The sequence below is a fragment of the Sphingomonas silueang genome, assembly GCF_040049155.1.
GTDB classification, from domain to species: Bacteria; Pseudomonadota; Alphaproteobacteria; order Sphingomonadales; family Sphingomonadaceae; genus Sphingomonas; species Sphingomonas silueang.
In genome coordinates, this window is record NZ_JBDZDK010000004.1 from 1 (window position 1) to 57,671 (window position 57,671).

The window sequence follows — 57,671 nt, forward strand, 5'->3', positions numbered from 1 at the left end:
CGCCGCCGCCGAAACCGCGTCCGCCGCCGCCGCCGGGGCCGCCGAAGCCGCGGCCGCCGCCCGGCCCGCCGAAGCCGCGCCCTTCGCCGCGCGGGCCGTCGCCGGGCGGCGGCGGCGGGTCGTCGCTGGTCGGACGGTTCGCCTCCGCCGCCTCGCGTGCGGCGCGGCGCGCCTCCATCCGTGCCTGCCGCTGCGCCTCCGCGGCGCGCGAGCGGGCGGTGGTGATCCGCTGGAAGATATTGACGCCATATTTCAGCTGGCTGGTCTCCGACCGGGCGAAATTGACCGCGCGGGTGTCGAGCCGGGTCAGCGTGCCGTCGGCGTCGCGCACGAAGCGGTCGGGAAAGGCGTCCTGGATCGCGGCGGTGATCGCCGGGAAGCCCTGGATCGGATTGGTCGCGCGTTCGGACAGGTAATCCGCCTGGAACGTCCAGTTGCGGTCGGTCCACGGCTTGACGTTCAGCCCCAGCTTGAAGCTCTTGTTCGTCTCGGCGACCAGCCCCGGATTGCCGCCGGTGACGGTGGTCACGTCGACGCTCTGCCCGCGCACATAATCGAACACCCGCACGAACGGGGTGACGACCGTCGGATTGCCGAGCTGCTGCTGGCTCGGCGCGTTTTCTTCCGTCGTGAAGTTGGCGATGATCCGCACCGGCGTGATCGGCTGCCAGTTGACGCCATAGCCATAGGTGGTGAGCGTGCCGAAGTCCGACAGCCGCTCCAGCTCGACGTTGCCGTTCAGCGACAGCCGCCCGAGGAACGACAGCACGCCGCGCTGCGCATTGGCGATCGGCAGGTCGAGATTGGCGCGCACCGACCCCGAATCGCGCCCCAGATCGGTCGTGGTGTCGATCCCGCTGCGCTGCGAACGGCTGCTGAAATCGGTGGTCCTGCCTGCGAGGCGGACACTGGCATTGGCTTCACCGGCAGGCAGCGCAAAGGGGGAGCCGGACACCAGCCCCTCGATCGCGCCCGCGCTCGATACCGATTTGGCGCGATCGGCGGTGCGCAGGAAGCTGCCCAGATCGCCGAACGGGCTGGCGGTCCCGGCGAGCACCCCTGCCTGAAGCGTCGTCGCGTCGACGCCGCGTTCGGTCGTCGTCTCGGTTTCGGTGCGGTCGTAGCTGCCGTTGAGCGTCCAGCGCCACCGCCCGATATCGCCGTTCAGCACGACGCCGAGATTGGCGGTCGTCGTCTCGGCATTGCGGCGCAGCGGGTCGCCATCGGCATAGCGCAGCACCCGCACGTCGTTGGCGAAGGGCGAGAAGGGCGACGTCTCGGGCAGGGTGAGCGACAGGCCGGGCAGGCCGAGCAGCGATTCGCTGCGGTTGACCTCGATCCGCGCATTGGCGGTGGCCGCGACATTGCCGAACACGTTGCGGCTGTAGACGCCGTTGGCCGAGAACCGGTCGCTCTGCCCCTGGAGCGTGCGGAACGGGGTGGTATCGGTGACGTTCGGGCTGCCCGCCAGCGCGGCGAACCCGGCCAGCGTCGGTGCGCCCGCAGGCACGCCCGCGATGGTGGCGGTGCCGAGCGCCGGATCGATCGCCGCGCCGCTGACGGTCGACACCACATTGCCGGTCCGGTCGAACGCCGTGCCGGTGGGGTTGGGCAGGATGCCGCGCTCGCTCTCCAGCAGGTTGGAGGTCGTCTCCGCCTGAAGGTTCAGGTTGAACCGCCTGTCGCGATCGACGCGGACGAGGCCGCCTTCGGCCTCGAAGTTGCTCGACCCCCCTTGCGTCGGCGCGCTGCCCTCCAGCTCGCCGGTATAGCTGCGGAAGCGCGGGCGCAGGACGAAGTTGATGACCTTCTGGTCGGCGCGATAGCCGAACTTGAGCGCCACTTCCTCAGGCAGGATGTCGACGCGCAGCAACGCCTCGGGCGGGAAGTCGGCGATCTCGCGGATGCCCGCCGAGCGGCGTCCGTTGACGAGGATCACCGGATCGCCGCCGCGCACCGACTGGACCTGCGGCGCGAGTTCGCTCAGCAGTTCGGTGATCGAATTGCTGCCGTAGCTGCGGATGTCGGCGGGGGAGAGTTGCAGTTCCGGCTTGATGTCGCCGGGGACCGATCCGGCGGGCGGACGACCGGTGACGACGATCTCCTCGACGTCGCCCTCGGCCTCCGCCGTTTCGGGGGCGGGCGCGGCGGCAGGGGCGGCGGGTTGCGGCGTTGCCTGTGGCGCGGGTGCCTGCATCCCCCATGCGGCGGGGGCGGTGCCCAGTGCCAGTATCGCCAACGTCCACCGCGCCATCCATATGTCTCCCGTTCGTGCCGCGACCGCGCGGCGCTGCCCCGGCTAACGTCCAAATGTCGCACGAATATCGCAACATCCGGCAAAAACGTGCCCGCCACCCGATCGGCCGTTACAGCGATGTAACTAGGGCGCGGTTCCCGATGAACCTACGCTGGCCCGTGCGGGCGCGATGCCCGGCTGCAAGGGAGTCGCACATGCCGGGTATCGCGCTGCACGAGATCGTCGAACTGGACACGCCGGTGGCCATCGCCGGCGCGATCCGCACGACCGAGGCGACCGGCGACCAGGTGTTCGAGTATCTGATCGCGATCGCAATGCTGGTCTATGAAATGACGCCGGGCTGAGATGGGCGCGGGCGTCGATCCGGCGCTGCGCGATGCGATCGCCGCCGCGCGGGAACGCTCGCTCGCCCGGGCGCGGGATGCGGCGCGGGCCGATCCGCTGGCCCCGGTCGCCGAGCGGCTGGCGGCAGCGGTGACGCTGGCCGATGCGGAGGCGGCGGCGCGGGCGGTGCTGGGGGACATCGGCTGGCTATACGCCGTGCTCGGCGAGGGCGTGCGCGCGCTGGGCGACGACCCGCTGTCGGAACCGGCCTTCACCGCACGGCGCGATACGCTGCGCAGCGGCCTCGTCCTGCTCGATACCGCCGCGGCGAGCGTGACGCTGGCCGCGATCGATCCGCGCGCATCGGCCGCGCATCGCCTGCCCGACCGGCTGGTGGTCGGCGGGCGGGTGGCCTGGACCCGCTATCTGCGCGGCGGCGGGGCGCAGCTCTGGCGCTGGCGTGCCGACAGCGTCGATGCGGCATGGCATGCCGGGGTCGCCGCAACCGCCCGACCGCTGTCGGTGCTGCCGCTGGCCGACGACATGGTGGTGCGGATCGACGGGCGGTGCGACGCGATGCTGCTCACCGGTCCGTCCGCGCCGATCGTGTCGCTGAGCGTCACGCTGCACCGGGATGCCGCGCCGTTCATGCGCGAATATGACCGCGCGAGCGGGCGGTTGCTGCGCGTCGCCACGCTCGACGAGGACGCGGCACGCGCGCAGATGCTGCTGACGCTGGTGCGCGAACTGGGGCAGGGCACGCCCGACATGTTCGCGGCGGCGACGCGCGACCCGGCGTTCTTCCTGCGCTGGGACGCGATGCGCGAATGGCTGGCGAGCGATGCGGCGGCGGCGCTTCCCGCCTTGCGGGCGATGACCCTCGATCCGCATCCGGAGGTCGCCCGCGCGGCCACGGCGATGCTGCCGCTGGTCGAGGCACGCTTCGGCGGGGGCGCATGCCGCGGGTGATCGATCCCGGCGCGGGCGAGGCGATCGGGCTCGACGATCTGGTCGACCTGCTGCACGAAGCGGCGATCGACGTACGCGACGAGGATGCCTTCGCCGCGCTCGGTCCCGCGCTTGCCCGGCTGGGGCGCAACCGGCGGTTCCTGGGCGACATGGCGCTGGCCGAACTCAAGCAGCGCTGTCGCGGGCAGCGCACGGGCAATGCCTATGGCGCACAGGTGCTGCTGCTGCACCCGCCCGACGGGCGCTATGTGCTGCGCGCCAATTTCTGGCCCGCGGCGCAGGACCGGGCATTGCGCGCGGGCGGGCGGGCCGCGTTCTTCTACGACCTGCCGCACGACCATAATTTCCCGTTCCTGACGGTCGGTTATCACGGTCCGGGCTATTGGAGCGACGACTATCGCTATGACGTGACCGCGATCGACGGGCGGCTCGGCGAGGCGGCGGGGCTGCGCTACGTCGGACGCTCGCGGCTCGATTCCGGGCGGGTGCTGCTCTACCGCATGCGCGACGACGTGCATGTGCAACTGCCGCCCGACGCATTCTCGGTATCGCTCAACATCCTCGGCTATGATGCGGCGCAGCCGTGGCTCGACCAGTATCGCTTCGACATCCGCCGCGACACCATCGCCGAGGTGCTGACCTCGACCCCTGCAGAGGCGCTGCTGTCGCTGGCGGTGGCGATCGGCCTGCCCGACGGGATCGATCTTGCCGACAGTTTCGCCCGGCGCCATCCGTGCGCGCGGATGCGGCTGACCGCGCTCGATGCGCTGGCGCAGGCGCTGCCCGGCGATACCCGCCGCTTCGTGCGTGCCTGCGACGATCCCGATCCCCGCGTCGCCGGCTATGCGCGGCAATGGCTGCAAGAGACTGATCCATAACGGATACGCTTCGCCGGACCATGCGGAACGATGCGTTAGACTGGGGCGATGTCGATCGTCGCCTGCCTGACCCCGGTCCCGTCGCTGATTGCGCCCGCCGCGGCACGCGGGCTGGCGCTGCGTCCGCTGGCGGAGGCACCCGATGCGATCGTGCGGCTCGCGCGCTGGCGGCAAGGGGACGGCTGCATCGCGCGGCGGCTGGGCGACGCGCGCGGCGGCAACGGCGCGGCGCGGGCGATGCTGCTGGTCGACGACGGCGATGCGCTGGCCGCCGGGCTGGAGGCGGGGGCGGACGATGCCGCCACGATCGCGGCGAGCCCGGTCGAGATCGTCGCGCGGCTGGCGGCGCTGCTGCGCGCCGGGGCGACCACCCGCCACAGCCGGATCGGCGACCTGACGATCGACCGGCTGGCGCAGCGGGTGTGCCGGGCCGACCGGGCGATCCCGTTGCTGCCGCGCGAATATGCGGTGCTGCTCCACCTTGCCGACCATGCCGGGCAGACGGTGTCGCGCGCGGCGCTGCTGCGTGGGGTGTGGGCGCGGGAGTTCGATCCGGGCACCAATGTCGTGCAGGTGCAGATCTCGCGGCTGCGCGCCAAGCTGGACGCGGCGGGTCCGCCGCTGATCCACACCGATCGTGGCGGCGGCTATCGGCTATCGGCTGGCGACCGGCTGACCGGCTGACCGGCTTGCGCTATCGTCTCGCCCAACGATCGGGAGAGGCGCGGATGGCACGGGTGACGCTGGAGATGGCGGGCGGGATCGCCGAGGTGCGGCTGGACCGCCCGGACAAGCGCAACGCCATCGACCCGGCGATGTTCGCCGAACTAGGCGATGCGATTGCCACGCTGGCGGAGTCGAACGCGCGCTGCGTCGTGCTGTCGGGCGCAGGCGCGATGTTCTGTGCGGGGCTGGACCTGTCCGCGATGGCGGCGGGGGCGGACGCGATCGATCTGGCGCGGGTCGTGGCGGGTGACGCCAATCTGGTGCAGCAGGTGGCGTGGGGCTGGCGGACGCTGCCGATGCCGGTGATCGCGGCGGTGCACGGCGCGGCGCTGGGCGGCGGCTTGCAGATCATGGCCGGGGCCGACATCCGCATCGCGCACGGCGCGACCCGCTTCGCGGTGGCGGAGGCGGCGTGGGGGCTGGTCGCCGACATGGGCGGCTTCGCCCTGTGGCGCGGGGTGCGCGATGACGTGCTGCGCGAACTCGCCTTCACCGCGCGGACGTTCGATGCGGCGGAGGCGCTGGCCGCGGGGTTCGTCACCCGCCTGTCGGACGATCCGCTGGGGGCGGCGCGCGACATGGCGCGGGCGATCGCGGCGCGCAGCCCGGCGGCGGTGCGGGCGGCCAAACGGCTGGCGAACCTTGCCGCCGATGCGCCCGCATCCGTGATCCTCGCCGCCGAACGCGCGGAACAGATCGCGCTGTTGCAGGGGCCGGAGCATCGCGAGGCGGTCCGCGCCGGGCTGGAAGGGCGACCGGCGCGGTTCGGCGACGGGGGTTGAACTGGTTCACGCGGCGGCGCGGAGGCGCGGAAAGTCTGCCGATCGCGTCGCGATCTCTCCCGCATCCGTTCGATGCAGCATAACGGGGTAGCGCCAAGCGCGACCCCTCCGCGCCTCCGCGTGAACCGATCCCCCTCTGCCGCAATCGTCCCGCGTCAGATGTCCTGCACCAGCCGCCCGTACAGTTCGGGCCGCCGGTCGCGGAAGAAGCCGAACGCCGCGCGGTGCCGCCTGACCCTCTCGAGGTCGAGCGTGGCGGTGATGACGCCCTCTTCCTCGCGGTCGAGTTCGGCCAGCACGTCGCCGCGCTCGTCGACGATGAACGAGGTGCCGTAGAAGGTCTGGCCATGCTCCACGCCGATGCGGTTCGCGGCGACCACCGGCACGACGTTCGACACCGCATGGCCGACCATCGCCCGCCGCCACAGCCGCGCGGTATCGAGGCTGGTGTCGTGCGGCTCGCTGCCGATCGCGGTCGGATAGAACAGGATTTCCGCCCCCATCAGCATCAGCGCGCGCGCCGTCTCCGGATACCACTGGTCCCAGCAGATGCCGACGCCGAGCTTGGCGGGGCCGTCCCACACCTTGAACCCGGTGTTGCCGGGGCGGAAATAGAATTTTTCCTCGTAGCCCGGCCCATCGGGGATGTGGCTCTTGCGATACACGCCCTGGATGCGCCCGTCGGGATCGATCATCGCGAGGCTGTTGTAATGATGCGGCCCGTCCGCCTCGAAGAAGCTGGTCGGGATGTACACCTTCAGCTCGGCGGCGAGGGCCTGCATCGCCTGTACCGCCTTGTGCTCGGTGGTCGGCTTGGCGTTGGCGAACAGCCCCTCGTCCTCGACGCGGCAGAAATATTCGCCCTCGAACAATTCGGGCGGCAGCACGACCTGCGCGCCGCGTGCCGCCGCCTCGCGCACCAGGTGGGTGATATGGGCGATGTTGCGGTCGATGTCGGGCGTGAAGCCCGCCTGGATCGCGGCGACGGAAATCTGGGTCATGACGGGGTTCCTTACGCCGGAATCTGCTGGCTGATGCAGTGGAAGCTGCCGCCGCCGGTCAGGATATGATCGGCGCGCAGGCCCGTGACGTCGCGGTCGGGGAAGATCGCGGCGATCGCCGCCACCGCGGCCGTGTCGCTGTCGGTGCCGTAGAGCGGCACGACGACGGCGGCGTTGCCGATGTAGAAGTTCATGTGGCTGGCCGGGATCACCTCGTCCTCGTCCGACAGGACGCGACCGGGGGAAGGGACGCGCACCACCTCGACGCCGAACGCCGCCGCGCGGTCCGCCGCATCCTGATAGACGCGCCAGTTGGGGTCGTTCTCCGCCGCCTCCGGCAAGGCCAGCCGGTTGGGGCCGACGAAGCGCGCCAGATTGTCGACATGGCCGTCGGTATGGTCGTTGAGCAGCCCGTCGCCCAGCCACAGCACCCGGTCGTATCCCAGATCCTCGCGCAGCCGGGTTTCGGCGGCTTCCTTGTGGAAGTCGCGGTTGCGGTTGGGGTTGAGCAGGCACTGTTCGGTGGTCACGACCAGGCCGGTGCCGTCGCCGTCGATCGCGCCGCCCTCGATGATCCAGTCATGCTCGGCAACCGCCATCCCCCGCTCGGCGGCGAGGCGCGTGCCGACATCGTCGTCGCCGGGCAGGTCGTATTTCCCGCCCCAGCCGTTGAAGCGGAAGTGATGCGCGGTGCCGTCCCCGCCGACGATCGCGCCGGTATCGCGCAGCCAGATGTCGCCGAACGGCTGCACGCTCACCTCGGCAAAGGGCGCGCGGGCGCGCGCGTCCGCCGCCGCTTCGTCGTCGGCGGCGACGAGGATCACGCTCTCGCCGCGCCCCCCGGCATCGACGGCACGGGCAAAGGCGACGACTTCGTCACGCGCGGGGTCGAGGTCTTCCAGCCACAGTTCGGGGTGGCTGGGATAGCCGATCCAGACGGCGGCATGGGGGGCCCATTCGGGCTTAGGCGGTGTCATGCGCGCGCAGATAGGGGGTGATGCGGGCAGGGCCAAGGTGATTCGCCGCTTCGATGCGCCTGCCCGGCCGCTATCCGGGTGGCGGGACCGGTGGGCCGTAGGTCCGTTCCCACGCGGTGCGCTCCGCGCAACGACCCGCGCGGCACATCGGCAGCGCGTCGAGCGTCCGCCGGACCGCTTCCAGCGCGGCGCAAGGCGCCTCGCGGTCATGGTCGAGGCGCAGCGCCGGTGGCGGCGACTGCCGGTCGATCGCCCGGACATGGCGTGCCAGTTCGGTTGCGCCGACGGGCTTGCCGTTCAGGTGGATGCCGCCCGCCGCATCCACCCGGATGCGGACGATCGCCGGATCGATGCCGCGCATCAGGTCGTCGCGCAGCGGCCAGCCGCGTTCGCGCGGCACGCAGACCGGCTGCGGCGGTCCGCTGCATGCCGCCAGCGCGATACAGGCCGCCGCCGCGCGCCTAATCCGCCAGCCCCATCGACAGCAGCAGCAGGAAGAAGGCGAGCGAGGTGAAGCTGATGACGTGCAGCAGCGCCGCCGTGCGCCACAGCGCGCTGAACCGGCGGAGTTCGTAGGCGTAGCGCAGTTGCTTGTACATGTGCACCGGCGGGATCAGGATCAGCGCGCTCCATGCGATCGTCCGTCCGAACCCGCCCAGCGCCCAGCCGACCAGCGTCAGCACCACCACCAGCAGCGACATGGCGGCGATCGAATAGGTCGCGAACACCGCATGGTCGTACAGGCCGAAGCGTCGCCGCCACGCGAACATGACCCACAGGAACGGCAGCGCCATCGGGATCAGTGCCCAGCTGTATTTATAGCCGCTGCTCTTCATCTTGTAGAACAGCAGCTTGGGGTTGGCTCGTGCCACGTCGATCTTGTGCTGGAGCCAGCCGCCCGTCGCATCCCCGACCCCGTTCGCCGATGCGGCGGGTTGGGCGGGGGTGTCGCCGCCGCCCGGCAGGAAACGCGCCGCCGCCCGCAATCCGCTCAACTCGCCGCGCGCGCCGCGAATCTGCCCGTCGATCCGGGAGGTGTCGCCGCCTGCCGCGAGGACGGTCGCGCGGCTCGCCTTCAGCCTTGCCAGTTCGCCCTGCGCCTTTTCGATCTGCCGATCGATCTCGTCCCGCGGCGTGGCGAGCGCGGCGGTGTCGATCGTCTTGTCGCTCGGGGCAAACCAGCCGGGGACGTTGCCGACCACGAGGAACATCAGGAAGACCGAGAACAGGAACATCGCCATCGGCGTGACGAACTTGACCCGCTCGCCGTCGACATAGCGCCGGGTCAGCTGGCCGGGCCGGAACGCCAGCATCGGCAGCGTCGACCAGAACTTGCCCTCGAAATGGAACACGCCGTGCAGTACGTCGTGCGCGAAGCCGATGATGTCGCGGTGGAGATGCGCCCCCTGCCCGCAGGCGTGGCAGAAGGCGCCGGTCAGCGCGGTGCCGCAATTGGCGCAGTCCGCGCCGTGCAGGTGATGGGCATCGGCGCGCCCCCCGGCGGGCGATGTCTCACGTTCGACCGCGCGGGCCGCGATCCCGCCGGTGACGAGCGCCCCGGCATCCTCGATTCCGTCCATCGTTTCCCGTCCCCCCGGTCGGTGTTGTGCTACTTCGCGGCGCGGCTCCGGTCGCGGATGCCGCGGAATTCGTCACCCGCCACCCAGTTGGGCCATGCGGTGGTGTTCCCCAGCTCGCGCCCGATCGTGTAGAACAGGCTCAGGTCCTGCGCGACGCCCGCCCAGTTCCAGTTCGGGTCATATTCGTCCTTCGGCCCGTGGTAGCGCTTCTCGGTATAGTCCTTCGCCGCGGCCTCGCCCGCCGCCTTTCCGCCCGCGACCAGATCGTCGCCCGAATCGACGTAGAGCATCGGCACGCCGTGCTTGGCGAGGCTGAAATGGTCGGAGCGATAGTAATAGCCGTTCTGTGGGCTGGGATCGGCCTCCGCCACCCGGCCCTGTGCCTTGAGCGCGCGGTCGAGATAGGCGTCGAGTTCCGACTTGCCCTTGCCGACCACGACGACGTTCTTCGCCGGGCCTGCGAGCGACAGCGCGTCCATGTTGATGCCGCCGACGGTCTTGTTCAGTGGATAGACCGGATTGTTGCCGTAATAGGCAGAGCCGAGCAGCCCCGATTCCTCGCCGGTCACCGCCAGATACACCTGGCTGCGCTCGGTCGCGCCTGCCTTCGCATTGGCTTCGGCCAGTGCGATCAGCGCGGCGGTGCCGGTCGCGTTGTCGACCGCGCCGTTGCAGATGTCGTCGCCGTCGGGGGCCGCCTCGCAGCGCCCCAGATGGTCCCAATGGGCGGTGAACAGCACCACCTCGTTGGGGCGCTTCTTGCCCGGCAGGATGCCGACGACGTTCTTCGACGCATGGCGGCGGACCTGGTTGTCGAACGACACGCTGGCCTTGACCCCGGTCAGCGGCACCGCGCGGAACCCCTTGCGCTGCGCGGCGGCGACCAGCTGGTCATAGTCCTTGCCCGCGCCCGCGAGCAGCCGTTTGGCGGCGGCAAGCTGGATCCAGCCGATCGCCTTGCTCTGGTCCATATGGTTGTTGGCGGCATCCGCCACCTGCTGCGCGCCGGTCCAGCTCGACTGGACGACGTTCCAGCCGTAGGCGGCGGGTACGGTGTCGTGGACGATGATCGCCGCTGCCGCCCCCTGTCGCGCCGCTTCCTCGTACTTGTAGGTCCAGCGCCCGTAATAGGTCATCGCCTTGCCGCCGAAGGTACCGGTGAGCGTGGGGCTGGCATAATCGGGATCGTTGACGAGGATCAGCACCGTCTTGCCGCGCACATCGACCTCGGCATAGTCGTTCCAGCCCTTTTCGGGGGCGTTGATGCCATAGCCGACGAACACGACGTCGCTGTCCTTCACCACCGATTTCGGCGTCACCTGATAGGTGCCGACGACCATCTCGGGGCCATAGGCGAGCGATATCGGTGTGCCCGCGCCGGTGAAGGTGAGCGGCGACACGTTGCGGGCGGTGATCTCCACCAGCGGCACGTCCTGATACCAGCTGCCCTTGTTGCCGGGCTTCAGCCCGACGCGGGCGAATTCCTTCGCCAGATAGGCGAGCGTCTTCTCCTCGCCGACGGTGCCGGGCGCGCGGCCCTCGAACGCATCGGACGACAGGATGCGCGTCGCCTCCTTCGCCGTTTCGATCGAGATCGGGGCGGGGGCCGTCTGCGCCGGCGCCGGGTGGGCGGCGGTCAGACAGGCGGCGAACAGCAACGGACGCATTCAACCTCCGGGAAGGAAAGGAGTATGCGCCGGTTGTGGCATGGCGGACCGGCATCGGCAACGTCTTGGAACGATGCGACCCGCCGCCCCGTCGTCATTCCGGCCTTCGCCGGAATGACGACGGGGCGTGCCCGGTTACAGTGCCAGCCGCGCGGTCAGCCGGATGTCGCGCCCGGCGAGCGGCGCGAAATCCTTGAGGAAGCTGGCGTGGCGCCGTGCTTCCACGTCGAACAGGTTGTTGGCCGACAGGGTGAGGCTGGTCCGGCTGGCGGTACCGAACGGGCGGAACGCGACCGATGCGTTGACCATCGTATAGGCGGGGGTGGTCGTCTCCAGCGCGGCGACCCGGTCCTGCGCCGTCACATGCTCGACTTCGCCGCGCAGCTGCACCAGCCGTCCCTGCGCCTCGATGCCGCCGAGCAGGCGCAGCGGCGGGATGCGCGGCGCCGGGCCGCGATCGACGATGGTCGCGCGGGTATAGTCGGCAAGGCCGTCGAGGTTGATCGCCGTCTCGCCGATGCGGGCGAGCCGCGCCGACGCCTCCGCCTCGAAGCCCCACAGGCGCGCGTCGGCCTGTTGGTACTGGAATACCGGCAGGCCGTCTTCCTCCGCGCCGGTCGGGTTCTCGTAGATGAAGTTGCGGAACCAGTTGTGATAGGCCGACAGCCCGAATCTGTAGCCGTCGCCCGAGCCCTTGAGCGTCGCTTCCAGCCCGTCGCTGATCTCCTTGACGAAGCCGGGGTTGCCGACCTCGAACGCCTGGGTGCCCGCATGCGGCCCGTTGGCGAACAGTTCCTCGGCCGAGGGCGAGCGTTCGGTGTGGCTGGCGTTGACGCCGAAGCGGGCGCTGCCGCCCAGCCCCACGCTGCCGCCGAGCGAGCCCGAGAAGCTGTCGAAGCGGCGGCGGATGTTGCCGTTGCCCAGATCGGCGTCGGCACTGGCGCGGGCGATGCCATATTCGTAGCGCCCGCCGGCCTCGGCGCGGAACGCCCCCAGATCGAGCGACTGGAGCGTGAACAGCCCGAACTGCTGCGTCTCGCTCTTGGGGATGAATTTCTCCTCGCCGACGATGTTCAGGTCGCGGATGAACATCTGCCCGCCCAGCGCCCCGCGCCAGCCGCCGCGTGCCGCCTGCACCGCCTCCACCCGCGCCTCGAGGCCGCGGTTGTAGAAGCTGGTGCCGATCTCGCCGGTGTCCTCGATCTCGTCGTGGCGATAGTCGGCGATGCCGGCGCGCAGCCGCAGCTTCTCGACGAAGCCGCCGCCGGTATTCACCTCGCCGCGCAGGTCGGCGCGGGTCTGGCGGACGTGCAGCGTCACCTGTTCGTGGCCATGGCCCTCCTCCTCGCCATGGTCGTGGTCGTGGTCGTCGTCGCCGTGATCGTGATCGTCATGATCGGCGACGTCGAACCGTTCCGGCACGCCGTAGCGATTGTCGAGATGGCTGACCGAGAAGCCGAGGTTGCCGGTATCGGTCACGATCGCCGCGCCGCCCGCGACCTCCCACATCTCTGACGCCGAATTGGGCAGCTTGCCCCGCAGGTCGGCCAGTTCGCGCACCTCGCGATCGTCGCTCGCCGCCGCCTGTGCCCGGAACGGGCGCGACAGGATATGGCCGCCGGTCTCCAGATCGCCGGTCTTCGCATAGGTGCCGTCGAGGTGGAACACGACCTTGCCCGCCACCGGCACGTCGATCGCCGCCGATCCGCTGCGCTCGTTCGCCGCCGATCCGTAGCTGGCGATCGCATCGGCATGGACCGGCTCGGTCGGCACGCGGCGCGGGATGCGGCTGTCGATCACGTTGACCACGCCGCCGATCGCCGACGATCCGAACAGCAGCGCGGCGGGCCCGCGCAGCACCTCGATCCGGTCGGCGGTCAGCGGATTGATCGCGACGGCATGGTCGACCGAGGTGTTCGACACGTCGAAGCTGCCGATGCCGTCGGTCAGCACGCGCACCCGCTCGCCCTGAAGCCCGCGCAGCACCGGGCGCGAGGCGTTGGGGCCGAAGCTGGTCGCAGAGACGCCCGGCTGGCGCGCCAGCGTCTCGCCGATCGTCGGGCGCAGCTCGCGGGTCAGTTCCTGCCCGCTCAGCACGCTGGTGCCCGACAGCACGTCGGCCTGATTGCGGGCATAGGGCGCGGTGACGACGACTTCGGCCGGGGTATCCTCGTGATAGCGGTCGCCCGGCGTCGCGGCGGGCGGGGCGCTCTGGGCGAGCGCCGCTGCGGGCATGAACAGCGCGGTACCGGACAACCACAGGGCGGGACGGATCATGGGCAGGAGACTCCGGGGAACGATGACGGACCCGCTTAACGTAAGACGATACAACGTATCAACATCATTGTGCAGTGCGGGACGACGCCCGCGCCATCTTGCGCCCCATCCGCTTTGCGGCCACCGTCCGCGTCATGACGACCGAACCGATCGAGGAGGGCGGCGACGATCGCCGCTATCGTGCGCCCGCGCTGGAAAAGGGACTCGACATCCTCGAACTGCTGGCGGGCACGTCGACGCCGCTGACGCTGACCCAGATCGTCCAGCGGCTGGGCCGGTCGCACGGCGAACTGTTCCGCATGGTGCAGGTGCTCGAATATCGCGGCTACCTGTCCGCCGAGCCGGGGGGCGAGGGCTATTCGCTCAGCGACCGGCTGTTCTCGCTCGGCATGAACCAGCCGCGCACCCGCCACCTGATCGAGGTCGCGATCCCCGAGATGCGGCAACTGGCCGAGGCGACCGGCCAGTCGTGCCATATCGCGATGCACACCATGGGCGACATGGTGGTGGTCGCGCGGATGGAGTCGGCGGAGCAGTTGGGCTTTTCGGTCCGCGTCGGCTATCGCCGACCGTTGTTGCAGGCGGCGTCGGGCGCGGTGCTCTATGCCTTTCAGCCCGACGACGTGCGCGCGCGCTGGGAAGCGCTGCTCGACCCGCAGCCCGATGCGGCGACGCTGGCGGCGTTCCGCGCCCATGCCGAAGCGGTGCGCGAACGCGCGATCGAGCGGACGCCGAGCCGCTTCGTCGCGGGCGTGACCGACCTGTCGGCCCCGATCCTGCGCGGCGGTGCGGCGGCGGCGGCGCTGACCATGCCCTATCTCGCCAAGCTGGGCGAGACCGATGCGATCGATGCGGCGGCAGCGGCGGTGCAGGCGACGGCGACACGCATCTCGGCACTGCTGCCCGGCGGGGACCATCACCCCTGATCCGATAATCGCCGTTGCAGGAAAAAAAGACTTCACATATGAAAATGTGAATCGGCGTCATTCCGGCGACCGAACGGGGCGGCGCGATTCGGGGCAAGGGGTCGGGCGCGTCCGGGGGGGAGCGACGGCGCATGACGATCATCACCCGGCTGTCGGTCCACGACATTCGTTTCCCCACCTCCGCGTTCCTCGACGGATCGGACGCGATGAACCCCGAACCGGATTATTCGGCGGCCTATTGCATCCTCGAAACCGATACGCCGGGGCTGGAGGGGCATGGGCTGACCTTCACCATCGGGCGCGGCAACGATTTGTGCTGCGCGGCGATCGCCTCCCTCGCGCCGCTGGTCGAGGGGCTGTCGCTGGACGATATCCGCCGCGACGGGGCGGGGTTCTGGCGGCGGATGACCGGCGACAGCCAGTTGCGCTGGGTCGGGCCGGAAAAGGGCATCATCCACCTCGCCACCGGCGCGGTCGTCAATGCGGTCTGGGATCTGCTGGCGAAGGTGGCGGGGCTGCCGCTCTGGGACTATATCGGCGGCATGTCCCCGGCGGAGATCGTCGCGCTGATCGACTTCCGCTACATCACCGACTGCATCACCCCCGACGAGGCGCTGGCGCTGCTGACCGATCGGGCGGCGGGCAAGGATGCGCGGCGGCAGGCGCTGCTGGCGGAAGGCTATCCGGCCTATACCACCTCGCCCGGCTGGCTCGGCTATCCGGACGGGAAGCTGGTGCGGCTGTGTCGCGAGGCGGTGGCCGACGGCTTTACCCATATCAAGCTGAAGGTCGGCGGCGATCCGGCGGACGATCGCCGCCGCGTCGCGCTGGCGCGCGAGACGATCGGGCCGGACATCGACCTGATGATCGACGCGAACCAGGTGTGGGAGGTGGATCAGGCGATCGCGCGGGTGAACGACCTCGCCTTCGCCCGCCCGCGCTTCATCGAGGAGCCGACCTCGCCCGACGATGTGGAGGGGCATCGCGCCATCCGGCAGGGGGTGGCCCCGGTGCAGGTCGCGACCGGCGAGATGTGCCAGAACCGCATCGTCTTCAAGCAGTTCATCATGCGTGAAGCGCTCGACGTGGTGCAGATCGACGCCTGCCGGCTGGGCGGCGTGAACGAGGTGCTGGCGGTGCTGCTGATGGCGGCCAAATACGACCTCGCGGTCTGGCCGCATGCCGGGGGGGTGGGGCTGTGCGAATATGTCCAGCACCTGTCGATGATCGACTACCTGTGCTTTTCGGGGCGCAAGGACGATCGCGCGGCCGAATTCGTCGATCACCTGCACGAGCATTTCGTCGATCCGTGCATCGTCGAACGCGGCGCCTATCGCGCGCCCGCGCGGCCCGGCTATTCGATCGAGATGCACCGCGCGTCGATGGACGCGCATCGCTGGACCGGCGGCGCGCCGCAATAGTCGTACAAACCGCTTGTAACCCGCCGCGGTTTTCGACAAGACCCATACTGACAGCGTAGGACAATACGTCGGGGGGAAGAGGATGCGGCTTCGATTCGCAGCGGCGATGCTGATGGCGGCTGCGTGGCCCGCCGCGCTTGCGGCGCAGGCCCCGCTGCCCGCGCTCGCCAGTCGCGACGGACGCCATGCGCTGATGGTCGACGGCGCGCCGTATCTGATGCTGGGGGTGCAGGCGAACAATTCGACCAACTATCCCGCGATGCTGCCGAAGCTGTGGCCGATGGTCGCGCGGCTCCACGCCAACATCGTCGAGATTCCGGTGGCGTGGGAACAGATCGAGCCGGAGGAAGGGCGGTTCGACTTCTCCTATCTCGACACGCTGTTGCCGCAGGCGCGCGAGCGCGGCGTGCGGCTGGTGCTGCTGTGGTTCGGGACGTGGAAGAACACCTCGCCCGGCTATGTCCCCGCCTGGGTCAAGACCGACAACGCCCGCTTTCCCCGGATGCGCACCCCCGACGGCAAGGCGCATTATGCGCTGAGCCCGCACGGCGCGAACACGCTGGCGGCGGACCGCACGGCGTTCGTCGCGCTGATGCGCTACCTGCGGGAGAAAGACCCGCAGCACACGGTCATCATGGTCCAGCCGGAGAACGAGGTCGGCGTCTACCAGCAGAGCCGCGACTATTCGCCGGAGGCGAACCGCCTGTTCGCGCAGGCCATTCCAGCGGAGTTGGCGAAGCGGACGGGCAAGTCGGGCAGCTGGGCGCAGGCGTTCGGCAAGGCGGCGGATACCTATTTCAACGCATGGTACACCGCGCGCTACATCGAACAGATCGCCGCCGCCGGTCGGCGCGAGAAGGACCTGCCGATGTACGTCAACGCAGCGGTCGGCGATCCCTTCGGCGTACCGGCCTTGAGCGGCGGCGCGAGCGGCGGCCCCGACTGGGCGGTGATCGACGTGTGGAAGGTCGCGGCACCCCATATCGACGTGCTGGCCCCCGACCTCTACGGCCGCGATCCCAGGGGCTATGTGAAGTTCCTCGACCATTACGCCCGGCCCGACAATGCGCTGATGGTGCCGGAGACCGGCAACGCCGCCGATTTCGCGCGCTTCCTCTGGCCTGCGCTCGGCAAGGGTGCGATCGGCTGGGCGCCGTTCGGCATGGATGACACCGGCTATGCCAACTACCCGCTCGGCGCCAAGGTGCTCGACGCGGCGACGCTCGATGCGTTTGCGTCCAAATATGCGCTGCTGGCCCCCCAGGCACGCGGCTGGGCGCGCCTCGCCTATGCCCATCCGACCTGGGGATCGACCAAGGGGCTGGACCCCGCGCAGCAGCGGCAGGTGATGGGCCGGTGGCAGGTCGATGCGATCTACGACGAATGGCAGTTCGGCGATCGCGACGCGCCGTGGCTGAAGAGCGATCCGGTGCCCACCGCAGGCCAGCCGGTCGGCGGCGCGGCGGTGATCCAGATCGCCCCCGACCAGTTCCTCGCGGTCGGCAGCGACGTGCGGCTGAAGTTCGCGCTCGCCCGCGCACAGGGCAGCGAACAGGCGGTGGCGCTGCGCGTCGAGGAAGGCAGCATCGACGACACCGGCCGCTTCACGCCGATCCGGGTGTGGAACGGCGACCAGACCGATTACGGCCTGAACTTCACGCAGCCCACCATGCTGCGCATCACGATGGGGACGTTTCGCGGATGAAGACCTTGTGGAAAGCTGCGCTGCTGGCGGCATCGGCGATTGCGACCCCGGCGTTCGCCGCCGACGTGAAACAGGTGCCGAACGGCGTGGTCGTCACCCCCGATGCCGGGCCTGCCAAGCGCGTGCGCGTGCTCGTCTATGGCGACGACCGGTTCCGCGTCACCGCCTTTCCCACCGCCGACACCGACCTGCCCGACAGCCTGATGGTCGTGGCACGCCCGACCGGCAGCTACAGGGTCGCGCAGGCGAACGGCGTGGTCACGATCACCGCCGCCAAGGCGAGCGCGGAGATCGACCTCGATGACGGCGAGGTCCGCTTCCGCGACGCGACCGGCAAGGTGACGCTGGCCGAGGCACCGCGCGCGCCCTTCGCGCCCACGACCGCCGACGGCAAGCCGTTCGTCGCCACCCGGCAACAGTTCAACCGCGGCACGACCGAAGGGTTCTTCGGGCTTGGCCAGCACCAGAACCGGCAGATGGACTATCGCGGGCAGGACGTGGAGCTTGCCCAGCACAATATGGACATCGGCATCCCCTTCGTCCTGTCGACCAACAACTACGGCGTGCTGTGGGACAATAACGGTATCACCCGCTTCGGCGATCCGCGCGGCTACAAGCTGGTGGGCGAGGGGCTGAAGGTCGGCAGCGGCGGCAGGCCGGGGTGGACCGCGCGCTATTATCTGGGCGACCAGCTGAAGGTCACGCGCCAGGAACCCACGATCAACTATCAGTTCATCAAGGATCAGGCGAACTATCCGGCGGAGGCCAAGGCGCAGACCGTCGCCGCCACCACCGGACAGAATACCGCCGGGAACGCCGTGCAGTCGCAGAAGGTCGTGTGGACCGGGCAGGTCACGCCGGACCGGACCGGCGTCCACAAGTTCCGCCTCTATTCGTCGAGCTACGTCCGGGTGTTCGTCGACGGCAAGGAGGTGCTGAACCGCTGGCGGCAGAACTGGAACCCGTGGTTCCACAATTTCGACCTGCCCCTGACCGCGGGCAAGGCGGCGGACATCCGCATCGAATGGGAACCGAACGCGGGCTATATCGCGCTGTTCGGCAACGATCCGCTCGACGCGCAGGACCGCAACTCGCTGTGGTGGTCGTCGGACGTGGCCAGGGCGATCGACTATTACTACGTCGGCGGCAGCAACCTCGACGGCGTGGTCGCGGGCTATCGCGCGCTCACCGGCAAGGCGGTGATGATGCCCAGATGGGCGTACGGCTTCTGGCAGAGCCGCCAGCGCTACGAGACGCAGGAACAGCTGCTCGGGGTCGTCCGCGAATATCGCAAGCGGCGCATTCCGCTCGACAACATCGTGCTCGACTGGTTCTACTGGCCCGAGGACGAGTGGGGCAGCCACGATTTCGACAAGGCGCGCTTCCCCGATCCGGTGGCGATGGTGAACGAGGTCCACGCCAACAACGCGCAGATCATGATCTCGGTCTGGCCGAAATTCTATCCGAACACCGACAATGCCAAGGAACTGGCGGCCAGGGGCTATCTCTATCAGGGCAATCTGAAGGCGGGGGAGCGCGACTGGGTCGGCAAGGGGTATCTGAACACCGACTACGACCCCTATGCCCCGGAAGCGCGCGCGATCTATTTCCGGCAGATGCGCGAGAAGCTGGTCGCCAAGGGCTTCGACGCATGGTGGATGGACGCGACCGAGCCGGACATCCACTCCAACCTGTCGATCGAACAGCGCATCGACCGGATGGGGCCGACGGCGCAAGGTCCGGCGGCCAGCTTCTTCAACAGCTTCCCGCTGGTCCATGCCGAGGGGGTGGCCAACGGGCTACGCGGCGCGCAGCCGGGGCGGCGGCCGTTCATCCTGACGCGATCGGGCTTCGGCGGGCAGCAGCGTACCTCGTCGGCATTGTGGTCGGGCGATGTCGCGGCGCGCTGGGACGATCTGCGCGACCAGATTTCGGCGGGCACCAACCTGTCGATGACCGGGGTGCCCAACTGGACCCACGACATCGGCGGCTTCGCGGTCGAGGACCGCTACAGCAAGGCCGATCCCGCCGCGCTGCCCGAATGGCGGGAACTCCAGACCCGCTGGTTCCAGTTCGGCGCGTTCAGCCCGCTGTTCCGCAGCCATGGCGAGACGCCGAAGCGCGAGATCTATGAACTGGGCAGGGACGACCCGGCGCTCTACGCGACGCTCGTCGCCTATACCCGCCTGCGCTACCGCCTGCTGCCCTATGTCTATACGCTGGCGGCGGACAGTTTCGCGAAGGACGGCACGATGATGCGCGGCCTCGCGATGGACTTCCCCGCCGACCGGCGCGGGTGGAGCGTGGACGACGAATATATGTTCGGCCCCGCCTTCCTCGTCGCCCCCGTCACGCAGTTCAAGGCGCGCAGCCGGGACGTGTATCTGCCCGCCGGGGCCGACTGGTACGACTTCGCGACCGGTGCCTATCGGAAGGGCGGGCAGAGCGTCACCGCCGCCGCGCCGCTCAACCGCATGCCGCTGTATGTCCGTGCCGGATCGATCGTGCCGACCGGGCCGGAGGTGCAATATGCGGGCGAGCAGCCGAACGGACCGATCGTGCTCCACGTCTTCACCGGGCGCGACGGATCGTTCGAGCTGTACGACGACGACGGCACCAGCGACGGCTATGCCCGCGGCGAGTTCGCCCGCGTGCCGGTGACATGGAACGAGGCGAGCCGCACGCTGACGATCGGCGCGCGCGCGGGCAGCTATCCGGGGATGGCGGCGACCCGGCAGATGTCGGTGCGCTTCCACACGCCGGGCAAGGCGGTGGCACCGGACTTCGCGATGAACCCGGCGACGGCCGTGACGTATGCCGGACGGGCGGTGACGGTGCCGATGAAGCGCTGATCGGCTCTTTCGTCATTCCCGCGCAGGCGGGAATCCATACACGCTTACGCCGCAGATGGAGTCGCCATCGTGGTGGATATGGATTCCCGCCTGCGCAGGAATGACGAAGGGCGCTGGTCCGAACGCCGCGCCCCCGCGACAATTTGCGACAACTCGCGGATTGCGCGCCCGGCGATCGCGGGTAAGACGGCAGGGTTCATGAAACTTTCGGACGACCGGACGGTTTGACGCCCGGCGCGTCCGCGCCGACCTGTCCGCTCTGCCACCGCTTCGTCCCGAAGGTGCCCGCCTTGATCCGACTGCCCGCGTGTCCGCGCGTCCTTCCGACTGCCGCCGGGCTGATGCTGATCCTGTCGCTCGCCGCGTGCGGCGGCAAGGATGCTTCGTCCGAAAAGAAGGGCAAGGGGGATCGCGGTCCCGCCACGGTCGGCTTCGTCGTGGTCCGCCCGACCAGCGTGGCGCAGACGATCGACCTTGCCGCGCGGGTCGTCGCCTATCAGCAGTCGGAGGTGCGCCCGCAGGTGGCAGGGATCATCCGCCGCCGCTATTTCACCGAAGGCGCGCTGGTCCGCGCCGGGCAGACGCTCTACGAGATCGACCCGCGCCTGTACCGCGCGCAGGCGAACGAGGCGGTCGCCAATCTCAACAGCGCGCGCGCCAATGCGGAGGCGACGCGCATCCGCGCCGAACGCTATCGCCCGCTCGCCGAGATCGAGGCTGTGAGCCGCCAGGACTATACCGACGCGGCGGCGCAGGCGCGGCAGGCGGCGGCGGCGGTCGAGCAGAGCCGTGCGCAGTTGCAGACCGCGCAGGTCAACCTGTCCTTCACCCGCGTCCCCGCCCCGATCACCGGGCGGATCGGGCGCAGCTATTTCACCGAAGGCGCGCTGGTGACGACGGGGCAGGCCGATCCGCTGGCGGTGATCCAGCGATTGGACCCGATCTTCGTCGATATCCAGCAATCGAGCGCCGACCTGCTGGCGCTGCGCCGGTCGCTGGCCAGCGGCGGGGCGGTGCCCGCCTCCGCCGCGGTGCGGCTGCAACTGGAGGACGGCAGCACCTATGGCGCGACCGGCACGGTCCAGTTCGCCGAGGTGATGGTCAACGCCCAGACCGGCACCGTGACGCTGCGCGCCCGCTTCCCCAATCCGGACGGCGTGCTGCTGCCCGGCATGTTCGTGCGCGCCAGCCTGGCGCAGGCGATCAACACCCGCGCGATGCTGGTGCCGCAACAGGCGGTGAAGCGCGATCCCAAGGGGCAGGCGACCGTCTTCGTCGTCGGCCCCGGCGACACCGCGGTGCAAAAGGTCATCCAGGCCGATCGCACCCAGGGCCAGTTCTGGGTCGTGACCGGCGGTCTGAACCCCGGCGACAAGGTGATCGTGCAGGGCACCGCCAACCTGCGACCCAAGGCGAAGATCCGCCCGGTCCCCGCCAACGCCCCGCAACGCATCGCCCCGCCGCAGCATCAGGGCGACAACGCATCCGCGCCCGCAAAGGCGGGATAGAACATGTCGCGTATCTTCATCGACCGCCCGATCTTCGCCTGGGTGATCGCGATCATCACCATGCTGGCCGGGATCGGCGCGATCATGGCGCTGCCGATCGCGCAATATCCCGACGTCGCCCCGCCGCAGGTCAACATCCGCGCGACCTATCCCGGCGCCAATGCGCAGACGATCCAGAATTCGGTGACCCAGATCATCGAACAGCAGCTGACCGGCATCGACGGGCTGCTCTATTTCAGTTCGCAAAGCTCGTCGCGCGGGCAGGTGACGATCAGCGCCACGTTCGAGAAGGGCGTCGATCCCGACATCGCGCAGGTGCAGGTGCAGAACCAGGTGCAGCAGGCCCTGAGCCGCCTGCCGCAGCAGGTGCAGCAGCAGGGCATCCGCGTCACCAAGTCGAACCCCGACTTCCTGATGATCGTCGGCATCTTCGACGAAACCGATCAGCGCACCAACGGCGACGTGTCGGACTATATGGAGGCGAACCTCGTCGAGCCGCTGGCGCGGATCAACGGGGTGGGCGAAACCAACGTGTTCGGATCGCAATATGCGATGCGCATCTGGCTCGATCCGGCGAAGCTCGCCTCGTTCCAGCTGATGCCGGGCGACGTCGTCACCGCGATCCAGAACCAGAATACCGAGGTCGCGGCGGGCGAACTGGGCGGCCAGCCGTCCGGCCCCGAACAGCAGCTGAACGCCACCGTCACCGCCCAGTCGCGGCTCCAGACCCCGGCGCAGTTCAAGGCGATCATCCTCAAGACGCTGCCCGACGGCGCGACGGTGCGGCTGTCCGACGTCGGCCGGATCGAGCTGGGGCAGGAGAATTACGCGGCGCTCTCGCGGGTCAACGCCCACCCCGGCGCGGGCCTCGCCATCAGCCTCGCCCCCGGTGCCGATGCGCTGGAGACGGCGGAGCTGGTCAAGGCCGAGGTCGACCGGCAATCGGCGAACTTCCCCGCCGGGCTGACCTATGCCTATGCCAACGACACCACCGCCTTCATCCAGCTGTCGATCGAGGAAGTGGTCAAGACGCTGATCGAGGCGGTGATCCTCGTCGTGATCGTCATGTTCGTGTTCCTGCAAAGCTGGCGCGCGACGCTGATCCCGACGATCGCGGTGCCGGTGGTGCTGCTCGGTACCTTCGCCGTCTTCTACCTCGCGGGCTTCTCGATCAACACGCTGACGCTGTTCGGCCTCGTCCTCGCCATCGGCCTGCTGGTCGACGACGCGATCGTCGTGGTCGAGAATGTCGAGCGGTTGATGGAGGAAAACCCCGACATGTCGCCCAGGGAGGCGACGATCGAATCGATGAAGGAAATCCAGGTCGCGCTGGTCGCGATCGGGATCGTGCTGTCGGCGGTGTTCCTGCCGATGGCGTTCTTCGGCGGATCGACGGGGGTGATCTACCGGCAATTCTCGGTCACGATCGTTGCGGCGATGGTGCTGTCGGTGCTGGTCGCGCTGATCCTGTCGCCCGCACTCACCGCCACGCTGCTCAAGCAGAAGAAGCGCGGCGAGGACGGCAGCCTCGAAGGCGGCTGGCTGGAGCGCAGACTGCCGCGCGTCGCCCGTTTCGGCGAACGGCTGCGGAACGGGTTCAACAGCCGTTTCGACCGGGGCGTGGAGAAATACGAACGCGGCGTCATCCACGTCATCGACCGCAAATGGCTCTACCTGCTGCTCTATGCGGCGGTGCTCGCCATCCTCGCGCTGCTGTTCTTCCGCCTGCCGACCTCGTTCCTGCCGACCGAGGATCAGGGCGCGGCCTCGGTCCGGTTCCAGTTGCCCGCCGGTTCGACGCGGGGCCGCACCGAAGAGGTGCAGCGCGCGGTCGAGAAATATTTCCTGACCTATGAGAAGGACAACGTCCGCACGCTGCTGCTGGTCGCGGGCGGCGGCGGCGGCGGCGCGGCGGGGCAGAATACGGGGCAGGGGTTCATCAACTTCACCGACTGGGCCGATCGCAAGGGCAAGGAAAACGGGGCCGACGCGATCGTCGATCGCGCGTCCGCCGCCTTCCGCAACTTCCGCGATGCGCAGGTGTTCGCGCTGCTCCCCCCGGCGGTGCGCGGGCTGGGGCAGGCCAACGGCTTCACCATGGAGTTGCAGAACGCGAGCGGGATGAGCCCCGAACAGTTCGCTGAGGCGCGCGACAAGCTGCTCGCCGCCGCCAGCGCCGATCCGATGCTGACCGGGGTCCGCCTGACCGAACTGCCCGATATCGCGACGCTGAACGTCGACATCGACCAGCAGCGGCTGTCCACGCTGGGCCTCACCCAGGGCGACGTGAACAATACGCTGTCGACCGCATGGGGCGGGCGCTACGTCAACGACTTCATCGATCGCGGGCGGGTGAAGCGCGTGTTCGTGCAGGGCGATGCACCCTATCGCTCGGAACCCGCCGACCTGTCGCAATGGTTCGTGCGCGGATCGGACGGGCAGATGGTACCCTTCTCCTCCTTCTCGCGCACCGGCTGGACGGTCGCGCCGACCACGCTGTCGCGCTTCCAGGGGCTGCCGTCGTTCGAGTTTCAGGGGCAGGCGGCGGCAGGCGTCAGCTCGGGCGAGGCGATGGACCGGATCGCCGAACTGGCGTCGCAGATACCGGGGACCAGCGTCGCCTGGGCCGGGCTGTCGTTCCAGGAACGGCTGTCGTCGGGGCAGGCGCCGATCCTCTACGGCCTGTCGATCCTCGTCGTGTTCCTGTGCCTTGCCGCGCTGTACGAAAGCTGGTCGATCCCGGTCGCGGTGCTGCTGATCATCCCGCTGGGGCTGATCGGGGCGATCGCGTTCGTGACGCTGCGCGGCCTCGAGAACGACGTGTATCTTCAGATCGGGCTGCTGACGACGATGGGCCTTGCCGCCAAGAACGCGATCCTGATGATCGAATTCGCCGAACAGGCGGAGCGTAAGGGTGCCCGCGTCATCGACGCCGCGCTGGAGGCGGCGCGCATCCGCCTCCGCCCGATCCTGATGACCAGCCTCGCCTTCATCTTCGGCGTGCTGCCGCTGGCGCTGTCGACGGGCGCGGGGGCGAACAGTCGCATCGCGATCGGCACGGCGGTGATCGGGGGCATGCTGACCGCGACGATCCTCGCGATCTTCTACATCCCGCTGTTCTTCGTGCTGGTGCGGCGCGGGGTGCGCGACGGCCTGAAGAAACTGCGGCACCAAACCCCCAAGGAGGCGCAGGCATGAAGCGGATCGCCGCTCCTCTGATCGCCGCGCTGCTGGCGGGGTGCTCGATGACGCCCGCCTATGAGCGCCCGACCGCCGTGGTGCCGCCGTCATGGCCGGTCGGCGACGCCTATCTGCGCCAGCGCGAGGCGAGCCTGCCCGCGCTGTCGTTCGTGCAGGTGTTCACCGACCGCCGGTTGCAGGCATTGGTCACGCAGGCGCTGGCCAACAACCGCGACCTTCGCATCGCCGCCGCCAACATCCGCGCGGCGCGGGCGCAATATCGCATCCAGCGCGCCGACCTGTTCCCGCAGGTCGATGCGTCGGCGCGCTACAGCTATCGCGGCACCGGCGCGGGCGCGACGACCACCACGGTTCCGGGAACGGGAACGGGTAGCGGCGGTACCGGCACCGGCGGCACGATCGTGGCCAGCAACCGCTCGCCCAGCAGCTTCTCGCTCGACCTTGGCGCGACCGCGTTCGAGATCGACCTGTTCGGCCGCATCCGTTCGCTGACCGAGGCCGAGCAGAACCGTTATTTCGCGACCGAAGCCGGTGCGCGTGCCACCCGCCTCACGCTGGTCGGCGACATCGCCGAGGCCTGGGCGGCGTACGGCGCGGACCGCAGCCTGATGACCATCGCCGAGGCGACGGCGGCGAGCGCAAGGCGCAGCGTCACCCTGACCCGCGCCCGGTTGCAGGGCGGGGTGTCGCCACGCACCGACCTGCGCCAGGCCGAACAGATCCTCGCCACCGCCGAGAGCGATGTGGCGCAGCAGCGCACGCAGCTGGCGCAGGATATCAATGCGCTGCAACTGCTGGTGGGTGCGCCGTTCGATCCTGCGCTGTTGCCCGCGTCGATCGACGCGGTGCTGCCGACCATCGCCGACCTGCCCGCGGGGATCGACTCGGGGATATTGCTGCGGCGGCCCGATGTGGTGCAGGCCGAATATGAATTGCTCGCCGCCAATGCCGATATCGGCGCGGCGCGCGCGGCGCTGTTCCCGCGGCTGTCGCTGACCGGCCTCGTCGGCTTCGCCAGCGATGCGCTGCGCACCTTGTTCACCGGGGGCGCGTTCAACTATTCGGTCGCGCCGTCGCTCGGCTATCCGATCTTCCGGGCAGGGGCGGGCCGGGCGGGTGTCGAATTCAGCACGGCGCAGCGCGATGCGTTGCTCGCCACCTATGAACGTACGATCCAGACCGCGTTCCAGGAAGTGTCCGACGCGCTCGCCCGGCAGGGAACGATCGCGGAACAGACCCGTGCCGACCGGGCCAATGTCGTCGCGGCGCAGGACACGTTCCGCCTGACCGAGGCGCGCTATCGCGGCGGAATCGACACGTTCCTCTCCAGCCTCGATGCGCAGCGGTCCTATTATACCGCGCAGCGGCGGCTGGTCGCGACGCAGCTGGTCGCGGCGCAGAACCGGGTGACGCTGTACCGCTCGCTCGGCGGCGATCAGTTGCTCGAGACGGGCGCCAGCGGGCCGGTGCCGCTCACGCGCTGAGCGCCCATGCCGGGTCGTCGTCGTTGGCGGCGGCGCTGTGCCGGACCCGCCGCATCCGCCGCGCGCGGATGGTGCGCGGGCGGGGCAGCCAGCGACGCAGCGACAGCCCGCGCGCGGTACCCGTCAGCGCGACCGCCGCCAGCGCCGCATCGATCAGCGTGGCGGCATCGATGAGCGCCAGGTAGGCAAGGATCTCGGGGCTCATCAGCGCCGACACGACGATCATGTCGCCGCCCATCCACAGCACCGTCGCGACCGCCGCCGAGAGCAGCAGCATCAGCAGCCAGTGTCCCGCCGTCAGCCCGTTCAGGAAGCGTGCCGGGCCCGCCACGAGGAACGGCTGCAACGCCCGCGCCATGGGCAGGTCGCGCCAGCGGGTCAGCACCAGCAAGCAGGCGGCAAAGGCTGCGGTGACGATCGACATGGCTTCCCCCCTCGTGCCGGGGAAGATGGGAAGCCGTTGCGCCGCCGTAAAGACCGGCGTCCGCTATCTCAGCGCTTGCCGCCCAGTCGCCTGGCGTTCGCCGTCGCCTTGGCATGGATCGGGGCGAGCGCGCGTCCGCCCGCGCCGATCATGTTCTCGGTCAGCCGCATCGCCCGGTCGCTGCGCGCCGCCATCTGCCGCGGCGAGGGCAGGCGGCCCGAGGTGCCGAGCGACCATGCGTCCTGCCACGTCTGAAACCACAGCCCCTGCATCGCCGCCATGTCCTTCGCCAGCGAATCGCCCGCCTTGGCGAAGGCATGGGCCTTCTCCGTCACCATGCCGGTCAGCTCGACATGGTCGGCGGTGAAGGGATTGCGCATGCCCGCATCGATCAGCGGCATGCGCCGGTCGATCACCACGGCGGAGGCGGCCATCGTTTCCCAGAAGCGCAGGCCGGTCCTGGCGGCGTCGCTCCAGATCTGCAACCAGGATAGCATCGGGGGAGTCGTCATGCGTCGGTTCCTCATCAACCAGCCGGGTGGCGGCCCCCTTACCAGCCAAGCGGAACTTTGGACAGCGACATGGCGTCCTGCCTTGACCGGGGCTTTTCCGCATTGCAGCAAGTGTGTCCATGACGACTCTGCCCCCCATCACGAACAATCCCGACATCCGCTTTCTCGGGCGGCTGCTCGGCGACGTCATCCGCACCTATGGCGGGGAGGCGCTGTTCAAGCGGATCGAGCATATCCGCTCGACCTCGGTCGACCGGCATCGCGGCGTGGCGGGGGCGGATGCGATCGACCTGGGGCTGGACAGCCTCAGCCTCGACGACACGATCGCCTTCGTGCGCGGGTTCATGCTGTTCTCCATGCTCGCCAATCTGGCGGAGGACCGGCAGGGGATCGCCGCCGAGCCGGGGGCGGACGTGGCGACCGCGGTCCAGAAGCTGAAGGCGGAGGGGATCGGCGCGGAGGCGGTCCGCGCGCTGCTCGACCATGCGCTGATCGCGCCGGTGCTGACCGCGCACCCGACCGAGGTGCGGCGCAAGTCGATGATCGACCATAAGAACCGCATCGCCGACCTGATGGAACTGAAGGACCGGGGGGCGCACGAAACCCCCGAGGGCGACCGGGTGGACGAGGCGATCCTGCGCCAGATCGCGCTGCTGTGGCAGACGCGCGTGCTGCGCCGCGAACGGCTGTACGTCGCCGACGAGGTGGAGACGGCGCTCAGCTATCTGCGCGACGTGTTCCTGCCGACGCTGCCCGCGCTCTACGCCCGGTGGGAACGGGTGCTGGGCGAGCGTCCGCCGTCGTTCCTGAAGCCCGGCAGCTGGATCGGCGGCGACCGCGACGGCAATCCCTTCGTCGATGCCGCCGCGCTGAAGCTGGCGCTGGCGAAGGCGGCGGAGGCGGTGCTCGGCTATTATCTCGACCAGCTCCATGCGCTGGGGGCGGAACTGTCGATCTCGACCGAGCATGTCGCGGTGGACGAGGCGATCGCCGCGCTGGCCGACCGGAGCGGGGACGATGCCGCGAGCCGCGCCGACGAGCCGTTCCGCCGGGCGATCAGCGGCATCTATGCCCGCCTCGCCGCGACGCATCTGGCACTGACCGGCAAGCCCGCGCCGCGTCCTGGCAACCTGACCGGCGAGCCCTATCCCGATCCGTCGGCGTTCCGCGCCGACCTCGCCACGCTGGCGCGCGGGCTGGTGCAGCAGGGCAACGGCCCGCTGTCGACCGGCGGGGCGCTCGGGCGGCTGATCCGCGCGGTCGAGACGTTCGGCTTCCACCTCGCCACGCTCGACATGCGGCAGAACAGCGTGATCCACGAGGGCGTGGTCGCCGAACTGCTGAAGGTCGCGGGCGTCGAGGCGGACTATGCCGCGCTGGACGAGGACGCGCGGGTCGCGCTGCTGCGGCGCGAGCTGGACAGCCCGCGCCCGCTGGTCAGCCCCTATGCCGCCTATTCGGAGCAGACCGCGTCGGAACTCGCGATCCTGAAGGCGGCGGCGGAGGCGCATGCCCGCTATGGCCGCGCCTGCATCCGCCATTACATCGTGTCGATGGCGCAGTCGGTGTCCGACCTGCTCGAGGTGCATCTGCTGCTCAAGGAAAGCGGGCTGTACGTGCCGGGCGCCGAGCCGCAGGCGCATATCATGGCGATCCCGCTGTTCGAGACGGTCGCCGATCTCGAAGCCGCGCCCGCGATCATGGCGAAGTGGCTGGCGCTGCCCGAGGTCGCGGCGATCGCGCGCGGGCGGGGCCATCAGGAAGTGATGATCGGCTATTCCGACTCCAACAAGGACGGCGGCTATCTCACCTCGACGTGGCAGCTGTCGAAGGGATCGACCGCGCTCGCCCCGGTGTTCGAGGAAGCGGGCATCGGCATGCAGCTGTTCCACGGGCGTGGCGGCGCGGTGGGGCGCGGCGGCGGATCGTCGTTCGCCGCGATCCGGGCGCAGCCGCACGATACGGTGCAGGGCCGCATCCGTATCACCGAACAGGGCGAGGTGATCGCCGCCAAATACGGCACGCGCGAGAGCGCGGTCACGAACCTCGAGGCGATGACCTCGGCGACGCTGCTCGCCAGCCTCGAACCCGAACTGCTGGCGGAGGCCGATGCGGCGCGCTTCGCCGCGGCGATGGACAGGCTGTCGGATACCGCGTTCCGCGCGTACCGCGACCTGGTGTACGGGACCGAGGGGTTCACCCGCTTCTTCCGCCAGGCGACGCCGATCGCCGAGATCGCGGGGCTCAAGATCGGATCGCGCCCGGCCAGCCGCAAGAAGTCCGACGCGATCGAGGATCTGCGCGCGATCCCATGGGTGTTCAGCTGGGCGCAGGCGCGGATCATGCTGCCGGGCTGGTACGGGGTCGGTGCGGCCTTGCAGGGGTTCGAGGACAAGGGTCTGCTGCGCGAGATGGCGAGCGCGTGGCCGCTGTTCGCCGCGACGCTGGCGAACATGGAGATGGTGCTCGCCAAGTCCGACATGGATGTGGCGGCGCGCTATGCGGGCCTCGTCGAGGACAAGGCGCTGTCCGAGGCGATCTTCGGGCGCATCCGTTCGGGGTGGCAGGCGACGCACGACGGGCTGTTGTCGGTGACGCGCCAGACGCGGCTGCTGGAGAAGAGCCCGGCGCTGGAGGCGTCGATCCGGCTGCGCACGCCCTATATCGAGCCGCTCAACCTGCTCCAGATCGAACTGCTCAAGCGCCACCGCGCAGGCGAGGAGGATGCGCGGATCGGCGAGGGTATCCTGCTGTCGATCAATGCGATCGCGACGGCGCTGCGGAATAGCGGATAGCGCCGGGCGAGGTGCAGCGAAGCTGCACCGCGCCGCACGCGGCGCGCCCGGCCGGCGGCGCGAAAAGCGCCGTCCGACGACGCGGGCTTTGCCCGCGGCGGGGCGTTGCGCAGCGCCAAAGTTTACGAACTTTACACTCGTGAGGTTGTTCTTGCGAGCGGATCGCAAAGCGATCCGCGTACGGCAGGCGGGAGTCGACGATAGGAAAGAGCGGTTTTGTCAAGACCGGCGCGCTGCCGGGGGGCTTGCCCGTTCGTCCTGAGTAGCCATTGAGCTCGCCGAAATGGCGTATCGAAGGACCGTCAGAGACAGGTGCTTCGATACGGGCCTTCGACTTCGCTCAGTCCCTACTCAGCACGAACGGGTTTGTGTCTGGACATACGCGGTAGCCGATCCATGCCCCTGTAGGACAGCGCTCGAATCATCGCCCGGCGGTCCCCATATCGGTGGGCATGCGAGCGACACCTCCCCGAACCGCCACCCTCTACCGCATGGTGATGCCCGATCACGTCTGCCCGTTCGGAAGGCGGGCACTGGACCTGCTGCGACGGCAGGGGTTCGCGGTCGAGGATCGCCACCTGACCACCCGCGCCGAGGTGGACGCCTTCAAGGCCGAGCATGGCGTCAGGACCACGCCGCAGACCTTCATCGACGGCGTACGGATCGGCGGGCACGACGACCTGCGCCGCCATTTCGGGCTGAAGGTCCGCGATCCCAGGGCGACGACCTATGCGCCGGTCGCGGCGATCTTCGGCATGGCGGCGGCGATGGCGCTGGCGGCCAGTCACGCCGCGTTCGGCAGCATGCTGACCCCCCGCGCGGGCGAATGGTTCGTCGCGATGGCGATGTGTCTGCTCAGCTTGCAGAAGCTGCGCGATGTCGAGGGGTTCGCCAACGGGTTCCTGAACTACGACCTGCTGGCGCAGCGGTATGTGCCCTATGCATGGGTCTATCCGTGGGCGGAGGGGCTGGCCGGATTGCTGATGCTGGCGGGCGCGCTGCTGTGGGTGGCGGTGCCGGTGGCGCTGGTAATCGGGACGATCGGCGCGGTGTCGGTGGTGAAGGCGGTCTATATCGACAAGCGCTCGCTCAAATGCGCCTGCGTCGGCGGCAACAGCAACGTGCCGCTGGGGTTCGTGTCGCTGACCGAGAATCTGCTGATGGTGGCGATGGGGCTGTGGATGCTGGTGCGGTAGGGGGGTGATCCGCGCCGCCGCCGCCGTTCGTGTCGAGCGCAGTCGAGACACCGCAGGCAGCGCGTGCGGCACGTCCCTCGACTTCGCTCGGAACGAACGGGGTCGGGGGGGGCGACCTGCGTGACCCTGGACTCCCGCCTGCGCGGGAGTACGATCCTGCGCCTGTGGCTCGGACGCTACTCGAACGTCACCGCCACATTGTCGATCAGCCGCGTCGTGCCGATGCGCGCCGCCGCCAGCAGCCGCGCGGGGCGGCCGCGGACCGGATCGGCGAACGTCTCCGCATCGACCAGCGCGACGTAATCGGGATCGAACCCGGCGCGGGCGAGCGCCGCCGTCGCCGTCGCGATCGCGCCCGCCGGATCGTCGCCGCGCGCGATGGCGCGGGCCGCTTCGCCCAGCGCACGCGGGAGCGCCACGGCGCGGGCGCGCTCGCCCTCGTCGAGGTAGATGTTGCGCGAGGAGAGGGCGAGGCCGTCGTCCTCGCGCTGGGTCGGCACGCCCATGATCTCGACGCCGAGGTTGAGATCGGTCGCCATGCGGCGGACCACCGCCAGTTGCTGGAAATCCTTTTCGCCGAAGAAGGCGGCGACGGGGCGCACCTGCCCGAACAGCCTGGCGACGACGGTCGCCACCCCGTCGAAATGGCCGGGGCGATGCGCGCCGTCGAGCAGGTCGCTCACCCCCGATACCGAGACGTTGGTGGCGAAACCCGCAGGGTACATTTCCTCGACCGCCGGTGCCCACAGGATATCGACCCCGGCATCGCCCAGCATCTGCGCGTCGGTCGCCTCGCGCCTTGGATAGCGGGCGAGATCCTCGTTCGGGCCGAACTGCTTCGGGTTCACGAAGATCGAGACGACGACGCGCGGGGCACGGCGGCGCGCGGCATCGACCAGCGCCATGTGCCCGGCGTGCAGCGCGCCCATGGTCGGGACCAGCGCGACCGCCTCTCCGGCATGGGCATAGAGGTCGAGCGCCTCGCGAAGCGCCTCCAACCGACGGATAATTTGCACGGCCGATGGCCCTTCGATATGGACGGGGGAGCGGCTTCTATGGGGCAAGTCGCCGCGTTTCAACAAGGATGGGCGTAAAGTTGGACGAAGGCGCGGATCGGCTGCACGTCATCGTGTTCGCCAACGAAAAGGGCGGGACCGGCAAGTCGACGACGGCGGTGCATGTGGCGATCGCGCTGGCGGCGCGCGGGGCGCGGGTCGCGTGCCTCGATCTCGACCATCGCCAGCGCACGCTGGGCCGTTATCTCGACAACCGGCGCGACACGATGCTGCGCACCGGGCGCACGCTGCCGATGCCGATTCACGAGACGCATGACGGCGAGAGCCTTGACCGTTTCAACGACCTGCTGGGGCAGTTGACCGAGGATGCCGATTTCCTCGTGATCGACACGCCGGGCCGCGACGATCGCTTCGCGCGGATCGCCGTCACCAACGCCGACACGCTGGTCACGCCGATGAACGACAGCTTCGTCGATTTCGACCTGATCGGCCATGTCGATCCCGATACGTTCAAGGTGACGCGCCCGAGCTTCTATTCCGAGCTGATCTGGGAGACGCGCAAGCACCGCGCGCGCGCCGACGGCACCACCATCGATTGGGTCGTGCTGCGCAACCGGTTGCAGCATATCGAGGCGCGCAACATGCGCCGCGTGTCGGAGGCGATCACGCAACTGTCCAAGCGGGTGGGGTTCCGCACCGTGCCGGGATTGTCGGAACGGGTGATCTATCGCGAGATGTTCCCCTCCGGCCTGACCATGCTCGACCGGGGCGAATTCGGCGAGATGGGGCTGGCGCATGTCGCCGCGCGGCAGGAACTGCGCGAGATGATGAGCGGCCTGTCGCTGCCGGAAACCGCGTCCGCCACCGCTGCCTGAGCGATCATGGTCAAGCTGATCCTCGTCGTCGCGCTGATCCTCGCCTTCTGGCTGTGGCTGCGCGCCAGGCCGCGCGCGGTGGGCAGCGAGGCGGAGGCGCGCGCGATCCTCGGCGTGGACAAGGGCGCGGGAGTCGCGGAAATCCGTGCGGCGCACAAGCGGCTGATGCAGGCGGTGCATCCCGATCGCGGCGGATCGGCCGATCTGGCGCGACGGATCAACGCGGCGCGCGACGTGCTGCTCGGGCGGTTGCGCCACTGAACCCCCATGGCGGAGTGACCGACATGTCGCATCGTTTCGATCCCGGCGTGCTGCGCGAATACGACATTCGCGGCGTGTTCGGGCGGACGCTGCACGTGGCGGATGCCGGGGCGATCGGGCGCAGCTTCGCCACGATCGTGCGCCGCGCGGGCGGCACGCGGGTGGCGGTGGGGCGCGACGGGCGGCTGTCCTCGCCCGCGCTGGAGGCGGCGCTGGTCGCGGGGCTGACCGCGGGCGGGGTGGACGTGGTGCGCATCGGGCTAGGGCCGACGCCGATGCTATATTATGCCGAGGCGATGCTGGAGGTGGACGGCGGCATCCAGATAACCGGCAGCCATAATCCCGCCGACGATAACGGCTTCAAGATGATGCTGCAGCACAGGCCGTTTTTCGGCGAGGATATCCAGCATCTGGCGCAGGTTGCGGCGGCGGGCGACTGGGCGGCGGGCGACGGCACCGTTTCGGACCATGTCGTCCTCGACGAGTATGTCGCGCGGCTGATGGCGGGCCATGCCGGGGGCAGCTATCGCATCGGCTGGGACACCGGCAACGGTGCCGCCGGGCCGGTGGTCGAGAAGCTGGTCCAGCTCCTGCCGGGTGAGCATCATCTGCTGTTCACGCACGTGGACGGCAATTTTCCCAATCATCATCCCGATCCTACCGAAGAAGCCAATCTGGCCGATCTCAAGCGGCTCGTCGCCGACAAGCGGCTCGATTTCGGAGTGGCGTTCGACGGCGACGGCGACCGGATCGGCGTGGTCGACGGCATGGGGCGGGTGATATGGGGCGACCAGCTGCTCGCGATCCTTGCCGAGCCGGTGCTGCGCGAATTGCCCGGCGCGACGATCATCGCCGACGTGAAGGCCAGCCAGACGCTGTTCGACCGGATCGCCGAGCTGGGCGGGACGCCGTGCATGTGGAAGACCGGCCACAGCCCGATCAAGACCAAGATGCGCGAGACCGACGCGCCGCTGGCGGGCGAGATGTCGGGGCATATCTTCTTCGCGCACGACTATTACGGGTTCGACGACGCGCTGTACGCGGCGGTGCGGCTGATCGATGCGGTGCACCGGTCGGGACGGACGCTCACCGAGCTGCGCGGGGCCATGCCCGAGCTGCACGACACCCCCGACCTGCGCTTCTCCGTAGCGGAGGCGCGCAAGTTCGCGGTGATCGACGAGGTGCTCGACCGGCTGGCGGCGGCGGGGGTGGCGGTGGACCGGACCGACGGCGCGCGGGTGACGACGGCGGACGGCTGGTGGCTGCTGCGCGCGTCGAACACGCAGGAGATGCTGACCGCGCGGGCGGAGGCCTATACGGCGGAGGGGCTGGCACGGTTGCTGGCGGAGATCGACGGGCAGCTGGCGCTGTCGGGGGTGACGCGGGGGTAGGCACAGGCTTCGTACCCCCGCGCAGGCGGGGGGCCGGGGTTGCCCGGCACGACAGTCGCGCCTGTGGCACTGGATCCCCGCCTGCGCGGGGATACGGCACGCAGCTGTTCGCTATCGGCGTATCCCTCTCGTCCCGCACAGGCTGGCTTTTCCGCGCGACTATCGCCATCTGCACCCCATGGCCCAGCCGCAGATCATCCGCGTCATCGACCTCGAAACCACGGGGCAGGCTCCGCCCGCGCACGGCGTGTGCGAGGTCGGCTGGCAGGACGTGGCGCTGGGCGAGGACGGGCGCTGGGAACTGATCGGCGAGGGCGGGCAGCATTTCGTCAATCCGGGCCGCCCGATCCCGCCGGTGACGCAGGCGGTGCACCATATCCTCGACGAACAGGTGGCCGACGCGCCCTATTGGCAGGATATCGCGCGGCGGGTGCTCGATCCCTATCCCCGGCGGATCGCGCTGGCGGCGCATCGGGCGGATTTCGAGCAGAAATTCTGCACCGCGCAGCTGACGCACGGCGCGGACTGGATCTGCACCTGGAAATGCGCGCTCAGGTTGTGGCCCGATTCGCCGGGCTTCTCGAACCAGATGCTGCGCTACTGGCGCAAGCCGCAGGGCATGGAGCATGAACGCGGCCTGCCTGCGCACCGGGCGTTTCCCGACGCCTATGTCACCGCCTTCCACCTGCGCGACATGCTGAACGAGGCGTCGATCGCGCAGCTGGTCGAATGGTCGCGGATACCGGGGCTGTTGCCGCGGGTGCGCTATGGCCCCGATCGCGGGCGCGAATGGACCGAGATCGACGACGAATCGCTCGAAGGATTCCTGACCGACCGCGACGAGGACGTGCGCTACACCGCGCAGACCGAACGGGCGCGGCGGCAGGGCGGGGGCGAGGTGAAGCGCAACCGGAACGACTGGCTGCTGCTGTAGCCGCCGCCGGCGGTCAGCCCGCCAGCGCGCGCCATGCCGCGACGAACGCCCGTGCGCGCTCGCCCACGGTCGCGGCGTCCATGCCCGGCACGTACAGCGCCGAGCCGAGGCCATAGCCCGCCGCGCCCGCCTTGTGCCAATCCTCCAGCACCGACGGGACGATCCCGCCGACCGGCAGCATCCGCACGTCGCGGGGCAGGACGGCGCGCATCGCCTTCAGGACGGCGGGGCTGGCGGCTTCGGCGGGGAAGAGCTTCAGCGCCGCCGCGCCTGCCGCCAGCGCGGCGAAGGCCTCGGTCGGGGTGGCGATGCCGGGCATGGCGACGAGGCCGCGCTCCGCCGCCGCCGCGATGACCGCGGTGTCGGCGTTGGGCGAGATGATCAGCGTGCCGCCCGCCGCGGCGACCCGATCGACCTGCTCGACGGTGAGCACCGTGCCCGCGCCGACCGCGGCATAGCCCGCGAGCCGCTGCGACAGGCGGGTAATGCTCTCATACGGGTCGGGCGAGTTGAGCGGCACCTCGACGATGGTGAACCCGGCGTCGAGGAGGGCGTCGCCGATCGCTTCCACGTCGTGCGGCTGCACCCCGCGCAGGATCGCGACCAGCGGGCAGCGGGCGAAGGCGGCGTCGAACGATTCGCGGTGGGTCATGCGGACAACTCCCGGATACGGGTGATCCCGGCGACGAACGCATCCTCGCAGGGGGTGGTGACGGCGCGACCGCCCAGCGTGTCGATCGCTGTGGCATAGAGGGTGGCGAGCGCGCCGTCGGCGACGAGCTGCACGGCCTGTCCGGCCTCGATCCGCGCGGCGACATCGCCGCCGATCAGCACGCCGCTGGCATAGGAGGCGGCCTGTGCTTCGGGGCGGAGGCCGAGGACGTGCGCGGCGCGGATGCCGAACAGGCTGGCGGCGAGGTCGCGCTTCGCGCCCTCGCGCACGCCGTCGCGGAAGGCGTCGTCGGCCTCGACCGGGGCGGTCAGTTGCGGGGCGAGCACGCCGTTGCCTTTGAGCAGCGCGAACAGCTCGCCGGTCATCGCGGTGGTGAAGCCGGTGACGCGGCCGCCCCGCAGTTCGACCCATTTGCAGTGCGTGCCCGGCTGGCACAGCAGCGCGTCGGCGGGCACCTGCCCCGCCAGCGCGGCGCCGAGCAGTTGCACTTCCTCGCCGCGCATCACGTCGCCGCGGGTGCCGTCCTTGAACGACAGACCGGGCACGATGGCGGTGCGATCGTCGATCCATGCCAGATGCGCCGCGATGGCTTCGATCCCGGCGGGCACCTCGACATAGGGGGCGACGCGCCAGCCGATGGTCGATCCGACCATGCCCGCCATCAGCACCGGCAGGTCGCCCAGCTCCGCGCGGATCGCCGCCAGCTCGGCGGGATAGTCGCCCGCCGCCATCGCCGACACGCCGTGCGGCGACCGGACGGTGGCGGCGATGCGCCCGTCCTCGATCCGGTAGGCGCGGCGGTTGGTCGTGCCCCAGTCGATGGCGATGAACGGGCTCACCACCATGTCGCGTACAATGCGATGAGGATCAGGATGACGCCGACGCCCGCCACGTTGAAGCCGGTCGAGGTCGCATAGGACACATCGCCGGTCTGCACCCGGTCACGTCCCGATGCGCCGGGCTTCGCGATCGATACCGCCATGGCGAGCAGCAGCGACGCGAAGAACACGATCAGCATCCGGTTCATGAACGGAATGGCGTTCAGGACCGCCAGTTGGGCGATCGCACTGATGCCGGTCATCGTGGCGATCGTGTTCCAGTCGATCCACATCAGGAACGACAGCACGACCGAGGCGATGGCGGCGGTCATCGCGCCGGCCTCGCTCGCGCGTTTCCAGAACAGGCCGAGCAGGAAGATCACGGTGATGCCGGGCGTGAAGAAGCCCGAGAATTCCTGGATGAACTGGAACGCCTGTTCCGCGCCGCCGAGCAGCGGCCTGGCGGCGACGATCGCGATTCCGATCGCGGCGCTGGCGGCGATGCGGCCGATGCGGACCAGCTTGCGTTCCATCGCCTTGTCCATCGCCCCGCTCTCGCTGGTGCGCTTGGCATAGAGGTCGAGGGTGAAGATCGTCGCGATCGAATTGATCTTGGACGCGGTCGAGGCGATGATCGCCGCGATCAGCGCCGCGAAGACGAGGCCGAGCAGCCCCGAGGGCAGCAGCCGCATCATCGTCGGATACGCCTCGTCGGGCTTGGCGAGATCGGGGGCGAGGACGACGGCGGCGATGCCCGGCACCACGATCACCAGCGGCATCAGCAGTTTGAGGAACGCGGCGAACACGATCCCCTTCTGCGCCTCGGGCAGCGACTTGGCGGCCAATGCGCGCTGGATGATATACTGGTTGAACCCCCAGTAGCTGAGGTTCGCGATCCACATGCCGCCGATCAGCACCGACAGGCCGGGCAGATCCTTGTAGAAGGGATTGTCGGCGGAGAGGATCATGTCGAACTTCTCGGGCGCACGCCGGGTCAGTTCGTGGAAGCCGCCGATCACCCCGCCGTCGCCGCCGATCTGCGACAGGGTCAGGTAGGAGATGGTGAGGCCGCCGAACACCAGCAGCGTGACCTGCACGATATCGGTCAGCGCCACCGCCTTGAGGCCCCCGCGCAGCTGGTAGAGGAGGGCGAAGAGGCCGAGGCCGACCAGCGCCACCGTCTGGTCCACGCCCGCCACCTGCGTCACCGCGATCGAGCCGAGCCAGATGATGCTGGTCAGGTTCACGAACACGTACAGCGCCAGCCAGAACACCGCCATCAGCGTGCGGATCGACGGGCCGTAGCGCTGTTCGAGGAACTGCGGCATCGTGTAGATTTCGTTGCGCAGGAAGATCGGCAGGAAGAACTTGCCGACGATCAGCAGCGTCAGCGCCGCCATCCATTCATAGGAGGCGATGGCGAGGCCGATGGCATAGCCCGATCCCGCCATGCCGACGATCTGTTCCGCCGAGATGTTGGCCGCGATCAGCGATGCGCCGATCGCCCACCACGGCAGCGACTTGGACGCGAGGAAATAGTCGGAGGAGTCCTTTTCCCGGCCCCCCTTGTCGCGGCTCACCCATTGCGCAAGACCGAAGATGCCGATCGCGTAGATGATGACCACGATCAGATCGATCGTCGACAGGCGCATGGAAATCCCCCCTCAGCCCGCATATGGCGGTATTGGGGCGGGACAATTATACGACGAATACGGCTTGTCCAGTGAAGAAGCCGGAACGCGGTGCATAAGGAACGGAAATGGCGACGCGGATGAGCGGGATGCCGGGGGGGAATCTGACACGCGCGACGCTCGACCTGCTGGGTCGGGCGATCGTGACCGGCGAATATGACGCGCGGCCCTTCCCGACCGAGGCGGAGATCGCGCGGACCCACGGGATCAGCCGGTCGGTCACGCGCGAGGCGGTGAAGATGCTGACCGCCAAGGGGCTGGTGAGCGCCCGCCCGCGGCAGGGAACGGTGGTGCGCCCGGCATCGGCATGGAACCTGTTCGACCCCGACGTGCTGCACTGGCTGCTCGACCGGCAGTTCTCGGTCGAGCTGCTGCGCCAGTTCAACCAGCTCCGCGTCGCGATCGAGCCGGAGGCGGCGGCGCTGGCGGCGGTGCTGGGCGATGCGCAGGACCATGCGGCGGTCGCGGCGGGGCTCGCCCGGATGGCGGCGGCGGAGCGGGGGGAGGACGATCCGCTGGATGCCGACATCGACTTCCATGTCGCGGTGCTGCTGGCGGCGAAGAACCCTTTCTACGCCCAGTTCCGCGAGATGGTGGCGACGGCGCTTCGCACCTCGATCCGCTTCACCAACACGATCGTCGGCCGATCGGCGAGCGTCGAACAGCATGCGGCGGTGGCCGACGCGATCGCCGCGCGCGACCCGGTGGGCGCGCGTGCGGCGATGCGGGCGCTGATCGGCGATGTCCTCGACCTGATCGACGCGCGGGCGGCGTAGCCGTTGCCGTCAAACCGGCCTGCGTCGGGATGACGGCTGGCAGCCGATGATCCTTGATCGTCACTCCCGCGCAGGCGGGAGCCCATATGCGCGGGCGTGGCGATCCGATCCGAAACGTCGGCGGCAATGGATTCCCGCCTGCGCGGGAATGACGGAGGGGGCGATCGCCGAATGCCGGATCGAACCTACCCGAGCCGTTCGGCATGCCAGCGCAGGTGGTCCTCCATGAAGGTCGAGATGAAGTGATAGCTGTGGTCGTAGCCCGGCTGCATCCGTAGCGTGCAGGGGATGCCTGCCGTCTCGCAGGCGGCGGTGAGCAGTTCGGGGCGGAGCTGTTCGGACAGGAACGAGTCGGCGTCGCCCTGATCGACCAGCAGGTCGCGCACCCGCATCCCGTCCTCGATCATCGCCACCGCGTCCGCGCCGCGCCAGCCCGAGCGGTCGTCGCCGAGATAGCCGCCCAGCGCCTTTTCGCCCCATGGCACCTGCGACGGCGCGACGATCGGCGCGAACGCGCTGACCGAGGCGAAGCGGTCGGGGTTGCGCAGGGCGATGGTCAGCGCGCCATGGCCCCCCATCGAATGGCCCATGATCGCGGTGCGCGCGCAATCGATCATCGGAAACCCGGCGGCGATCAGCGCGGGCAGCTCGTCCTCGACATAGGATCGCATGCGGTAATGGGTCGACCACGGTTCCTCGGTCGCATCGACGTAGAAGCCCGCGCCGAGGCCGAAATCCCATGCGCCCTCCGGATCGTCGGGCACGCCGTCCCCGCGCGGCGAGGTGTCGGGGGCGATGAAGGCGAGGCCGAGTTCGGCGCAGGCGCGGCGATACTCGCCCTTGTCGGTGACATTGGCATGGGTGCAGGTCAGCCCCGACAGATACCACACCAGCGGCGCGCGCTGCCCCGGTTCGAGGGGCGGGACGTAGAGCGAGAAGGTCATCGTCGCGCCCGTGGCGGTCGAGGCGTGGCGGTACACGCCCTGGGTGCCGCCATGGGCGCGGGCGGTGGAGACGGTTTCCATGGGGCAGCTCCTTGTCTGATGCGATCGGTTATAGTCTAATCCACTTGCGTGGAAGCCGCACCAGCCCGCTCCCCCACCCGGTACTCCCGATGGGTGGCCGGGTGGGGGAGCGGGCTGGTGCCGCCCCGATCCGACTGTGTCGGATCAGCCGCTAGCGAATGCGGCAAGCCGGGGGAATGGTCCGCTTCGTGCCGTTACGCAACCGGCACGGACCCGAAACGCGCTTCCGAAGGTTATGCTGGGCTGGGCCTGCATCCGCAGGCATGGTGCGGATCGTCCGTCCGCCCGCCCGTCTGGAGAACCCCATGGCAGAGCTGCCCGAATTCGAACTGTCGCGCCGCGGCCTGCTGGCAGGCGGTGCGGCGACCGCCGCGCTGGCCGCCGCACCCGCCGGGGCCGCGCCGATGGCGCCCGCCGCCGCGGCACCGGTGCCGACGATGGACGTGCGGCTGACCGTCAACGGGCGAACACGCGAACTGGCGCTCGATCCGCGCACGACGCTGCTCGACGCGCTGCGCGAGCATCTGCAACTGACCGGCACCAAGAAGGGTTGCGACCATGGCCAGTGCGGGGCCTGCACCGTGCTGGTCGACGGCAAGCGGATCAACAGCTGCCCGACCCTCGCCGTCATGCACGACGGCGACCGGGTGACGACGATCGAGGGGCTGGGCACCCCGGACAGGCTGCACCCGATGCAGGCGGCGTTCGTCCGGCACGACGGATACCAGTGCGGCTATTGCACGCCGGGGCAGATCTGTTCGGCGGTGGCGGTGCTCGATGAAATCAGGCGCGGCGTGCCGAGCCATGTGCAGGCGGACCTGACCGCCAGACCTACGCCCACCGACATGGAGGTGCGCGAGCGGATGAGCGGCAACATCTGCCGCTGCGGGGCCTATTCCAACATCGCCGAAGCGATCGCCGATGTCGCGGGAGCACGCGCATGAGGGCCTTCACCTATGAGCGGGCGAAGGACGCCCGCGCCGCCGCACAGCTGGTCGCCAGCCGACCCGGCGCGAAGTTCATCGCGGGCGGCACCAACCTGCTCGACCTGATGAAGCTGGAGATCGAGACGCCGACCCATCTGGTCGACGTGCAGGAGCTGGGCTTCGACCGGATCGAGGAGACGGCGGACGGCGGCCTGCGCATCGGTGCGCTGGTCAGCAACACCGATCTGGCCAGCCACGAACGGGTGCGGCGCGACTATGGCGTGCTGACGCGGGCGATCGTCGCGGGGGCGAGCGGGCAGTTGCGCAACAAGGCGACGACCGCGGGCAATTTGCTGCAACGTACCCGCTGCCCCTATTTCTACGACACCAACATGGCGTGCAACAAGCGCAGGCCGGGGTCGGGCTGCGCCGCGATCGGCGGCTATTCGCGGCAGCTGGGCGTGATCGGCGTGTCGGACCAGTGCATCGCGACCTTTCCCGGTGATATGGCCGTCGCGATGCGGGTGCTCGACGCGGTGGTCGAGACGATCGACGGGCAGGGGCAGGGCCGCGCCATCCCGATCGCCGACTTCCACCGGCTGTGGGGCGACCGGCCCGATCTCGACACGGTGCTGAAACCGGGCGAGCTGATTACCGCCGTGACGCTGCCCAGACCGATCGGCGGCAGGCATTTCTATGAAAAGGTCCGCGACCGGGCGTCCTATGCCTATGCGCTGGTGTCGGTCGCGGCGGTGATCCAGCGCGACGGCACGGGCCGGGTGGCGTTCGGCGGCGTCGCCCCGCGCCCGTGGCGGGTCGAGGAAGCCGACGCGCTGCTGCCGCAGGGCGCCGCCGCCGTCACCGCGCGCGCGTTCGAGGGCGCGACGCCGACCAGGGACAATGCGTTCAAGCTGCCGCTCGCGACGCGCGCGCTGGCCTCCGTCATCGCGCAGGCGAAGGGGTGATCCGATGAAGTTTGAAACCCCCGCCGGACCCAATCCGATCGACCGGCAACAGGTGGTCGGCCGCCCCCGCGCGCGCATCGACGGACCCAAGAAGGTTTCAGGGGTCGCGCCCTATGCCTTTGAACATGCGCGCGACGTGCCGGATGCCGCCTATGGCGTGATCGTGGGCGCGGGCATCGGCAAGGGCAGCATCCGCTCGATCGACCTCTCCGCCGCGCGCGCGGCACCGGGCGTGCTGGCGATCGTCACCGCCGACAGCGCGGGGCCGCTGGGCAAGGGGCGGATGAACACCGTCAGGCTGCTCGCCGGGCCTGCGGTCGATCATTATCATCAGGCGGTGGCGGTGGTCGTCGCCGAGACGTTCGAGCAGGCACGCGCCGCAGCGGCGCTCGTCCGGGTCGACTATGCCCGGGCCAAGGGGCGCTTCAGCCTCGAGGAAGGGCTGAAGTCCGCCGCGCCGGCCCCAGGCGACGACGGCAAGCCCGAGGCGCGGGTCGGCGATTTCGAGGGGGCCTATGCCGCCGCCCCGGTCAAGCTCGACGCGGAATACACCACCCCCGATCACAGCCATGCGATGATGGAGCCGTTCGCCTCCACCGCGCGGTGGGACGGCGACCGGCTGACGCTGTGGACGTCGAACCAGATGATCGACTGGGGACGCGGCGACCTGGCCAGGACGCTGGGTATCCCCAGGGAGAAGATCACGCTGCAATCGCCCTATATCGGCGGCGGGTTCGGCGGAAAGCTGTTCCTGCGCGCCGATGCGGTGCTGGCGGCGCTGGGTGCCAAGGCGGCGAAACGGCCGGTCAAGATCGCGATGGCGCGGCCGATGATGGCCAACAACGCCACCCACCGCCCGGCGACGCGGCAGCGCGTGCGGATCGGCTGTACCCCCGACGGCACGATCACCGCGATCGCGCATGAAAGCGGGTCGGGCGATCAGCCCGACGGCGGCCCCGAAGCGGCGGTCAACCAGACCAAGCTGCTCTATGCGGGCGCGAACCGGCTGGCGGCGATGCGCCTCGCGGTGCTCGACCTGCCCGAGGGCAATGCGATGCGCGCGCCGGGCGAGGCGCCGGGGATGATGGCGCTGGAAGTCGCGATGGACGAGATGGCGGAAAAGCTGGGCATGGACCCGGTGCAGTTCCGCATCCGGAACGATACGCAGGTCGATCCCGCCGATCCGAAGAAGCCGTTCTCGCAGCGCCAGCTGGTCCGCTGCCTGACCGAGGGTGCGCAGCGCTTCGGCTGGGCGAAGCGCAATCCGAAGCCGGGGCAGGTGCGCGACGGCAAGTGGCTGCGCGGCGTCGGCATGGCCGCCGCATTCCGCAACCACGTCAACCGTACCTCGGGCGCGCGGGTGCGGCTGACGGGCGGGCGGATCGTGGTCGAAACCGACATGACCGACATCGGCACGGGCAGCTACACCATCATCGCCCAGACCGCCGCCGAGATGATGGGCGTGCCGGTCGATGCGGTCGAGGTGCGGCTGGGCAATTCCGCCTATCCGGTGTCGGCAGGGTCGGGCGGGCAATGGGGTGCGCCCAACAGCACGGCGGGCGTCTATGCCGCGTGCGTGGCGCTGCGGGCGCAGGTCGCGCAGAAGCTCGGCCTCGGCAGCGATGCGGTGTTCGCGGACGGCCGGGTGACGGGCGGCGGGCGTTCGGTGCCGCTCGGCGACGCGGGCGAGTTGAGCGCCGAGGACAAGATCGAGTTCGGCGCGCTCGACAAGCAGTACGCCTTCGCCACCTTCGGCGCGCATTTCGTCGAGGTGGCGGTCGACGCCTATACCGGCGTGACCCGCATCCGGCGGATGCTGGCGGTGTGCGCCGCCGGGCGGATCATCAATCCGGTGTCGGCGCGCAGCCAGGTGATCGGGGCGATGACGATGGGCGTCGGCAGCGCGCTGATGGAGGAACTGGCGGTCGACGAACGCTTCGGCCTGTTCGTCAACCACGACCTCGCGAGCTACGAGGTGCCGGTCCATGCCGACATCCCGCACCAGGAGGTCGTGTTCCTCGACGAGGCGGACGACAAGGCCAATCCGATGAAGGCCAAAGGCGTCGGCGAACTGGGGCTGTGCGGCGTGGGCGCGGCGGTGGCCAATGCGATCTACAACGCCACCGGGGTCCGCGTGCGCGACTATCCGATCACGCTGGAGAAGCATCTGGAGAAGCTGCCCGCGATCGCGTGACGGCGGGGAACCGCGCACCGCCGCGCGGTTCCCAGGCCGATGCTCAGCGCAGGATCACGTCGGCGCCGTGCTTGTGCGCGCGGATCTCCTCCTCGGTCAGGCCGTCGATCTCGTGCGGGAAGATCAGCCAGTCGTTGGTCTGGTGGACGAAGAAATCGGGCTTCAGGTCGGTGACGTTGCGCGACGGCTTGTAATAGACGGTGGCAACCTTCACCTCGCGCGGCAGGTTGTTGCGGCAGCGCTCCTTCAGTTCCTTCAGCACCGCACGGATCGACCGCCCCGAATCGAACACGTCGTCGATCAGCAGCAGCCGGTCCTCCGGGTTCAGCACGTCGATCAGATAGCCGAGGCCATGGATGCGGACCTCCGGCGCCTGCTGGTCGATGCCGTGGTAGGATGCGGTGCGGATCGCGATATGGTCGCTCTGCACGCCGCGATATTCGAGCAGCTCCTGCACCGCGATGCCGACCGGCGCGCCGCCGCGCCAGATGCCGACGATATGGGTCGGGCGGAAACCGGAATCGAACACGGCATTGGCCAGCCGGAACGAATCCTCCAGCAGGCGGTCGGCGGACAGATAGATTTTGGGGACCACGAAACTTCCATCATCGTTGTGAGGCCGAGGGGCATGTTGTCCTGCCCCCGCCACGAGCGCAACCGGTCAGCGGGCCTGTAGCGCGAAGGCATCGAGCCTCGCCAGATGCGCGGCGACGGCGCCGTCGTCGAGGAACGATCCGAGGAAGCTGTTGCGCGCCAGCGTCACGAGGTCGCCGCGCGACAGCTGCCGCGCGCGGGCGACCGCGCGGTAATTGTCGCCGACATAGCCGCCGAAATAGGCCGGATCGTCCGAATTGATCGTCGCGCGCAGCCCGAGGCGCAGCATGTGGTCGATCGGGTGATCGGCCATGTCGCGCACCACGCACAGCTTGTGGTTGGACAGCGGGCAGACGGTGAGCGTCATCGCCTCGCGCGCGAGGCGGGCGGTGAGCAGCGGATCTTCCAGCGCGCGATTGCCATGGTCGAGCCGGTCGATGCGCAGCAGGTCGAGCGCTTCATGGACATAGGCGGGCGGGCCTTCCTCGCCCGCATGCGCCACGCGCTTGAGTCCGGCATCCCCGGCGGCGGCGAACACGCGGGCGAATTTCGACGGGGGATGGCCGACTTCGGAGGAATCGAGGCCGACCCCGTCGATCCGGTCGAGCCACTTCTCCGCCCGGGCGAAGGTCGCGAAGGCGGCATCCTCGTCCAGATGGCGCAGGAAGCACAGGATCAGCTTCGACGTCAGGCCATGCTTCGCCTCCGCGGCCGCCATGCCCGACGACAGCCCTTCCATCACCACGTCGAACGGAATGCCGCGATCGGTATGGGTCTGGGGATCGAAGAAGATTTCGGCATGGACCACGCCGTCCGCCGCCGCGCGATCGAAATAGGCGACCGCGAGGTCGTGGAAGTCCTGTGCTTCGCGCAGCACGTCGGCTCCGGCGTAATAGATGTCGAGGAAATCCTGGAGATTGGAGAAGGCATAGGCCGCGCGCACTTCCTCGACCGAGCGGAACGGGATGGCGACGCGGTTGCGCCGGGCGAGGTCGAACATCAGTTCGGGTTCGAGGCTGCCCTCGATATGCAGATGCAGCTCGGCCTTGGGCAGCGCGGTGATGAAGTCGTCGTCGGTCATGCGGGCAGCTTCCATGCGATGGGATCGGTCGTGCGGCATCGCCATCATGCGCAATCGGTGCCGCCGGGGATAGTGCGGAGACGCGCTGCCGTGCACCGGGCGCGAGCGATGCCTTTTCTCGATCGCTTCGTTCCAGATTCGGCGCTGGTGGCGATCGCCGCGATGCCGATAGAGGATGGCCATCACCCAGCAGACGGAGGCCCGGCCCATGCAATCGGCGACGAGCGAGTTGCCCCTCGCAGGACAGGCGACGGCCGCCCCGCCGGTGCCCGACCGGATCGACGACGGCGTCGACGCGCTGCCGCCGCCTGGCCGGCTCGCGCCGCTGGCCATGCAGCATGTGCTGGTGATGTATGCCGGAGCGGTGGCGGTGCCGCTGGTCGTCGGGCGCGCGCTGAACCTGCCGCCCGCGCAGCTGGCCTTGCTCATCAGCGCCGATCTGGTCGCCTGCGGCTTCGCCACGCTGATCCAGACGCTGGGCCTGCCCAAGGTCGGCATCCGCCTGCCGATCGTGATGGGCGTGACCTTCGCGTCGATCAGCCCGATGCTGGCGATGATCGCGACCGGTGTCGCCGACGGATCGCCGCCCGCCGTCGTGCTGCGCAGCATCTATGGCGCGGTGATCGTCGCCGGGCTGTTCGGCTTTCTGGTCGCGCCGTTCGTCGGGCGGGTGTCGCGGCTGTTCCCGCCCGCCGTGACCGGCACGGTGATCCTGTCGATCGGGCTGAGCCTGATGCGGGTCGGCATCAACTGGACGGCGGGCGGGCAGCCGACCGATCCGGGCTATGGCGCGCCCCAGCATCTGCTGCTGGCGCTGCTGACGCTGGGCGTCGTGCTGTGCCTGATGCGGTTCGGCCACGGCCTGCTGCGCAGCGGCGCGGTGCTGGCGGGGACGGTCGCGGGCACGATCATCGCCGGGGCACTGGGGCAGGTGGACCTGACGCCGGTGCGCGACGCGCCGTGGTTCGCGCTGGTGCGCCCGTTCCAGTTCGGGCTGCCGACGTTCGAGGTGCCCGCGTCGATCGCGATGTGCCTCGTCATGATGACGGTGATGATCGAATCCTTCGGCATGTTCATGGCGGCGGGGCAGATGGTCGGGCGGCCGGTCGATCGCCGCCAGATGGTGCGCGGCCTGCGCGGCGATGCGGCGGGGACGGTGCTGGGCGGCGTGTTCAACACCTTTCCCTATACCTCGTTCGCGCAGAATATCGGGTTGCTGAGCATCACCGGGGTCCGTTCGCGCTTCGTGTGCGCCGGGGCGGGGGTGATCCTGCTCGCGCTCGGCTTCTGTCCGAAGCTGGCGGCGCTGGTCGCGGTGGTGCCGTTGCCGGTGCTGGGCGGGGCGGCGCTGGTGATGTTCGGGATGATCGCGGCGACCGGCATCCGCATCCTGGGGTCGGTCGAGCTGACGTTCGAGCGGCTGGTGACGATCGCGGTATCGATCGCGGTCGGGCTGATCCCGGTGCTGTCGGACCGCTTCTTCCAGGCGATGCCCGCCGCGCTTGCCCCGCTGCTGCATTCGGGGATCGTGCTGGCGTCGATCAGCGCGGTCGCCCTGAATGCGTTCTTCGGCAACCGGGAGAGCCGCGACGAGGTGGTCGCGTAGATCTGGTCGGAGGTTGGCCGGTGCGGCATCCGCGTGAGCGGATCAAGATCAGGCGCTCAGGCGACCGATTGCAGCCTTGCCGCCGATCGGCGGGCGTCGGCGACGATCGTGGCATGCGGCACGCCGGTGAGCATGCCGTCCGTCACCACCGCCCGCCCCTCGACGAACAGGTCGCGCACCCCGGCGGGCGGGCAGAGGATCAGTCCCGCCACCGCATCCCATGCGCCGGTGTTGGCCGGGGTCTGCGCATCCCATACCGCCAGATCGGCGCGCCTGCCGACGACCAGCGCGCCGCAATCGTGCCGCCCGAGCATTTCCGCCCCGCCCCGCGTCGCCAGCCGCAGCGCAGCGCGCGGGGCAAGGGCACCCGCGCCGCCCACCACCCGCTGGAGCAGCATGGCCTGCCGCGCCTCCTGCAACAGGTGGCCGCTGTCGTTCGAGGCGGAGCCGTCGACCCCCAGTCCCAGCGGCACGCCCGCGCCCAGCATGCGCGGGACCGGGGCGATTCCCGACCCCAGTCGACAGTTGGAGCAGGGGCAATGCGCGACCCCGGTGCCGGTCGCGGCGAACAGCGCGATCTCGTCGGCGTCCAGCTTCACGCAATGCGCCATCCATACGTCGGGGCCGGTCCAGCCCAGTCGCTCGGCATAGACGCCGGGGCGACAGCCGAAGCGTTCGAGCGAGAAGGCGACGTCGTCGTCGTCCTCCGCCAGATGGGTGTGCAGCATCACCCCCTTGTCGCGCGCGAGCAGCGCCGCGTCGCGCATCAGCCCCTCGCTCACCGAAAAGGGCGAACAGGGGGCGACGCCGATCCGCACCATCGCGCCGGGGGCGGGATCGTGGAACCGGTCGATCACCCGGATCGTGTCGGCAAGGATCGCGTCCTCGCGCTCGACCAGCGCGTCGGGAGGCAGGCCGCCCGCGCTCTCGCCCACGCTCATGCTGCCGCGCGTGGCATGGAAGCGCAACCCGATGTCGGCGGCGGCGGCGATCGTGTCGTCGAGCGTCACGCCGTCCGGATAGAGGTAGAGATGGTCGCTGCTGAGCGTGCACCCCGAGAGCGCCAGCTCGGCAAGCCCGAGGCGGGTGGCGGCATGGATGTCGTCGGGGGTGTAGCGCGCCCAGATCGGATAGAGCCGCTGGAGCCATGCGAACAGCGAGGCGTCGGTCGCGCCCGGCACCGCGCGGGTCAGCGACTGGAACAGGTGGTGGTGGGTGTTGACCAGCCCCGGCGTGACCACGCAGCCGCGCGCGTCGATCGTCCGGTCGGCGATACGGCGCAGGGGAGCGAGTTCGTCGGTGGTCCCGACGGCGGTGATGACGCCGTCCCGCCACGCGATCGCACCGTCGGCGATCTGGCGGTCGTCGTCGTCCATCGTGACGAGCACCGCCGCCGAATGCAGGACGCCCAGCGTCATTCGGGCGGCGTCTCGCCGTGGCGTTCCCAGTTCTTCAGCAGTTCCTCGACCACCCGGTTGCCGACGCGGTAGAGGCTCTCGACCGACGCGGCGAGCCCGGCATAGCCCTCGTTCTCGCGCAGCAGATAGTCGGCGGCGGCGACGCCGGGCGGCGGCAGCGTATAGTTGCTGCCCGCGCGCAGCACGAGCACGCGCTGCTTGTCGAGCCGCCCGATCTTCGACAGATACTCGATCGCCTGGAGCGTGCCGCTCTCCTCCATCGCGCTGGTCACGAACTGGCCCTTGCCTGCGGTGAAATAGCGGGTGTGGTCGTTGGCCCAGCGGTTGAGCAGGCTGCCGTGCCAGAAGGTCATCGCCGAGAACTGGTCGCCCATCAGGACGAACGGCGGCTTCCGCGCATTGGGATGGCCGGTATAGCGGGCGCGTTCGCGGGCGATCCCCGGATCGTCGGGCAGCGGCGTGTCGCGCGTCAGGCGAAACGCCCATTCCGCCAGCGCGGGATTGAGCGCGAACACCTCGCCCCCGTCGGTGCGCGGCGGGGCAGGATCGTTCGGGCCCTTGCGGTCGAGCGGGAAATAGCCGCTCTTCCAGTCGGCGGGGATCTCGCGCGCGTCGATCTCATGCGCCAGATCGCCGTCGACGACGTAGCGCGCCCATGCCGCCGATCCGATCGAGGCATCCTCCGGATCGATCCCGGCGATGCCCGCGACCAGCCAATAGGCCCGCGACAGGTCGAGCCGGTTGTCGAGGCCGAGCGCGGTGACGGCCGCCGCCGCGCGGATCGAGCCGACGCCGGTGACGACGCCCAGTATCTGCGTATCCGGATTATAGTAGAGATCGTGATAGCCATGGGGAAAGGGGATGCGCTGGCGCAGGTTGCGCCGCGTCTTCCACAGCTGGAACTCGCCCGCCGTATCGCCTTCGTCCTTGCCGATCTCGAACATGGTGACGACGACGACCCGCACCGGCAGCGGACGGGGGCAGGGCGCGCCGATCGCGCAGGGCCGCGGCGCGACGGCGGCGGCGGGGGGCGGCGCGGCGGGTGCCGCCGACGTCGGCGCGGCGGCGGCGAGCATCAGGCCGGTGAGGAAAGCGTGCATGATCGATACTCCGGCCGGGCGGGGGCTGCCGGTCGTCCGGCTCCCCGCCCGCACCTTCAGAATTTGTAGACGGCGGAGGCGAGGAAGCTGCGCGGGCGTTCGGGCAGGACGATGGTGCTGCCGAACAATTCGGTGAAGTTCGCGCGGAAATAGCGCGCGTTGGTCGCGTTCTTGATGACGCCACGGAACAGCCATGGCCCGGTCTGGAACGAGCTCGACAGGTCGACGAGCGTATAGGCGGGCAGGCGCACCGCCTGCGACTGGCCCGAGAAGACCGAATCGACCTTCACCACGCTGCCGCTGAACGACAGGCCGTTGTCGAAGCCATAGGTCGCGGTCGCCGAATAGAGGTTGGCGGGAATGCCCGCGCGGCGCGCGTCGCTGCGGCTGTTGATGGGGACGAGGCCGATCGGCTGCCCGCCGAGGTGCAGCGTCGGGTTGGTGACGTTCACCAGATCCTCGATCCCGAAGAAGCTGAACAGCGTGCCCTGCTCGAGCCCGGTCAGGTTGACCACCTCGGTATGGGTATAGGCGGCGGTGACGAGCAGGTGGCGATCGACCGCCCAGCGCGCCTCGGCCTCCACGCCCTTCGTCTCGACCGCCTGGTTGACGGTGATCGACTGGATGTTGAAGTCGGTCCGGTTCTGCTTGTACGCCGACACCGCCGCATAGAGCGTGTCGTTCAGCCAGCTGCCCTTCACCCCGCCTTCGTACAGGCGCGAGGTCGACATGAAGCCCGACGCCACCGCCTCGGGCAGTACCTCCGCCCCCTGGCCGACGACGATCGTCGTCTGCTGCGACGCGGTGGCATAGGGGATGAGGCCGAAGGGCAGCTTGTAGGATGCACTGGCGGTCCACGACCAGCCGTCGTCGCTGCCCTTTGCCGAATTGCGCACCGGCACGCGGTCCATGACGGTCGGGTCGTAGCGCGACGTCGCATCGACCTTGTCGTAGCGCCCGCCGAGCAGCAGATCGAGCCCGAAGTCGAAGTCGAGATCGACCAGCGCGGCGACGCCATAGTCGGTCGTATGCCCGAAGACCCGGTCGGTATAGCCGCAGTTGCATTCGTTGGCGAGCAGCCGGTTCGACGCCGGGGTATAGCCCTGCGTCAGATCGACGCGGTGGAAATATTCAAAGTCGAAGTCGTCGCCGTAGTTGAAGTTGACGTAGCGCACCGACGGCGAGAACTGGCCGGAGAACTTGCCGATGCCGGTGTCGATAGACTTGGCGACGACGATCTTGTCCTCGATCACATAGGATTTGACGCGCTGCGAGAAGCCGTAATCGTTGTTGTTGATGTTCTGCGTATGGTCGAAGAACAGCTGGTTCTTGAGCGTCAGGTCCCCCGGCCCGTCGAAGGTGACGTCGTAATACAGCGTCGTCTGCCGGTTGGTCAGCTTGTCCTCGGTACCGGTCAGCACGTTGCGGCGGCTGAGCTTGGTGGTGCCGGTGTTGACGAGGTTGAGCTGCGGATAGGTCTGGGTGAAGCAGGCGTCGGTGAAGCCCGCGGCGAACGGGCTGAAGCTGCTGTTCGGGCAGGTGAAGTTGCCGAAGATCGACAGGCCGCCGGGGATCACCGCCTTGACCTCGCCCTGCGAGATCTGGCCGTCGCCGTCGGTGTCGAGCGGCTTGGCGGTGCCGGTGATATAGGTGCCGTCATCGACCAGCGCCTGCGTCAGCCGGTTCCAGCCGCCGTTCTGCTGGCCCTTGAAGTCCTGATACTGTCCGCCGAACTCGATGCGGACAGCGTCGGTCAGCTGGTGGTCGAAGGCGCCCTGCAGGATCGTCTGCTTGGTCGACATGTTGCGGTAATAGCTGCCCGAATCCTCGATCTCGGCATAGAGGCTGTAGCCGAGGTCGGCGCCGAGCAGGCGCACCGGCCCGCGCACTTCGGCGCGCAGGTTGTTGCGGCTCCAGCTGCCGCCGGTGTAGCTCACCTCGCCCTGCGGGCTGGTCATCAGCGCACCGCCCGCGACCCGCGCCGATTTGGGCACGAAGTTCATGTAGCCGCCGGTCTTGGACGGGCCGTAGATCGGCGAGGCGGGACCGCGCACGATGTCGATCCGGTCGGCGGCGGCGATCGGCGTCGGATAGTTGCCCGCATTGTCGAGCCGGCGGACGCCGCGGAAATAGGTTTCGCCCGGCGTGCCGCGAATGTCGAGCGCGCCGCCCACCCCGAAGAACGAGTTGGTGAAGGTGCCGGGCGACTGCGCGACCAGATCGTAGATGTCGGTGATGCCGAAGCGTTCGATCTGTTCGTCGCTGATCGTCGATGCCGAGCGCGGCGTTTCCACCAGCGTCTTGTCGAACCCGAAGACCGATCCGACGTCCTTGACCGGCAGCGCGTCGAGCGAGCCTGTGACGACGATCTCGCCGTCGTCCGGCGCGGCGCCCTGGGCGGGTGCGGTGGCCGCCGGTGCGTCCTGCGCAAGGGCGGGGGCGGTCATCGCCGTCCCGCCGAGCAGCACGAGCATGGCGGCAAGGCCGGTGCGGCGCACCGGGATCGGACGATGCAGGACGGTCGATAGCGCGCGCGCGGAATTCTTCATGGTCAGCCCCCCGTAGGACGCCCCGATCCTTTCCCCCGGACGGGTGCGTCGCCGATGTCCGGCCTCTCCCTCCATGCCCGCGACGGGGATACGCACCGTCGTCCACGCCAACCCGGTCGTGTCCGGCAATCGTTTGTTCGTCGTGTCATCGTCCCGACTTGGCGATTGACGTACGGCGGCGGGTCGTTGCATTCAAACGCAATGATGACGACGATCCGTTGCAAAAATTAGCGCATGCCCGCGCTGTCAAGATTCATCCGGTATTTCATGGCGGTAGGGCGGCTGGGCTCGATCCGGCGCGCCGCCGACGAGCTTTCGGTGTCGGCGTCGGCGATCGACCGGCAGATACTGAACGCCGAGGCGCGGCTGGGCGTGCAGCTGTTCGAGCGGCTGCCCACCGGCCTCCGGCTGACCGCCGCGGGCGAGGTGATGATGGCGGCGGGCGGGCGCTGGCAGAAGCAGCTGGGCGACACGCTGTCGCAGATCGAGGATCTGCGCGGGCTGAAGCGCGGCCATGTCGACATCGCGGTCATCGACGCGCTGGCCAAGGGCTATATGCCCGCCGCGATCCACGCGATCCAGCGGAGCCATCCGGGCATCACCATGGGGGTGCATGTGCTGGGCAACGAACAGGTGCGCCGGGCGATCGCCGCCAACGACGTGGACTTCGGCATCCTGTTCGACCCGCAATCCTATCAGGACCTGACGGTGCGCGCCTTCGTCGACGTGGTGCTCGGCATCGTCTCGCCGCCGGGGCATCCGCTGGCGGCGAGGCCCGAGGCGCGGTTCGCCGATTGCGACGGGCAGTCGGTGATCCTGCCCGCCGCCCCGCTGGCGGTGCACCAGCAGGTCGCGGTGCTGGAGGGGACGTCGGGCGTCACGCTCCGCCGCCGCGCGACGTCGGACAATATCCAGATGATCGCATCGCTGATCGCGGAAGGGGACAGCATCGGCATCCTCACCTCGCTGGACGTGTCGACCGAGGTCCGCGCGGGCACGCTCGCCTTCACCCGCATCGTCGACAAGGTGCTGCGCCCGATGACGCTGGCGCTGTGCACCGCCAGCGCGCGCACCCCGTCGCATGCCGCGCAGATGGTGCTGCGCGAGATCGAGGCGGGGTTCGGCCGCTTCGCCTACATCCCGCCCGCGGCCTGACGCCGGGCGAGCAGCCGCAGCATCAGCGCCTCCAGCTTCGCCGGGTCGATCGTGCGGATCACCTCCGCGCGCCGTTCGCCGATGCCGGGCTGATAGCCTTCATTCCATGACAGGGTATCGCCGTAGTTCGGCCCGAACTGCGTATCGTAATCGACGAAGGCGGTGTCGCGCGCGGTGACGATGCCGGGGTCGAGCCAGACCCCGGCGGCGATCTCGTCCCACAGCGGGAAGCCCGGTTCGAGCGCGCCGATCCATGCCGCGACCGCAGGCGGCGACACCGCGCGCAGCCGGGCGAGCAGCGCCGGGGTCAGCTCGGTCGCGGTGGAGGGGTCGCTCGGCACGACGGTGATCCGCCGCCACGGGCTGCGCGACACGATGCTGGCGGCCTCGGGATCGAAGCGGGCGTTGAATTCGCGGCGGGGCGAATGGACGAACTCGCGCGCGAACTGCGCGGCGGAGACGCCGTCGCGCACCTGCCGCGGATTGAGGCTGCCGCCCATATAGACCAGCTCCTTCGCCAGCCCCGCGAACGCCGGGTCGAGTCGCTGCGCCAGTGCGAGGTTGGTGAGCGGCCCCATCGCGATGATCGTCACCTGCCCCGGATGTTCGCGCACCATCCGCAGCAGGAAATTGGCGGCGATCTCGCCCGATGCCGTGCGCGTCGGATTGCCGCCGGGCAGGTCGACCGGATCGTCGGCGCGGTGATAGGGCGGCGTGCTCTGCTGCGTCGGTTCGACCCACCGGCGCATCCACGCGCCCTTCCACGTCAGCTTGCCGTACAGCGCCTCCCAGCGTTCGGTCAGCACCTCCGAATTGACCAGCGGATAGGTCGCGCCCTGCACCACGGGCACGTCGCGGCCCATCGTCTCCACGCCCTTCAGCGCCATGGCGGTGGCGCGATTGACCCAGACGTTGCCGGTCACGGTGGTGATGCCCAGCACCTGAACATCGGGCGCGTCGAGCAGCATCGCATGGGCCAGCCCGAACCCCTCGTCATCGACGACGACCAGTCGCCGCGCCTGCTGCGCCCATGCGGGGCTCGCCGCCATCAGCAACGCCGCCAGCCACCACCACCATATCCCGCGCATCAGCCGATCCCCCGGTCCCAGGCGCATTCGCCCATCACATAGCTGCGCCGCACGGTGCGGTCGTCGCCCAGCACCTGCATCGCGAACAGCCGCGCGGGCAGGTCCGCGCCCGCCGTCCGCCGCGCGAGCAGCCGCGTCGCGGCCTCGTCCAGCACCACGAAGTCGGCCTCCTGCCCCGGCAGCAGCGCGCCCACCCGGCCACCGATGCCGAGCAGCGCCGCGCTGCCCGCCGTCGCCAGATACAGCGCGCGGAACGGATCGAGCCGCACCTCGCGCGCCAGCGCCGCCTGATAGGCGACGCCTGCGGTATGCAGCAGCGAGAAGGACGTACCCGCGCCGATATCGCTGCCCAGCCCAAGCCGGACCCCGTGCGCATCGGCCTGTCCGAAATCGAAGAAGCCCGAGCCGAGGAACAGGTTGGAGGTGGGGCACACCGCGATCCCCGCGCCGCTTTCGGCAAGGCGCGCGCAGCTGCGGTCGCTCAGGTGGATGCCGTGCGCGAACACCGATCGCGCACCCACCAGCCCGAACCGGTCGTACACGTCGAGATAGTCGTGCGCGTGCGGGAAACGCTCCGCCACGGCGGCGCATTCGTGGCGGTTCTCCGCCAGATGGGTGTGGAGCAGCACGTCGGGGTTCGCGTCGAGCAGCGCGGCTGCCTGTACCAGTTGTTCGTCGGACGAGGTGAGCGCGAAGCGCGGCGTCACCGCATAGCCGAGCCGCCCGCGCCCGCGCCATCGCCGGATCAGCGCCTCGCTGTCGCCGCGCGCCGTCTCCGGCGTGTCGCGCAGGCCCTCGGGGCCGAGGTCCATCAGCACCTTGCCCGACACGATCCGCATCCGCCGGGCGAGCGCCGCGTCGAACAGCGCGTCGACCGATCCGGCATGGACGGTCGGGAACACCAGCGCGCTGGTCGTGCCGTGGCGCAGCAGCTCGGCGAGGAACGCATCGGCGACGCGCGCGGCATGGGCGGAATCGGCGAAGGCCATTTCGGCGGGAAAGATATGGCGCTCCAGCCAGTCGAGCAGCTGTTCGCCGTGCGAGGCGATCCGGTCCATCTGCGGATAATGGACATGCGCGTCGACGAAGCCGGGCACGACGATGCCGGGGAGCGACTCGACCCACGCGTTCCCGAAACGGGGCGCGAGCGAGGCGAAATCGCCGCGCGCGACGACCGTCCCGTCCTCGACCGCGAGCAGCCCGTCGGGTTCGTGGCGGATCGCATCGGGATCGTCGCGGGGATCGGCGGCGACCGACAGGAGTTCGGCACGGAACAGTCGCAGCGTCATGGGCACTCCGCCGGTACGGGAGGGGCGCCGCTCCCGAGCGCCAGGAGCTGGGCGAGGGCGGACAGCGCGATCACCTCCGGCTCCTTGCCGGGGATCGACGCCAGCCCGATGGGACAGGTCAGCCGTGCGCGCGCCGCGCCATCGATCCCGTCGCGCGCCAGCCGGGCGAGGAAACGGGCGCGCTTGGTCGCCGATCCGATCAGCCCGACCAGCGCGCGCGGCGGCCCGGCCAGCGCGGCGCGCGTCAGCGCATAGTCGAGCGCATGGTCGTGGGTCAGGATCAGGATCGCCGCATCGGCGGGCGCGTCGGCAAGGCAATCGGGCAGGCGATCCTCCGCGACGATCGTCACTCCGGCGATATCGGCCAGCCCCGCGCGGCTGTCGAACCAGGCGAGGCTGAGCGGCAGCCCGGTCGCGCCGCGCGCGATCGCCTGTCCGACATGGCCCGCCCCGAACAGATAGAGCGGGCGTCGCCACTGGCCGATCCGCTCGGCCCAGCATGCGCCGGGGCCGGGGCGCTCTCCGCGCGCCGAGAGGGGGCGGGGCACCGCCGCATCGTCGCGCGCGCGGGCGACGGTCGCGTCGTGCAAGGTCGTGGTCAGGACCGCGCCGTCCGTCGCCTCCGCGACCCAGCCGAGTGCGGCGGGATCGAGCCGTTCGACCAGCAGCCGCACCCGCCCGCCGCAGCACTGGCCGAGCAGCGGGCCGAGCGGATAGTCCTGCACCCGCCATGTTCCCGGCGGATGCGAGAGCATCATGCGCGCCTGTTCGATCGCGCGGTGTT

The 57,671-nt window shown here is 69.5% G+C and carries 46 protein-coding genes (1 of these 46 running past the window's edge); 24 read left to right on the forward strand and 22 right to left on the reverse strand.

Annotated elements, in window-relative coordinates:
* Positions 1-2,254: TonB-dependent receptor (locus tag ABLE43_RS05465; protein WP_348977469.1), on the reverse strand; the 2,254-nt coding region annotated here is incomplete at its 3' end.
* A 197-nt stretch (positions 2,255-2,451) separates the two neighbouring features.
* Between ABLE43_RS05465 and ABLE43_RS05470 the strand changes: the two genes are divergently transcribed.
* From ABLE43_RS05470 to ABLE43_RS05490, 5 genes are read left to right on the forward strand one after another with little or no spacing between them, the layout of a single operon-like run.
* A complete protein-coding gene (locus ABLE43_RS05470) occupies positions 2,452-2,601 on the forward strand; it encodes a hypothetical protein (RefSeq protein ID WP_348977470.1) in 150 nt (49 codons plus the stop codon).
* A gap of 1 nt (position 2,602) precedes the next feature.
* On the forward strand, positions 2,603-3,550 hold the full coding sequence (locus tag ABLE43_RS05475; RefSeq protein WP_348977471.1) for a hypothetical protein: 948 nt from the start codon (positions 2,603-2,605) through the stop codon (positions 3,548-3,550).
* Positions 3,538-4,428 (forward strand): transposase, encoded by an 891-nt coding sequence (locus ABLE43_RS05480; protein WP_348977472.1) that lies wholly within the window; start codon positions 3,538-3,540, stop codon positions 4,426-4,428. Before ABLE43_RS05475 ends, ABLE43_RS05480 begins: the two co-directional genes overlap by 13 nt.
* A 48-nt stretch (positions 4,429-4,476) precedes the next feature.
* Positions 4,477-5,112 (forward strand): winged helix-turn-helix domain-containing protein, encoded by a 636-nt coding sequence (locus ABLE43_RS05485; RefSeq protein WP_348977473.1) that lies wholly within the window; start codon positions 4,477-4,479, stop codon positions 5,110-5,112.
* Positions 5,113-5,156: 44 nt separating this feature from the next.
* Positions 5,157-5,936 (forward strand): crotonase/enoyl-CoA hydratase family protein, encoded by a 780-nt coding sequence (locus ABLE43_RS05490; protein ID WP_348977474.1) that lies wholly within the window; start codon positions 5,157-5,159, stop codon positions 5,934-5,936.
* Between the two features lie 155 nt (positions 5,937-6,091).
* Here ABLE43_RS05490 and aguB read toward each other — a convergent pair whose 3' ends face one another.
* The 6 genes from aguB to ABLE43_RS05520 all read right to left on the reverse strand — a co-directional run bounded on the left by aguB (position 6,092) and on the right by ABLE43_RS05520 (position 13,438).
* Positions 6,092-6,937, reverse strand: coding sequence for an N-carbamoylputrescine amidase (aguB, locus tag ABLE43_RS05495; protein ID WP_348977475.1), 846 nt, complete (start codon positions 6,935-6,937; stop codon positions 6,092-6,094).
* A gap of 11 nt (positions 6,938-6,948) precedes the next feature.
* Positions 6,949-7,914 carry an agmatine deiminase family protein gene (locus tag ABLE43_RS05500; protein ID WP_348977476.1) on the reverse strand — a complete coding sequence of 322 codons (966 nt, stop codon included), beginning with the start codon at positions 7,912-7,914 and terminating at the stop codon, positions 6,949-6,951.
* 70 nt (positions 7,915-7,984) lie between these two features.
* Positions 7,985-8,314 carry an ExbD/TolR family protein gene (locus ABLE43_RS05505; protein ID WP_348977477.1) on the reverse strand — a complete coding sequence of 110 codons (330 nt, stop codon included), beginning with the start codon at positions 8,312-8,314 and terminating at the stop codon, positions 7,985-7,987.
* 61 nt (positions 8,315-8,375) lie between these two features.
* Complete coding sequence (locus ABLE43_RS05510; protein ID WP_348977478.1) at positions 8,376-9,494, reverse strand: DUF3667 domain-containing protein; 1,119 nt, start codon at positions 9,492-9,494, stop codon at positions 8,376-8,378.
* 29 nt (positions 9,495-9,523) lie between these two features.
* Positions 9,524-11,161 (reverse strand): M28 family peptidase, encoded by a 1,638-nt coding sequence (locus ABLE43_RS05515; RefSeq protein WP_348977479.1) that lies wholly within the window; start codon positions 11,159-11,161, stop codon positions 9,524-9,526.
* A gap of 135 nt (positions 11,162-11,296) precedes the next feature.
* Positions 11,297-13,438 carry a TonB-dependent receptor gene (locus ABLE43_RS05520; RefSeq protein WP_348977480.1) on the reverse strand — a complete coding sequence of 714 codons (2,142 nt, stop codon included), beginning with the start codon at positions 13,436-13,438 and terminating at the stop codon, positions 11,297-11,299.
* A gap of 134 nt (positions 13,439-13,572) precedes the next feature.
* Here ABLE43_RS05520 and ABLE43_RS05525 point away from each other — a divergent pair, with 134 nt between their 5' ends.
* From ABLE43_RS05525 to ABLE43_RS05555, 7 genes are all read left to right on the forward strand, one after another.
* Positions 13,573-14,364, forward strand: a complete 792-nt coding sequence (locus ABLE43_RS05525; protein ID WP_348977481.1) for an IclR family transcriptional regulator — start codon at positions 13,573-13,575, stop codon at positions 14,362-14,364.
* A 131-nt stretch (positions 14,365-14,495) separates the two neighbouring features.
* Positions 14,496-15,785 (forward strand): L-fuconate dehydratase, encoded by a 1,290-nt coding sequence (locus tag ABLE43_RS05530; protein ID WP_348977482.1) that lies wholly within the window; start codon positions 14,496-14,498, stop codon positions 15,783-15,785.
* A gap of 82 nt (positions 15,786-15,867) precedes the next feature.
* A complete protein-coding gene (locus tag ABLE43_RS05535; protein WP_348977483.1) occupies positions 15,868-17,490 on the forward strand; it encodes a DUF5597 domain-containing protein in 1,623 nt (540 codons plus the stop codon).
* Entirely contained in the window at positions 17,487-20,342 is a 2,856-nt protein-coding gene (locus ABLE43_RS05540) for a TIM-barrel domain-containing protein (RefSeq protein WP_348977484.1), read from the forward strand. The genes ABLE43_RS05535 and ABLE43_RS05540 overlap by 4 nt, the downstream gene beginning before the upstream one ends.
* A gap of 341 nt (positions 20,343-20,683) precedes the next feature.
* Entirely contained in the window at positions 20,684-21,850 is a 1,167-nt protein-coding gene (locus ABLE43_RS05545) for an efflux RND transporter periplasmic adaptor subunit (RefSeq protein WP_348977692.1), read from the forward strand.
* Positions 21,851-21,853: 3 nt separating this feature from the next.
* Positions 21,854-25,048 carry an efflux RND transporter permease subunit gene (locus ABLE43_RS05550; protein ID WP_348977485.1) on the forward strand — a complete coding sequence of 1,065 codons (3,195 nt, stop codon included), beginning with the start codon at positions 21,854-21,856 and terminating at the stop codon, positions 25,046-25,048.
* Complete coding sequence (locus ABLE43_RS05555; protein WP_348977486.1) at positions 25,045-26,535, forward strand: efflux transporter outer membrane subunit; 1,491 nt, start codon at positions 25,045-25,047, stop codon at positions 26,533-26,535. Before ABLE43_RS05550 ends, ABLE43_RS05555 begins: the two co-directional genes overlap by 4 nt.
* Here the strand turns inward: ABLE43_RS05555 and ABLE43_RS05560 are convergent.
* Both ABLE43_RS05560 and ABLE43_RS05565 read right to left on the reverse strand, forming a co-directional pair.
* A complete protein-coding gene (locus tag ABLE43_RS05560) occupies positions 26,525-26,959 on the reverse strand; it encodes a hypothetical protein (RefSeq protein ID WP_348977487.1) in 435 nt (144 codons plus the stop codon). The two genes, ABLE43_RS05555 and ABLE43_RS05560, sit on opposite strands and share 11 nt — an antisense overlap.
* A gap of 68 nt (positions 26,960-27,027) precedes the next feature.
* Positions 27,028-27,471 carry a hypothetical protein gene (locus ABLE43_RS05565; RefSeq protein WP_348977488.1) on the reverse strand — a complete coding sequence of 148 codons (444 nt, stop codon included), beginning with the start codon at positions 27,469-27,471 and terminating at the stop codon, positions 27,028-27,030.
* Positions 27,472-27,590: 119 nt separating this feature from the next.
* Here ABLE43_RS05565 and ppc point away from each other — a divergent pair, with 119 nt between their 5' ends.
* Both ppc and ABLE43_RS05575 read left to right on the forward strand, forming a co-directional pair.
* Entirely contained in the window at positions 27,591-30,266 is a 2,676-nt protein-coding gene (gene ppc / locus ABLE43_RS05570; RefSeq protein WP_348977489.1) for a phosphoenolpyruvate carboxylase, read from the forward strand.
* Positions 30,267-30,718: 452 nt separating this feature from the next.
* Entirely contained in the window at positions 30,719-31,462 is a 744-nt protein-coding gene (locus ABLE43_RS05575; RefSeq protein WP_348977490.1) for a MauE/DoxX family redox-associated membrane protein, read from the forward strand.
* A gap of 176 nt (positions 31,463-31,638) precedes the next feature.
* Here ABLE43_RS05575 and panC read toward each other — a convergent pair whose 3' ends face one another.
* Positions 31,639-32,478, reverse strand: a complete 840-nt coding sequence (panC, locus tag ABLE43_RS05580) for a pantoate--beta-alanine ligase (protein WP_348977491.1) — start codon at positions 32,476-32,478, stop codon at positions 31,639-31,641.
* Between the two features lie 80 nt (positions 32,479-32,558).
* On the opposite strand from panC, the gene ABLE43_RS05585 reads away from it, so the two are divergent.
* The 4 genes from ABLE43_RS05585 to ABLE43_RS05600 all read left to right on the forward strand — a co-directional run bounded on the left by ABLE43_RS05585 (position 32,559) and on the right by ABLE43_RS05600 (position 35,939).
* Complete coding sequence (locus tag ABLE43_RS05585) at positions 32,559-33,353, forward strand: division plane positioning ATPase MipZ (protein ID WP_425475230.1); 795 nt, start codon at positions 32,559-32,561, stop codon at positions 33,351-33,353.
* 6 nt (positions 33,354-33,359) lie between these two features.
* Positions 33,360-33,614, forward strand: a complete 255-nt coding sequence (locus ABLE43_RS05590; RefSeq protein ID WP_348977493.1) for a DnaJ domain-containing protein — start codon at positions 33,360-33,362, stop codon at positions 33,612-33,614.
* Positions 33,615-33,637: 23 nt separating this feature from the next.
* The gene (gene pgmG, locus ABLE43_RS05595) at positions 33,638-35,005 is read left to right on the forward strand and encodes a phosphoglucomutase/phosphomannomutase PgmG (RefSeq protein WP_348977494.1); all 1,368 of its coding nucleotides are present in this window, start codon (positions 33,638-33,640) and stop codon (positions 35,003-35,005) included.
* Between the two features lie 178 nt (positions 35,006-35,183).
* Positions 35,184-35,939: an exonuclease domain-containing protein gene (locus ABLE43_RS05600; RefSeq protein ID WP_348977495.1), complete on the forward strand. Its 756-nt coding sequence runs from the start codon at positions 35,184-35,186 to the stop codon at positions 35,937-35,939.
* A 13-nt stretch (positions 35,940-35,952) separates the two neighbouring features.
* Here the strand turns inward: ABLE43_RS05600 and ABLE43_RS05605 are convergent, their stop codons facing one another.
* Genes ABLE43_RS05605 through ABLE43_RS05615 form a run of 3 tightly spaced genes read right to left on the reverse strand, consistent with a single transcriptional unit; the run spans position 35,953 to position 39,082 of the window.
* A complete protein-coding gene (locus ABLE43_RS05605) occupies positions 35,953-36,591 on the reverse strand; it encodes a 2-dehydro-3-deoxy-6-phosphogalactonate aldolase (RefSeq protein ID WP_348977496.1) in 639 nt (212 codons plus the stop codon).
* Complete coding sequence (locus ABLE43_RS05610) at positions 36,588-37,457, reverse strand: 2-dehydro-3-deoxygalactonokinase (RefSeq protein WP_348977497.1); 870 nt, start codon at positions 37,455-37,457, stop codon at positions 36,588-36,590. Before ABLE43_RS05610 ends, ABLE43_RS05605 begins: the two co-directional genes overlap by 4 nt.
* Positions 37,448-39,082, reverse strand: coding sequence for a sodium/sugar symporter (locus tag ABLE43_RS05615; protein WP_348977498.1), 1,635 nt, complete (start codon positions 39,080-39,082; stop codon positions 37,448-37,450). Before ABLE43_RS05615 ends, ABLE43_RS05610 begins: the two co-directional genes overlap by 10 nt.
* 107 nt (positions 39,083-39,189) lie before the next feature.
* Here ABLE43_RS05615 and ABLE43_RS05620 point away from each other — a divergent pair, with 107 nt between their 5' ends.
* On the forward strand, positions 39,190-39,897 hold the full coding sequence (locus ABLE43_RS05620) for a FadR/GntR family transcriptional regulator (RefSeq protein ID WP_348977499.1): 708 nt from the start codon (positions 39,190-39,192) through the stop codon (positions 39,895-39,897).
* A gap of 185 nt (positions 39,898-40,082) precedes the next feature.
* Here ABLE43_RS05620 and fghA read toward each other — a convergent pair whose 3' ends face one another.
* Positions 40,083-40,922, reverse strand: a complete 840-nt coding sequence (gene fghA, locus ABLE43_RS05625) for an S-formylglutathione hydrolase (RefSeq protein ID WP_348977500.1) — start codon at positions 40,920-40,922, stop codon at positions 40,083-40,085.
* Between the two features lie 305 nt (positions 40,923-41,227).
* On the opposite strand from fghA, the gene paoA reads away from it, so the two are divergent.
* Genes paoA through paoC form a run of 3 tightly spaced genes read left to right on the forward strand, consistent with a single transcriptional unit; the run spans position 41,228 to position 45,007 of the window.
* The gene (gene paoA, locus ABLE43_RS05630; RefSeq protein WP_348977501.1) at positions 41,228-41,866 is read left to right on the forward strand and encodes an aldehyde dehydrogenase iron-sulfur subunit PaoA; all 639 of its coding nucleotides are present in this window, start codon (positions 41,228-41,230) and stop codon (positions 41,864-41,866) included.
* Complete coding sequence (locus tag ABLE43_RS05635; RefSeq protein ID WP_348977502.1) at positions 41,863-42,813, forward strand: FAD binding domain-containing protein; 951 nt, start codon at positions 41,863-41,865, stop codon at positions 42,811-42,813. The genes paoA and ABLE43_RS05635 overlap by 4 nt, the downstream gene beginning before the upstream one ends.
* Before the next feature lie 4 nt (positions 42,814-42,817).
* Positions 42,818-45,007 (forward strand): aldehyde oxidoreductase molybdenum-binding subunit PaoC, encoded by a 2,190-nt coding sequence (gene paoC / locus ABLE43_RS05640; RefSeq protein ID WP_348977503.1) that lies wholly within the window; start codon positions 42,818-42,820, stop codon positions 45,005-45,007.
* Positions 45,008-45,050: 43 nt separating this feature from the next.
* On the opposite strand, the gene ABLE43_RS05645 is transcribed toward paoC, so the two are convergent.
* Positions 45,051-45,602: a phosphoribosyltransferase gene (locus ABLE43_RS05645; RefSeq protein ID WP_348977504.1), complete on the reverse strand. Its 552-nt coding sequence runs from the start codon at positions 45,600-45,602 to the stop codon at positions 45,051-45,053.
* Between the two features lie 66 nt (positions 45,603-45,668).
* Complete coding sequence (locus ABLE43_RS05650) at positions 45,669-46,682, reverse strand: adenosine deaminase (RefSeq protein ID WP_348977505.1); 1,014 nt, start codon at positions 46,680-46,682, stop codon at positions 45,669-45,671.
* A 208-nt stretch (positions 46,683-46,890) separates the two neighbouring features.
* On the opposite strand from ABLE43_RS05650, the gene ABLE43_RS05655 reads away from it, so the two are divergent.
* The gene (locus ABLE43_RS05655) at positions 46,891-48,288 is read left to right on the forward strand and encodes a nucleobase:cation symporter-2 family protein (RefSeq protein ID WP_348977506.1); all 1,398 of its coding nucleotides are present in this window, start codon (positions 46,891-46,893) and stop codon (positions 48,286-48,288) included.
* 56 nt (positions 48,289-48,344) lie between these two features.
* Here the strand turns inward: ABLE43_RS05655 and ABLE43_RS05660 are convergent, their stop codons facing one another.
* The 3 genes from ABLE43_RS05660 to ABLE43_RS05670 are packed head-to-tail and all read right to left on the reverse strand — an operon-like array spanning position 48,345 to position 53,355.
* Positions 48,345-49,706, reverse strand: coding sequence for an 8-oxoguanine deaminase (locus tag ABLE43_RS05660; RefSeq protein WP_348977507.1), 1,362 nt, complete (start codon positions 49,704-49,706; stop codon positions 48,345-48,347).
* Positions 49,703-50,806: a purine nucleoside permease gene (locus ABLE43_RS05665; protein WP_348977508.1), complete on the reverse strand. Its 1,104-nt coding sequence runs from the start codon at positions 50,804-50,806 to the stop codon at positions 49,703-49,705. Before ABLE43_RS05665 ends, ABLE43_RS05660 begins: the two co-directional genes overlap by 4 nt.
* A gap of 56 nt (positions 50,807-50,862) precedes the next feature.
* Positions 50,863-53,355: a TonB-dependent siderophore receptor gene (locus ABLE43_RS05670; RefSeq protein ID WP_348977509.1), complete on the reverse strand. Its 2,493-nt coding sequence runs from the start codon at positions 53,353-53,355 to the stop codon at positions 50,863-50,865.
* Between the two features lie 234 nt (positions 53,356-53,589).
* On the opposite strand from ABLE43_RS05670, the gene ABLE43_RS05675 reads away from it, so the two are divergent.
* Positions 53,590-54,510 (forward strand): LysR family transcriptional regulator, encoded by a 921-nt coding sequence (locus ABLE43_RS05675; protein ID WP_348977510.1) that lies wholly within the window; start codon positions 53,590-53,592, stop codon positions 54,508-54,510.
* Here ABLE43_RS05675 and ABLE43_RS05680 read toward each other — a convergent pair.
* The 3 genes in view from ABLE43_RS05680 to xdhC are tightly spaced (each overlapping or abutting the next) and all read right to left on the reverse strand, a layout consistent with a single transcriptional unit that may run on beyond the window.
* Positions 54,489-55,598: a nucleoside hydrolase gene (locus tag ABLE43_RS05680; protein ID WP_348977511.1), complete on the reverse strand. Its 1,110-nt coding sequence runs from the start codon at positions 55,596-55,598 to the stop codon at positions 54,489-54,491. The two genes, ABLE43_RS05675 and ABLE43_RS05680, sit on opposite strands and share 22 nt — an antisense overlap.
* The gene (gene guaD / locus ABLE43_RS05685) at positions 55,598-56,887 is read right to left on the reverse strand and encodes a guanine deaminase (protein ID WP_348977512.1); all 1,290 of its coding nucleotides are present in this window, start codon (positions 56,885-56,887) and stop codon (positions 55,598-55,600) included. The genes ABLE43_RS05680 and guaD overlap by 1 nt, the downstream gene beginning before the upstream one ends.
* On the reverse strand, positions 56,884-57,671 hold the 3' portion of the coding sequence (gene xdhC / locus ABLE43_RS05690) for a xanthine dehydrogenase accessory protein XdhC (protein ID WP_348977513.1). The gene runs 163 nt beyond the window's last position; only the last 788 of its 951 coding nucleotides appear in the window; its start codon lies off the right edge, out of view — the gene reads right to left on this strand; the stop codon is at positions 56,884-56,886. Before xdhC ends, guaD begins: the two co-directional genes overlap by 4 nt.

Bases quoted from the DNA above. Each gene is read 5' to 3' on its own strand.
- ABLE43_RS05470 (WP_348977470.1), top strand. From the start codon at position 2,452: ATGCCGGGTATCGCGCTGCACGAGATCGTCGAACTGGACACGCCGGTG.
- ABLE43_RS05475 (WP_348977471.1), top strand. From the start codon at position 2,603: ATGGGCGCGGGCGTCGATCCGGCGCTGCGCGATGCGATCGCCGCCGCG.
- ABLE43_RS05480 (WP_348977472.1), top strand. From the start codon at position 3,538: ATGCCGCGGGTGATCGATCCCGGCGCGGGCGAGGCGATCGGGCTCGAC.
- ABLE43_RS05485 (WP_348977473.1), top strand. From the start codon at position 4,477: ATGTCGATCGTCGCCTGCCTGACCCCGGTCCCGTCGCTGATTGCGCCC.
- ABLE43_RS05490 (WP_348977474.1), top strand. From the start codon at position 5,157: ATGGCACGGGTGACGCTGGAGATGGCGGGCGGGATCGCCGAGGTGCGG.
- aguB (WP_348977475.1), bottom strand. From the start codon at position 6,937: ATGACCCAGATTTCCGTCGCCGCGATCCAGGCGGGCTTCACGCCCGAC.
- ABLE43_RS05500 (WP_348977476.1), bottom strand. From the start codon at position 7,914: ATGACACCGCCTAAGCCCGAATGGGCCCCCCATGCCGCCGTCTGGATC.
- ABLE43_RS05510 (WP_348977478.1), bottom strand. From the start codon at position 9,494: ATGGACGGAATCGAGGATGCCGGGGCGCTCGTCACCGGCGGGATCGCG.
- ABLE43_RS05515 (WP_348977479.1), bottom strand. From the start codon at position 11,161: ATGCGTCCGTTGCTGTTCGCCGCCTGTCTGACCGCCGCCCACCCGGCG.
- ABLE43_RS05520 (WP_348977480.1), bottom strand. From the start codon at position 13,438: ATGATCCGTCCCGCCCTGTGGTTGTCCGGTACCGCGCTGTTCATGCCC.
- ABLE43_RS05525 (WP_348977481.1), top strand. From the start codon at position 13,573: ATGACGACCGAACCGATCGAGGAGGGCGGCGACGATCGCCGCTATCGT.
- ABLE43_RS05530 (WP_348977482.1), top strand. From the start codon at position 14,496: ATGACGATCATCACCCGGCTGTCGGTCCACGACATTCGTTTCCCCACC.
- ABLE43_RS05535 (WP_348977483.1), top strand. From the start codon at position 15,868: ATGCGGCTTCGATTCGCAGCGGCGATGCTGATGGCGGCTGCGTGGCCC.
- ABLE43_RS05540 (WP_348977484.1), top strand. From the start codon at position 17,487: ATGAAGACCTTGTGGAAAGCTGCGCTGCTGGCGGCATCGGCGATTGCG.
- ABLE43_RS05545 (WP_348977692.1), top strand. From the start codon at position 20,684: ATGCTGATCCTGTCGCTCGCCGCGTGCGGCGGCAAGGATGCTTCGTCC.
- ABLE43_RS05550 (WP_348977485.1), top strand. From the start codon at position 21,854: ATGTCGCGTATCTTCATCGACCGCCCGATCTTCGCCTGGGTGATCGCG.
- ABLE43_RS05555 (WP_348977486.1), top strand. From the start codon at position 25,045: ATGAAGCGGATCGCCGCTCCTCTGATCGCCGCGCTGCTGGCGGGGTGC.
- ABLE43_RS05560 (WP_348977487.1), bottom strand. From the start codon at position 26,959: ATGTCGATCGTCACCGCAGCCTTTGCCGCCTGCTTGCTGGTGCTGACC.
- ABLE43_RS05565 (WP_348977488.1), bottom strand. From the start codon at position 27,471: ATGACGACTCCCCCGATGCTATCCTGGTTGCAGATCTGGAGCGACGCC.
- ppc (WP_348977489.1), top strand. From the start codon at position 27,591: ATGACGACTCTGCCCCCCATCACGAACAATCCCGACATCCGCTTTCTC.
- ABLE43_RS05575 (WP_348977490.1), top strand. From the start codon at position 30,719: ATGCGAGCGACACCTCCCCGAACCGCCACCCTCTACCGCATGGTGATG.
- ABLE43_RS05590 (WP_348977493.1), top strand. From the start codon at position 33,360: ATGGTCAAGCTGATCCTCGTCGTCGCGCTGATCCTCGCCTTCTGGCTG.
- pgmG (WP_348977494.1), top strand. From the start codon at position 33,638: ATGTCGCATCGTTTCGATCCCGGCGTGCTGCGCGAATACGACATTCGC.
- ABLE43_RS05600 (WP_348977495.1), top strand. From the start codon at position 35,184: ATGGCCCAGCCGCAGATCATCCGCGTCATCGACCTCGAAACCACGGGG.
- ABLE43_RS05605 (WP_348977496.1), bottom strand. From the start codon at position 36,591: ATGACCCACCGCGAATCGTTCGACGCCGCCTTCGCCCGCTGCCCGCTG.
- ABLE43_RS05610 (WP_348977497.1), bottom strand. From the start codon at position 37,457: ATGGTGGTGAGCCCGTTCATCGCCATCGACTGGGGCACGACCAACCGC.
- ABLE43_RS05615 (WP_348977498.1), bottom strand. From the start codon at position 39,082: ATGCGCCTGTCGACGATCGATCTGATCGTGGTCATCATCTACGCGATC.
- ABLE43_RS05620 (WP_348977499.1), top strand. From the start codon at position 39,190: ATGGCGACGCGGATGAGCGGGATGCCGGGGGGGAATCTGACACGCGCG.
- fghA (WP_348977500.1), bottom strand. From the start codon at position 40,922: ATGGAAACCGTCTCCACCGCCCGCGCCCATGGCGGCACCCAGGGCGTG.
- paoA (WP_348977501.1), top strand. From the start codon at position 41,228: ATGGCAGAGCTGCCCGAATTCGAACTGTCGCGCCGCGGCCTGCTGGCA.
- ABLE43_RS05635 (WP_348977502.1), top strand. From the start codon at position 41,863: ATGAGGGCCTTCACCTATGAGCGGGCGAAGGACGCCCGCGCCGCCGCA.
- paoC (WP_348977503.1), top strand. From the start codon at position 42,818: ATGAAGTTTGAAACCCCCGCCGGACCCAATCCGATCGACCGGCAACAG.
- ABLE43_RS05650 (WP_348977505.1), bottom strand. From the start codon at position 46,682: ATGACCGACGACGACTTCATCACCGCGCTGCCCAAGGCCGAGCTGCAT.
- ABLE43_RS05655 (WP_348977506.1), top strand. From the start codon at position 46,891: ATGCAATCGGCGACGAGCGAGTTGCCCCTCGCAGGACAGGCGACGGCC.
- ABLE43_RS05660 (WP_348977507.1), bottom strand. From the start codon at position 49,706: ATGACGCTGGGCGTCCTGCATTCGGCGGCGGTGCTCGTCACGATGGAC.
- ABLE43_RS05665 (WP_348977508.1), bottom strand. From the start codon at position 50,806: ATGCACGCTTTCCTCACCGGCCTGATGCTCGCCGCCGCCGCGCCGACG.
- ABLE43_RS05670 (WP_348977509.1), bottom strand. From the start codon at position 53,355: ATGAAGAATTCCGCGCGCGCGCTATCGACCGTCCTGCATCGTCCGATC.
- ABLE43_RS05675 (WP_348977510.1), top strand. From the start codon at position 53,590: ATGCCCGCGCTGTCAAGATTCATCCGGTATTTCATGGCGGTAGGGCGG.
- ABLE43_RS05680 (WP_348977511.1), bottom strand. From the start codon at position 55,598: ATGCGCGGGATATGGTGGTGGTGGCTGGCGGCGTTGCTGATGGCGGCG.
- guaD (WP_348977512.1), bottom strand. From the start codon at position 56,887: ATGACGCTGCGACTGTTCCGTGCCGAACTCCTGTCGGTCGCCGCCGAT.